The organism is Rhodococcus sp. SGAir0479 (genome assembly GCF_005484805.1).
GTDB lineage: Bacteria > Actinomycetota > Actinomycetes > Mycobacteriales > Mycobacteriaceae > Prescottella.
This window is the reverse complement of the sequence record NZ_CP039432.1, coordinates 2,345,291-2,402,052: the sequence shown is the minus strand read 5'-3', so window position 1 is coordinate 2,402,052 and position 56,762 is coordinate 2,345,291. Positions and strand designations below refer to the sequence as shown.

Sequence of the window (56,762 nt, the reverse complement as noted above, 5' to 3'; positions counted from 1 at the left end):
GGCACTCGCCGCCGTCGCCCCGCACGCTCACCCGAGTGGGAAGACCTGGGCCGCCTCCGCCTCACCATCGACCCCGACAACCTCACCGCAACCGCGACGAACGGCAAGGCGTACGCCCTCGCGATCGCCTCGATCTGGGAAGTGAACGACGCGAACGACACCGACACCGTCGATATCGGACGCGACCAGGTCGCCAAGATCCTCTCCGTCTTCAAGGCCCGGAAGAAGAAGGCCGACGAGCCCGAAGCCCAGGTCCAGATCGAGATCGGCGACAACTACGTCACCGTCTCCGACGTCTCCGGTATTCCCGGGATCGACGGGGAATCTCTCGTCCTCCCGCGCCTGACAAGCGCCGAGAACTACCCGGACATCGCCCGGCTGATCGCCCGCGCCCGCTCGCGGGAACCGCGACCGGTCTCGGGCATCTACGTCAGCGCCGGCTACCTCGCCGACTTTCGACCAGCAGCGCGCGTCTACGGCCAACCGCTCTTCCTCGAGTCCCGGGCGAGCATCGACCAGCTGCTCGTCAGCTGCGGCGAGTCGTTCCTGGGACTACTGCCGACCGTCCCGGTCGGGAAGAACGCATCAGCCGACCTCGCCGCTTGGTCCGACGGATGGGACGCCCGGCTGCCGCACCCGAGTGCGGAACCGCGCGTCGACCTCGCCACCGGGACGGGAGTCCACACGTGAGCACCGAGCCAGTACTGCCCGACCCGAGCCCTGCGGAACCTGCCGCGCGCTCATCGTGCAGGCCGTGACCGACGCCGGCAAGCCAGTCGCCGTCGAACCCGAGCCGTCACTGAGCGGCACTGTCGCTCTCTACAACTGGGCGGGCGTGCTCCGCGCGAACGTCGTCCAGAACACGAAAGCCGCCGCGATGCGCGCCGGCGGCCGCGAGATGTACCTGCCCCACTCCGTCAACTGCTCGACCGCCAGGAGGAACAAGTGACCAGCACTCCGCTCGTCTTCGTCGACACCGAGACCACCTCACTCCACCCAGGGCACCGCCGCCCGTGGGAGATCGCGATGATCCGTCGCCACAACGGCGCGACCACCACCTGCATCTTGCAGATCATCGACGTCGACATCGCCGACGCCGACCCGCACAGCCTCAACGTCGGTCGGTTCTGGGAACGCCACGTCAGATACCGCGATCCCGCGAAGTACGCCGGCGCCGACCGTGAACCGGCACCACTCTTCGAGTTCGACGCCGCACAGCAGGTGGCCGAGTTCACGGCCGGCGCGCATTTCGTCGGTGTGAACCCGGCTTTCGACGCCGATGTGCTCGAACGCATGCTCCGCCGCAACCGACTGATGCCCAATTGGGACTACCACCTCATCGACGTCCCCGCGATGGCCCTCGGCATGCTCCACGCCCACGCCGAGATGCAACTGATCGAAGACGCCCCGGAACTCCCGTACAGGTCGTACGAGCTGTCGAAACTCTGCGGAGTAAACCCTCCCGACGAGGACGAGCAGCACACCGCCTATGGCGACGCCCGCTGGGTCGAACGCTGGTACGACGCCATCGTCGCGTCCGAGCCGTCCGAAGTTCCTCTGCCTCACATCGGCAAGTACCTGACCCGCCAGCAGCACCAACGCGTCGTCGAAATCCTTTCGGACGACAACGCCGTCCGCGATGACACCGGACGCATCCATACGTGGGCCCTCGAACTGCACCGAATCTTCGGTATCAAGCGGTGCCTCTGCGGCAAGGTTCTGACCGCACCGTCACCGGGCTGCGAGTGGCACGCCGAGGTCGCGAAGAAGGCTTCCCGGTGAGCCAGGATCTCGTCCGCGAGCGCCGCCGCAAGCGCGAAGCCGAGCAGCAGGGCCGCCGAACCTGCAAGCACTGCGCCGCCCCCATCCAGCAAGACACGTACGGCTGGCACCACGCCGAGAACAAGCGCGTGGTGTGCCAGCTCGTCACCACCGCAGAACCGAAGGACTCCTGATCCCATGCACGTGCACCGATACGTAATCGACGAGAACCGCCGTGAGAGTGGCCCCGCTCGCGGCGTGCTCCACCACATGCGCCGGTTCCTCACCGTCCGTCGATTCGAGGACGGACCGCAACTGTTCGCCGGCCACCTTGAGACGATCATCCGGAAGCCAAACCCGGAGTTCAGCGCCCGCTTCCACGTGGGAACCGCGGCGTCGGAAACTCCATTCGACGGCCACCTGACCATCCTGGGCAGCGGAATCTACTGGGGAACCGAGAACGGCCGCAAGCTCGCCGCGTGGCTCACGCGCGAGGAGCGGCATCCATGGGACGGTCGCGACCTCTCAGTACGTATTCACAACGGCCGGGCCTACCTGTCCGCGTGGGTGCACCCCGACAACTGGGTCCGCGGGGAGTTCGCTCAATGGCGTTCCGGCTCTTGGCTGGTAAGCCCGCTCGACCACTTCTACGGTCCCGCCCGCTACTGGCATGCCGACGTCGACCGCGCCGATCTCGTCGTCGAGCTCCCCGAAGGCGCATATCCGGTCACGGCCACCCTCCAGCGCCAAACGTATGGGCGCCCGAAGAGTCGTCGCCGCACGGAGAGCTGGGTAGTCAACGTCGAGTCCCCCAATGGCATCCCCAATCGCCGCGACCGGTCCGGAGGATGGAAGGGCGACCGCGCCTACGGGTTCGGCGTGGCACTCGCCTCGCGCCGCCCAGACTGGGACGTCGACGCGAAGGCGGCGATCGCGGCGCGGATCCTGAAGGACCGCGCCGACAGCGGGTTCCGTGAGCCTCAACCGACCAGCGGCGGTGGCAACTGATGTCCGACTGCTGCGGCCCCGATCCGCCGCGCGCCCCGCCTCGCTGTACGCCCTCGACGATAGGACTGCCGATGATGCTGCTTCCCAACACGATCCGGGTAGGTGATTGACCCGTGCCGTGGGTGCGTTGGGGCGACACGTCCGCGAACCATCCGATCGTCCTCAACGTCATCGAGCACGAGGCTTTCGACGACAGACTCCTCAACGAGGTGCACGGCTTCATCTCACGCTGCGCCGCGCAGGCAGGTGCGCACACGACCGACTATCTGATTACCCGTGGTACAGCGGTTCTGATCGGTGGCGCGTCACGTGTGGACCTACTGCTCGACGTCGCGAAGGACGCCGGCTACCTCACAGAGGTCGCTGTCGACGGACGCACCGTCTACAAGCTCGTCGACGACGACCCGGACTTCCTCCATCTCCGTCTGAAGGAAGAGATCGACTGGGAGAAACAGCGCAAGCTCGACAACAGCAACCCCGCGCTGATCGTCCCGGTCCGTATCCGCGACGGAGACGGATGCCGCTGGTGCGGCGATGTTGTCGACTGGAACTCCCGAACCGGCGGCCGGTCGGGCACGTACGACCACCTCGCGCCCGGGCAGCCCGCGACGATCGACACCTACGTCGTGTGCTGCCGCAGCTGCAACAGCAGCCGCAAGGACGGAGCCGTTCCAGCCGGGTCCACCGGACTTCTCCCCGAACCGAGTAGCCCCTACTACAGCCCCCACACCATCACCTGGCTCACCAACAACGAATGGCGCCAGCGCAACGGGTACGAGGTCCCACCCCGCCCCGAAGGGTCATCACCCCAGGCAACCGCGCGCCGGGCCTCCCGCCCGCCGCCACCGAGACGCCCGGCCAGCGAACCGACACGCCGTCGGTGCCCGCGGCCCCCGCAGGACAGCGACCCGGCACCCAGCCGGAGAACGCGGCAGTTCAGCGCATCAACCCCGTTGATGCTCCTGCACAGCGAACCGACACCCCGTCGGCGGACGCGACGTCTCCGCGACCCGGCAGCCAACCGGAGCACGCCATCAGCCCGGGCGATGACCAGCGCGAACCCCCGGCCTGTCAGAACCCTGACAGGACCGGACAAGGCCAGACAGGCGAGCAGGGTACGGATCCTGTCCGGACTGGACGGGGCGGGACGGGGCGGGACGGGTCGGGACGGGACGGGAGCCCGGATCTCTCAACGCAACCCACCACACGACAGAACCTGCCTCGCGCATCCTCCCGAGGACGACGACGGCGCAGATCCCGCAACACCACCGGCACAACCCCACCCACGATCGGAGACCACCAGTGACCTACGGATCTCTCGCCGACATGGACGCGGCAGACGAACGACGAGAACGACGCGAAGCCGCAAGAGCTCAGGTCCGTGGCGGCCCCATCTCTCCTCCGATGCCCGTCCCCGGCAATCGTCCCCGCGCCGTCGTGGTCAACCCGACTCCGGCTGCGATGCCTGCGACGAAGGCGCCGGCCACCGCAACCCCGCCTGCCTTCCAGCTCGTCGGTGAACTGCCCGACACCAAGAGCGGCCGCCGCCCCACGGTCCCGCCCATCCGCCAGCAGCTGATCGACTTCGCGAAGGACAACGTCGACCAGTGGATCGAGTACCGCTCGACCGATGGCGACAAGTTCAAGCAACCGAGTTCGGTCGTCAACCAGATCCGCAAGGGCGGGGGCGGATTCGGCCCCGGCTTCGAGGGAGCCGTCCGGGGCGGACAGCTCTACATCCGGTACGTCGGCGTCACCGAGCAGGGTCCGGCATGAGCACCGCGGAACAGATCATCGCCGCACACCGACTCGTCTACGTGGGCTGCGACTGCGGGTGGCAGTGGGACGCAGACCGAGACGGCTACCACCGCATCGAGGACCTGCACGCCGCGCATGTCGTGGCTGCACTTGAGGCGGCCGGCAAGGCGGTCGTCGAGCTGCCCGAAGCGATCGACGAGGACGGGCAGAAGGTTTGGCTTCCCGCGATGTCCGAGGTAATCGCTGGTGTGGAGCCTGGTCGGGCCTACGTCGCGAGCACGATCGGCAGGGGCGAGTACGACGCGGCGAAGCTGAGGGAACTCGGGCTCGTGCTTCTGGCTGCTGCTCGTGTGGCGGAGGGCGGTGACCAGCCGTGAGCGGTGTCGATCCGAGTACTATCCGGGCCGCTGTCGCGGCGGCTCAGGATGCGCCGCCCGCCGAACTGCCGCCATACCCGACCGACACCGGGCCGCAGGTCCGCGACCTCGCGAAAGGGCTGCGCGGGTTGCTCTTCGGCCACCTCGACCAGCCGCAGGCGTTCCGCTCACACGACCAGTTCTACGCGCCCCTCGCGCAGGCGATCCTCAACCGCCTGCACGGCTGGGTGATCGACCCCGAATCGAAGCAGTGGAAGAGGATGGAGGAGTAGGTGGCCGACCGACTCTGCGTTCTGCCGCACCGCCGGGTACCGGCAGTCGGCGAACCGTTCCGGCTCCCGGACGGGAAGACCGGTATCGGTGACGGCGTCCGCGCCGTGCACGACCTCGCGATCCACGGCGGCCGCCCGGTCGCCGGCGCCCACCCGCACGCTCAGCTGTGCCGCGGCCACGCCGCACGCCTGGCGGAACTCATCGCGGACACCCCGCAGATGATCGCGTGGCTCCGGGAGCAGATCGAGCCGACGAACTCGGCCCCGGATCGCAGCAACGGCTACACCCGATCGACGAAGAACGAAGCACCGCTCCCGCTCTCGGTCGCGGCTGTCGACGCCGCCGACGAGGAGCTCGTCTACCTCTGCGAGTGGGCGAGGATGGTCGCGGCGTACAGGGGAGAGGCAGAGCCGGACTTGCCCGCAGCGCGGCGGGTGGACCGCACAGGCGAACGCAGGGTCATCGGGATCCGGCCAGGGCCGGCCGTATGGATGACCGCGAACATGGCTGCCCGGTTCCTGCTCGACCGGTTCGACTGGATCATCGAGCGGGACTGGGTCGGCGAGATGACGCAGGAGCTCGGGGCCCAGCGCGGGACGCACCTCGCGCGCTGGCCTACCGGTGACCGCGCCCGTCGACTCCGCGGATACCGATGCGCACGCTGCAGCAGAGAGTCGGTCCTCGTGCACCCGCCGGCCGGGCCCCCGGTCTACGACGACGAGTACCGCCTGTTCGCGGTCAGCCATCGCGGCCAAGTCGAGTCGCAGACCATCCGCCCACTCGCGTACGCGTACCCCATGCTCGTCGCCTGCTCCGACCCACGCTGCGGGGAACGAGTACCCGAGTCGGAGTGGGCCTGGGCAGCGCAGACCGCAGAGCATTACGGACGCGAGATCCGTGGCGTCACAACGCGACCCCGAGCACGGCGCCGTAGCCTCGGGGAAAACGAAGGGAACGGATGGCAATGAACGAGATCCTGGAGTTCCTGCAGGCACGGCTCGACGAGGATGAGCAGACGGCGACTGCTGCCATTTCGGCCACCTTCGGCGGAGACTCGACATGGACTTCGAAGGATGACGGAACCGGTAGGCAGACCCACGGATACGTCATGGCGGACCACACGGCAATCTGCGGTCACGACGATGACGACGTGCTGCTCCCCATCGCTGATCACATCGCCCGCTACGACCCGGCCCGAGTGCTGCGTGAAGTGGAAGCGAAGCGGCGGGTCCTCGCCGACTACGAGCTGTACAAGGACGCCAAGTATCCCGACTCGGATGGGGTCACGCGATGGCTCTCGAAGTTGTGCTGGATCTCCTCGCCGCCGTGTACTCGGATCACGCCGACTATCGCGAGGAGTGGGCCGTTGACTGATCTGCTCGACGTCGACACCGACGAGTACGTCACGCTCCGGCAAGCGATGCGACTGACCGGCCGCAGTCGGGACACCATCAGGCGATGGGTCAAGCGCGGGACCGTGCAGACCATTCACGCTGACGGAGTCGTCGGGTACAGCGTCAACGACCTCCGGGACACCGAAGCGCAAGCACACCAGAACCAGACGCGGACACGCGAAGTTGCTGAAACCGGCTGACCTGCGTGTGCGCACTCGATGGTGTAAGCTGCGCTTGCGCGGCCAGTGACTCTAAGTCCTGGCCGCGTAATCATTCACCGGGTCCTCCCCGTCGCAGGCGCTCGTCAAACCACACCACCGCCCGACCGTGCGCGGCACGACTGGCCGACTTAATGCGACCGTGCGTACCCTCCGCCCCTTCGAGGTAGGTGCAGCTGCGTACCCGTTGCAACGGAGAGGATCCGGTGATGACCCGCAACACCATGCGCGTGTGCCGAGTGCACGGCTGTCCCGAGATCCAGCGCGCGCCGCTCTGCCGGGCGCACGCTGCGGATCGTGAAGCGCACCAACGTAGAACCACACCGACCAAGGTGACCCGGGACTGGAAAGAGCAGAAGCGCAGGAAGAAGGCGGTCGATGATCACGTGGCCGCGCATGGCTACTGGTGCCCCGGCATCGGAGAGCCACCGCATCCCAGCCGCGACTTGACCGCGAACCACCTCGTCCCGATCGCGCGCGGCGGCGATCCGCGCGGCCCGCTCGGTGTCGCGTGCCGGCGCTGCAACTCGCGCCAGGCCGACCGGTTCGAAGTGAGGGCATCCTAAGTCGAACGGGTGTTCGATCGCCCGACCGGCACCCCCAGGGGGGTACCCCGAACGGGACGCGCGCCCCTCGCCGCGGGGGAGGGCTCTGAGAGGTGCGGAGGGTTCAACACGTTCCGGCGGGTGCCACCTGCCAATGCCGAGCCGTGGCTACGGCGCAATCGATCGACTCACCAGAAGGGTTCGACATGGGATACGCGTACTACCTGCTGCCGGACGGCCGCGAGGCCGGATACGGGGTCGAGGCGGAGTGCGACCGCGCTGGCTGCGCCGCACGGATTGATCGCGGACTCGGCTACCTGTGCGGTCAGAACCCAGAGGGTCACAAAGACGCTGACGAGCCCGGCTGCGGCAAGTACTTCTGCCCGACCCATCAGCCAGACCACGACTGCACTAACCCCGAGTGCGGCGAGTGGGACGAGGGCGAGAACCTCTGCTGCAGGTTGGTGCGGGGTCACGATCTGCCCCATCGCGACACCGACACCGAGGAAGAATTCGTCAGCCGGGGAGACGACGTGAAGCGACCCGCATACTTCGTCGACATCGCGCGGGTCTGCCACGAAGCCAACCGCGCGATCCAGATGATCCTCTGCGATCCTGCGGTGTCACCCGGATGGGACGACGCTCCGGAGTGGCAGCGCGAGTCCGCGATCGATGGCGTCGAGAAGGCGATCAACGGGGCGACGTCGGAGCAACTCCACGAGTCCTGGTGCGAGTACAAGCGCGCGGACGGCTGGACGTATGGCGAGACCAAGGACGAGGTCGCAAAGACTCATCCGTGTCTGGTCCCGTACGACGAGCTACCCGAGACACAGCGGAGAAAGGACGCCGTCTTCGGCGCGATCGTCGCTGCTCTCACCTCATAGTTTTCCGCCCGGGTGGACGTCACCCGCCAGCGTCATCCGAACCCAGCGCTGGATGGGAGCGAAGCTGCACACAACGCCCGCAGTCGGCTGCCGAAGTGCGCCGGCCGTTGGGTAGATCCGCCGTCTGAGAGAGCGGCGGTGGTGTGGCTGCCCGGGCGGTCTTTTCGTCACGCGTCCGATCCGTGACTCGTTTCCCTGTCGGCCAGGCGCGATGCCGGCCGACGTCGTGTGCGGCGCGATGCTGCTGAAGGAGTGAGTGATGGCTGGTCATGGTGGTGCCCGGAACAGGTCAGGTCCGCATCCGTCGATGGTGTCAGCGCGTTCTGACGCGCGGGATCTGAAGGCGAAGCGGCTCGACGCCGGCGGCTACCAGGAGAAGATCCCGGACTTTCCGCTCGCTGCCCAGACTGTCCGTGAGGCGGAGGTGTGGGAGTGGGCGTGGCGGACTCCGCAGGCGACGCAGTGGATTCAGGAGCCGTGGCGTTGGTACACGATCGGTCAGTGGGTGCGGTGGTCGGTCAAGGCTGAGGCCGCTGATGCGCCGGCCGCGACGGTCACGTCTGCGACGCGCTTCGCAGATCAGATCGGACTCACGCCCGCCGGGCTGAAGGAGAACGGCTGGATCATCGGTCCGGTCGAGGGCGTGGTCGAGCCGAGTGGAGCTCCGGAACCGACGCGGACGCCGCGGAAGTCCGCGCGTCGATCGGGTCCGCAGCGGCGGTTGTCGCCGGTGCCGGATGTCGGCTGACTACGTCGTCGACTTTCCGACCCTCGCGCACCTGCAGGACGCGTGGGTCCAGGCGCATTGCTCGATCCCGACCGGCCACCACAAAGGGGAGCCGTTCGTGTCGGCTGACTGGCAGTTCTACTGCACCGCGCAGCACTATCGGGTGCGACCGAAGGCGAAGTGGATTCCCGAGAATCCGTTGAGGAGCACCGCATTCGTGTACCGCCGATCGCTGATCGTCGGTCCGCAAAAGTGCGGCAAGGGCCCGTGGTCGGCGACGATCGTGTGCATCGAAGCGGTCGGGCCCTCCCTGTTCGCGGGGTGGGCCGAAGACGGTGAGGTGTACCGGTGCGCTGACCACGGCTGCGACTGCGGATTCGAGCACGAGTACCGGGCCGGCGAGCCGAAGGGTATGCCGCACCCGTCGCCGCTTATCCAGCTGACGGCAACGTCGGAAGACCAGGTCGACAACGTCTACGACCCGCTGAAGACGATGATCCGCAACGGCCCGCTCTCCGAGTTGATGGCGATCCGCGAGGGTTTCATCCGGCTGCCAGGTGACGAGTGCCGGATCGACGTCGTCACCGCGTCCGCGAACTCGCGGCTCGGTAACCCGATCACGTTCGTGCTGCAGGATGAGAACGGCCTGTACACCAAAGAGAACAAGATGATCAAGGTCGCGTCTACGCAGCGGCGTGGTGTAGCCGGTATGCAGGGTCGGTCGATCGCGACGACGAACATGTGGGATCCGGCCGAAAACTCCGATGCCCAACAGACTTTCGAGGGCACCGTGAAAGACGTGTTCAAGTTTTTGCGCACGCCACCGGCGGGTCTGTCATGGAACAACAAGCGGGATCGGCGCAAGATCCTGCGGTACGTCTACGACGGCTGCAGCTGGATCGAACTGGATGCGATCGACGCCGAGGCGATGGACCTGATGCAGACGAATCCAGCCGAGGCGCAGCGGTTCTACGGAAACATGAAGGTCTCGGGTATGGGCGCGTGGCTTCCGGATGGACTGTGGGAGAGCGCGTATGCCCGTGCGTGAGATCAAATGGCTCCCGAACCCCGAGCGCGGTACGCAGGTCAGTGTCGGGTTCGACGGCTCGGACAGTGACGACTTCACGGTGATCCGGTGTCGCACTCGATCTGGGCGGCTGTTCACCCCGCGCTACGGGCCCGTCAAGCGGCCGACGATCTGGAATCCGGCGGAGTGGGGCGGGCAGATCCCGCGCCACGAGGTCGCGGTAGCGCTCGACGAGATCCACGACCGGTGGGATGTCTCGCGCGGTTACTACGACCCGCCGGGTTGGCGGACTGAGATCGGGGAGTGGGCGCAGAAGTACGGCGAGAAGCGCGTCGTCGAGTGGCCGACGTACCGGGTCAAGTTCATGCACGAGGAACTTGAGCGGTTCCTCGTGGATCTGAAGGAGGGGCGGATCAAGGATGACGGGTGCCCGATCACGCGTGTGCACATGGCGAATGCGATAAAGGTCGCGCAGAACGGTCAGCGGTACATCCTCGGCAAGCCTGGCGGCGAGCAGCACCGCAAGATCGACGCCGCGATGACGTCGGTGCTCGCCCACGCCGCGGCGTGCGATGCGGAGGCCAGCGGCTGGCCGGAGAAGTCCGACACGACGGTGATCTGTTTCGGCGCCAGCAAGGGGCGCTCGACTGCAACTGCGAGAAGTGAGAGGAGGCGAGGGCGAGGTGGGTCTGTCTTCGGCTGAGTCGGCGATGCTGCGGGAGCTGCGTACGAACGCGACGCGTGAACGCAGAGAGGACAAAAAGTTCGACGCGTACTACAACGCAGAGCAGATCATTCCGACGATCGGCCTCGCCGTCCCGCCGGAGCTACGGGTCTTCGAGTTCGCCCTCGCATGGCCGCAGATCGCCGTCGACGCGATCAACGATCGGTTGAACGTCAAGATGATCATCCGTCCGGACACCGAACTCGCGGACGAGGAGATGATGCTGGACTGGAACGCATCGAACCTCGATTCGCAGTCGATGCTGGCGCACCTCGACGCGCTGATCTACCGCCGTTCCTACGTGTCGGTGGGTACGAACCCGGACCCGTCCGGCCGCCCCCTGATTCGGGTGGAGTCCCCGGAGCACATGACCTCGATCGTCGATCAACAGAGCCGCCGCCTGACGGCGGCCCTGCGCACGTACGTCGACGACATCGGTCGGCAGGCCGCGACGCTCTACCTTCCGGACGAGACGATCAGTCTCCGTACGAACATATTCGGCCGACTGGTCGAGGAGAAGCGCGACCGGCACGGCCTGGGGCGGGTCCCGATCGTGCTGTTCCTCAACCGCCCTCGCGCCGGCAAATTCGTGGGCCGCTCAGAGATCGCCCCGCTGATCGGCCCGACCGACATGGTCGGTCGGCAGCTGATGAACCTGCAGGTAGCAGCCGAGTCGCATTCAGTGCCGGACAAATGGGCGGTAGGCGTCTCGAAGGGCGACTTCGTCGACGAGAACGGAGAGCCGCTCGCGGTCTGGGAGTCATACTTCACCGCGATGAAGGCAGCTGCGAACCCGGCCGCGAAGTTCGGCAACTTCGACGCCGCTGATCTGGCGAACTTCACGAAGGTAGTCACCATGCTCTCCGAGCAGATGTCGTCCATCACGGGGCTGCCGCCGGACTACTTCGGCATCTCGACCGCGAACCCCCCTGCTGAGGGCGCGATCCGGGCTGCGGAGAACCGTCTGATCACCCGCTGCGAGAAGCAACAGCGGATGTTCGGCGACTGCTGGGGTTGGGTCCTCGGCATCGCCGAACGCCTGCGGACAGGCGTGTGGCCGGACGGAGATCTGATCCGGGTCGAGTGGCACGACGCCGGCACCCCGACGTTCGCGCAGAAGGTCGACGGTCTGAACAAGATGACCGGCGGCAAGGAGATCCTCTCCCGCGAGGGCGCGTGGGACGAGCTCGGGTGGAGCGAAGCCCGCAAGGCCCGCGAGCGCAAGTACCTCGAGCAGGAAGCCGCCGAGGGCTTGGGCGCGTTCCTCACCCGACCGCTGAACGAGAATCGGGGTACCGATGATCCTGCAGGCGGCAACTGATCATTACGAGGAACAGCGCAAGATCAGCGGGGTCGTCCTCGCCCGAGCCGAGCGGATTTGGGGGCGTCGCCCGCCGGCGGACTTCGATGCGTGGTTCGCTGAGCACGTCGATGAGCTGACCGGTCTCCTGGCGGTCGGCCAGGAGCGTGCGGTGATGGGCGCCGACGAGTACGTCGCCGGCGCACTCGACGAGGCAGGAACTCCGGTCGACCCGGATGTCGAGATCAACCAGTCCCGCCTCGTCGGCATCGCCTCCGACGGCCGCCCGCTCGATTCATTGCTGTATGGCGCCGTGATCACCGCGAAGGGTGCGGTCGGGAAGTCGGCCGAGCCCGGATCGGTTGCGGCGCTGCAGGCGTGGCGCGGGCCCGGGTTGCATGCGCTGATGCTGCGCATGCACACCCAACTCGCAGACGCCTCGCGCGTCGCGACCGGGCTGGCGATCGCTGCCCGGCCGCGGGTGGGATACGTGCGGATGCTGGTGCCGCCGTCGTGTTCGCGGTGTGTGGTCCTCGCTGGGCGTTTCTACCGCTACAGCGCGGGCTTCCTGCGGCACCCGAAGTGCAACTGTCGGCACATCCCGGCGACCGAGAACACTGCCGGCGACCTCACCACCGAACCGCGGAAGTTCTTCGACTCCCTCGACACCGAGCAGCAGGACAAGTTGTTCACGGCGGCTGGCGCGGAAGCGATCCGCGACGGCGCCGACATCAACCAGGTCGTCAACGCCCGCCGCGGTGCGCACGGGCTCGACGCCGCGGGGCAACTGCAGCGGCAGAACGTGTACGGGCAGCAGCTGTTCACCACGACCGAGGGCGTCACGAAACGCGGCATCGCCGGCAAGGTCATCCGGTCGCGCGGACGCACCGCGCGCCGGACGCCGCGGCTGATGCCCGAAGCGATCTACGAACTCGCCGAATCCCGGGAGCAGGCACTGCGCCTGCTCCGGATCAACGGGTACGTGCTCGGCGCCGCGTAGGCGGCACACTCTTCCCGCCGACCGGTGGGGATTCACGAACTGCGGCGCGCGATGCGCCGCGGACCGACTCCGCGATGGAGGACATCGTCATGCGCAAGAACCGGCCCTGGCTGCGGTACTTCAATGCCCCGAAGGTGGGCCGGGTGGTGAAGGCGGCGCGACGCCGCCGGCCAACCCGACACCGCCTGCGCCTGCTCCGACCAATCCGGCGAAGCCGGAAGGAGAGCCGCTCGGCGAAGGCGGGATGAAGGCGCTCCGTAGCGAGCGAGAGGCGCGGGCTGCGGCCGAGCAGCGCGCGCAGGAGCTCGCGGACCGCGTGAAGGAGTTCGAGGACGCCCAGAAGACCCAAGCCGAGCGCGACGCCGAGCAGCGTGCCGAGCTCGAGCGGACGGCCGCCGAGAACGCTACGAAGGCGCTCCGGTACGAGGCAGCCGCCAAGGCTGGTCTGCCGCTGTCGGCGGCCGGCCGGCTGCAGGGCGCCACGCTCGACGAGCTCGTCGCCGATGCCGAGAGCTTCAAGGAGTTGCTCGGCGCAGCGACCCCGGCGACCAAGAACCCGGCCCCGGACCCGTCCCAGGGCCGCGGAGGCGGCAAGACGACACACACGAACCTCACCGAGGCGATGAGCAGCCACTACAGCAGCTGATCGTCACGGTCCCACACTGAAGGAGAGCCGATATGGCACCGACCACCCTGGCTGAGGCGAAGAACAACGCCCAGACCGACTACGACCCCACGGTCATCGACGAGTTCCGCAAGGAGAGCGCCGTTCTCGACGCGCTGACCTTCGACCAGGCCGTGAACCCGGCCGGTGGCGGTGCCACGCTCACCTACGGGTACCGGCGCCTGGTCACGCAGGCGACGGCCGCGTTCCGGCCGCTCAACACCGAGTACACGCCGCAGAACGTCACCACCGTGCCGAAGACCACCGAACTCGCCGTGCTCGGCGGAGCGTTCGAGGTCGACCGCGTCATCGCCTCGATCGGGCCCGCCGCGTCCGCCGCTGTCGCGGTGAACCTGCAGCAGAAGATCAAGGCCGCGGTCACCAAGTTCCAGGACGAGGTGATCAACGGCGACACCGCCGTCGACGCGGCCGGCTTCGACGGCCTCGACAAGGCGCTCACGGGCAGCTCGACCGAGTTCCGGGGAACCTCCGTCACCGACTGGACGGACTTCGACACCAACACGCGCGCCGAGCACAAGGCGCTCGACGCCATCGACGAGTTCCTCTCGTTGCTCGACGGCAGCCCGACTGTCATCCTCGGTAACTCCCGCGCCCTCGCCCGGGTCCGTGCGGCCGCGCGGCGCGCTGGAATGTACACCAAGGACCCGGTCGAGGGCCTGATCGGCGCGAACGGCCGCCCTGTCGAGCGCGAGACGTACGGCGGCATCGTGTTCGCCGACCCGGGCGCGAAGGCCGGCACCAACGATCCGATCATCCCGATCGAGTCCCGCACCATCGGCACCGCCCAGACCGGTCTCACCGATCTGTACGCGTTCCGCGTCGGCCTCGATGGCTTCCACGGTGTGACCACCGTCGGCAGCCAGCTCGTCCAGACCTGGCTGCCCGACTTCTCCACCTCCGGTGCGGTGAAGAAGGGCGAGGTCGAGCTCGGCCCCGTGTCCGTCGCGCTGAAGGCCACCAAGGCCGCAGCCGTGTTCCGCAACATCAAGGTGGCGTGATGACTGCTGTGACAACCCCCGTCGAGGGCTACACCGGAATCGTCGCTGGCGTCGCGTTCATCAACGGCCGCGGCGAGACTGACGACCACAACGCCCTGTCCTACTTCGCCCGCCACGGCTACCGCATCGGCGACGCCGCCGCGGTGCCGGCACTGGCCGTCCCGAAGATCGAGATCAATCGTCTGGCGCCGGAAATTCCGGAGGGCGCACCGAACGACAAGTGGAAGGTGCCCGCGCTGAAGGCGTACGCCGGCCGCGAAGGCATCGACCTCGACGGGGCGAAGAACAAGGACGAGATCCTCGCCGCGATCGCTGCGCACGAGGTCGCCGCCGACGCCGATCTCGCCGCCGACGTCACCGCCGCGGGAGAGCCTGATGACGACTCCGGCGACGCCTGAGAAGTACATCACCGCAGCCAACGTCGCCGACCTGCTCGGCGAGACGCCCGACGAAACGGAGCTCGCGCGCATCGAACAACTGATCGTGTTCGCCGCGCCGAAGCTCCGATCCCTCGTCCCTCGTCTCGACGAGCGGGTCGCGGCCGGCAAGCTCGACGTCGACCAGGTGCGGGGCACCCTCGCCGCCGCGGTGGCGCGCGCGCTCGAGTCGCTGCGCATCGGGATCCTCACCCGCAGTGAACAGTTCCCCGAGCTGTCCACCACGTACACCGCGGGCCCGGACCTGATCTGGTTTTCCAAGAGCGAGATCAACTCGCTATCCCCGGGCGCGGATGGCACCGGCGGCGCGTTCTCGATCCGGATCGGCGGTGTGCGGTGAGGAAGCTGCCCGAGAAGTGGACCCTGCTCGCCGACAGTGAACCCACCATCGACCCGGTGACCAACAACCGGCTTCCGGGCCGGCCGATCGAGATCCCGTGGACGGGGCTGCTGCAGCAGCGGCAGCTCACCTCGTCGTCGATCGACGTCGGGAACACCGAGATCGAGAACGGCCACGAGACGTCCGGCGCGGTGCTGCTGCTCGACCCAGGTATTCCGCGCATGCCGCAGCGCCGCGACCGCTTCCGCGGTGAGGACGGGACCACCTATCAAGTCGTCGGCACACCGCGGCCCCGACGACCTGCACGCGGCTCGCGCCGCGTCGCCTACATCGCCGCGATCGTGCGCTCAGCATCCGACATGAAGGAGTAACCATGTCCGAAGACCATTCCGACGTCGTCACATTCACCGATCCAGAAGGACGGACCGTCTCGACGACCCGCGGATCCGACCGCCACGTCGAACACCTCACGTACCTCGCCTCCCTCGAGGCCGAGGACATCGCCGACGGTGTGCCGATCGTGGACGAGCCCGATCCGGTCTCCGCCGATCTTCCGGTCGACCCGGACCCGCTCCCGGCCGACACCGTGGACGTCGAGGTGCCCGCGACTCCCGAGACGGAGGCGGCGCCGAAGCGCTCTCGTCGACCTCGCGCGGCCGCGGAGTCCTGATGCCCACGCGGTTCGTCGTCTACCCGGGCGCGGCCAAGGCCGAAGCGATCGAAGCGTCGTTCGATGACCGTCTCGACATCGGCATGGAGATCGCCCAGGGCGCCCGGGCCGACGCCCCGGTCCTCACCGGTGACTACCGCGACGGCATCACGGTCGAGGCGGACGGCGACCGGGTCTTCGTCGTCGACGAGGACGAGGACTCGATCTTCAAGGAGTACGGCACCGTTGACACCCCGCCGCACGCAGTGCTGACGAACAACGCCGCACGGTTCGGCGAATACTCCGGGTGGCAGCCGCGATGAGGATCGTCATGCCGTTCGCGCCGGCAGCGGTGCGCGACTTCCTCGTCAACACGCCCGAGTTCACCGACGTCGTTCCGGCGCATCTGATCTCGACTCGGGACACTCCGGAGCAGATCACGCGCCCGTTCGTACTCGTGCGGCCGTCCGCGAACACCGGTACCGATCCGATGCTGCGGCGGCCGTGGGTGCAAATCGACGCGTGCGTGCCGCCGATCGAGGTGATGGCCGCGACCGACGATCCCGCGATCATCGACGCGTTCTGTCACACCGACCCGGAAGAGACAGCGTGGAACATCGCCGCGCTCGCCGGTGAATTGATCGGCCGCGCCCGCCCCGTGCAGTGGCGGAACGGGACCTGGCGGGGGGAGTGGAGAGACGGCCCCCTGGCGCTCACCGACAAGTCCCGCGCCAACGACATGCCGTTGTACCGCTCACCCGTACGGGTCGAGCTGAAGATGTCGGTCTCCTGACCGACCCCCGATCGCCCGCCCGCGGATGTTCCTGGCGCATCCGCGGGCGGGCCACCAATCGACGCTCACGACCGTGTGAGCCCATGCAGGAGGAATACCCGTGAGCAACCACGCCAATCCCCAGAACGCCTACGCCTGGATGGACGGCGACGCGTTCCGCGCGCCTGCCGGCACCAAGATCCCCTCGAACGCGTTCAAACTCACCGGCACCGAGCTCCCGCTCACCGCGGCGATCACCGGCCCGCCCGCCATCCCCGCGGTGACGTGGCCCGCGTTCGGCGGCGTCGAGGCCGGCATCCAGAAGAGCCCGTCGCAGAACCTCACCAAGCTCCACGCCGCGAACTACCGCGACGCCCCGTACAAGATCCTTCGCGATCCCCGCGAGGAGGTCTTGAAGTTCAAGGCGTACGACTACTCGCGGGCCTCCGTGCAGACCGCTCTCCAGGGTGGCTCGATCACGGAGTCCTCGGCCGGCAGCGGTATCTACGTCTGGGACGTCGCCGACGACGAAGAGTTCGCCTTCCTGTGGATCTCGAAGCAGCGGTCCGACGGCATCGGCTACTACTGCGAGCGCATGACCCTCGGCACCCCGGTGGCCTCCGCGATCGCGGACGGGAAGTCGATCGACGCATTCGACTTCGAGCTCCACGCACTCGCCCCGGTCAAGCGCCTGCGCACCGAGGATGACCTCGCCGGAACCCCTTAGTCGGCCCGATGATCGGTGACGAGTCGAATTCGGCTGTCATCGGGCCTGACCTGATCATCGCCTGACCACAACGCATTTGAAAGGTGGGTGGCCCCGCATGGCATGGGAGCGACCAAACATTGTCAGCGGGGTCACCCGCGCCACGAAACAACTTTTCGACAAGATCCTCGACGGCATCGACGGGGCCCACGCAGGGCTGGCCGACCGGCCGACCAAGGAGGAAGCTAACGCCACTTACGGGCGGCAGGACAAGATCGTCCGCAGCCGCGACGGCGCACTCGGGGTGTGGGGTCATTCCTACGCGTTCGGCATCGGAGCATCCGACGTCGGCCGTCGGTACGGCTCCCTTCTCGCGGAGAAGCTGCAACTCAGCGAGCGCATGGACGCCATCGCAGGCACCGCGGTCGCCACCGAATCGTCAGGTGCATCGTGGGCAGCCGTCCTGCAGAAGGTCACCCGCAACAGTCGCGGAGCCGTCGCAGGGTCCGGCGTCCCCTCGACCACCCAACGTGGGTTCGCTCCACCCGGTGGCGTGTTCGTTCTGAACTACGGCATCAACGACGCCAACACGCTCGGCAACACCACTACGCTCCTGGCCCCGGTGAAAGAGTCAATGCGGGTCGTGCTCTCACGCCTTCGCGCCGGGGCGATCTTCGAGGACACCTCGCCCACGTTCTCGTACACCGGCACCTGGCCGGCGCCAGCTTCCACGGACCGCAACTCAGGAGGGTCGTACCGGTACGCGTCCGCCGATGGCGCGGCCTACACGATCACCACGCCGGAGGACTTCCCCGGTGGCACGGTATGCATCGGCTACCACGCACCCTCTGGCGCGGGGAAAGGCGCGACACACAGCGTCAAGATCGACGGCGGGACGGCCACCAGCTACGAGTTCCGCAATGCCCGGTCCGGCGCGGTGCAGCCGCACGTGCTCCGACTGAAGGGCCTGACGCCGGGCGTCCACACCATCACCGGCACCGTGTCTGGGGTCTCCGAATACACCGCGGTCGACTACTGGTCGTGGGAGGCTCCGGAACCCGAGTGCCCGTTGATCGCGGTGCTGAACCAGCCGACGCTCGTGGACTACAGCGCTTACGGGACACCTCTGGTCACCGACGCCGGAGTCCTCGCCCTGAACCAAGTCCTGGCGGACGTCGTCGCCGAGTTCGGTGAACGCACCATCCTGGTCGACCTGGCATCGATGAACAAGGTCGCCGCCTACTACATGGTGGACAAGCTTCATCCGTCCGACCTCGGGCACCAGAAGATCGCCGACCTGACGTATCGGGCCATCACGCGGAGTGGGTTCACGATCGAAACCGGCACCGCCCCGGCTCAACGTGTCGACCGGGGCACTGCGATCCCCACCGGTACCCGCACGTTCTATCGGGTAGGCGATGAGATCCGGAACTCGAATCCCGTCGAAGAGGGCACGGCCGGCGGCAAGTACATCACCTACGGATGGATCTGCACCGTCGAAGGGCGACCCGGCACCTGGCTCCCACTCCGCTACCTCACCGGGAACTAAACCCCGAGCGCCTGCCGAACAACACTGGCCCACAGGTCATACCCGGCCTGACTCGGATGAAGGTCACCCTTGTCCTCGAAAGCGTTCTCCCACCCGGGCATCGCCTTGTACGGGGTGTATACGTCAATCATCGGATCGTTCCGCCCCTGCAGGTAGGTGCGGAACGCTTCGATGTTGATGTCGTGCATCTGCTCGTGTGCCGAGCCGGGGCGCTCGGGGTTCTGGAGAACGCCGACGATGGCAGCGTTCGGGAAGCGCTTGATCATGTCGGCCATGAGCGGGCCCGCGTAGCCGACGAGGCCACCGGTCTCCTCATTGTGGCCGTAATTGACCAGCACGAGGTCAACCGCGCTGCCGTCGATCGGCACGATCTGGTTGAGGTTCGAGTGCGCGTACACCGACTTGGTGCCGGAGGCGGAGCCGTTCCAGATGGTGACAGCGGGCTGGCTTCCGTTCGCCAGGCGCCACGGGGGAATGTAGCCGTCCGGCTCCTGCTCGACACTCCACGGGTTCAGTGTCACCAGACGACCAGTCTTGGCGCCGAGCGCTTCCCCGAGCTGCACGACCCACCCGCGGCGTGCAACACCGGTCGAATCCCCAAGGACAACGATCTGGAAAGCGTGGCTCGGATCGTTGAGGCGGCCCATCACGTCCGCGATCTGGTTCTTCGGCATCACGGGCGCCACAACTTCGGTTGTTGCCGGCACGTACGTCGACGCGTACGCCTCGTCAGGGCTGCCCTCCCGGACAACCGAGATTCCGTACATGACGAGCGCCGCGACGATCGCGACAGCCATGACCGACCAGAACGCCACGGTCTTTCGGTCCCGAACCCCTGCGGTCTGTGACCGCTCCTTCTTCGACATGCGAAGGATTGTCGCTTATCGGTCGTCTACCGGCGAGTTCGCGTTCCCAGTAGCCGGACGGTGCGACGCCCGGTCCAAGTCGGGGGTGTGGACCGGGCGTCGCGACACAGAAGCTATCGATCGCGTCTGACCTGTATGGCCCGATTCGCGGTTCTGTGCCGAGCGTCACGCCCGCCCGTAATCGCTCACTACAGGCGGCCGCGGCCGTACGTGGAGGAGGCCTCCGGCCGGCTGGTTGCCGGGCCTGTGGGTGGGTGCCGCGAATCTGCACTGTGGATTGGCGGACGGTGTCCAGCCGGAGCGGCCGACCAGGTGAAACTTGAAAGTCGATAAGCAGGAGGTTAGGCTGCAGCACCTTGCTCCGCTAAGGTTTGGGGAATACACCAGGTTCGCCTGTGGATAAACATGTGTATTGCCTGTTAGTGAAAGGGGAGGGCATGCTCATCAAAGATGCGGCACGGGAAGCTGCAGAAGATGCGCTGGCCACGCACTGGAAGGGCCAGCCCTTCCCTGTTGACCCCTTCGCGATCGCCGAGAAGATGGGCATTCGCGCCTCCCTTCGGAGCTTGGATCCCGACACCTCCGGCATGATCATCGCCCGGCTGCGTACGCAGCCTGAGATTTTCGTCGAGGCGAGCGACACCTGGCCGCGGCAGCGTTTCACCTGCGCCCACGAGTTAGGACACTTCGTCGAGCGGACGCAGTCTGCGGGAGATCTGCGGGAAGGTTTCGCCTTCGTCGATCGCCGTACCTCGAAGACGGACATCCACGAGTTCTACGCCAACGAGTTCGCGGCCAACCTCCTCATGCCGGCAGACGAAGTGCGCCGACTGGAAGCGGAAGGCATGACGCTGATCCGCATGGCCGGCCACTTCGGCGTGTCCGTTCCCGCCATGGAAGTGCGGCTGCGGCGCCTAGGCATCGCGCTCGTCGCACCTGCGAGTCGGTGAGCTCATACGGCGAAGTCGACACTGGGGACTTCGACAACGCCGAGATAGATGCGCTCAAAGCGCAAGAGCTACCCAACAATGAGGTGCCGCCCGGCGCTGCGGAGCATCTTCTCCAGGCGCAGGTCGACCGCGCGCGACAGGACAACGACCACCGAGATCAGCTGCTCACGTGGACGATGTGGATTGTCCCCTTCGCACTGATGCTGAACTTCGGGATTTTCGTGCTCTATATGGGTTCGGAGTGGGGGCACATCTCCGATGGAGTGATGATCGCGTGGATCAGTGCCACCGTGGTCGAGGTGCTCGGTATCGCGTACATCATCGCTTCGGACCTGTTCAAAGACGGCACCGGCGGCAGGTAACACTGCTGACGGTCGCCGCCTGATCAGGGCAAGTCGACGGATGGTCGGTTTTCGGTACTTTGGATGGTGGACCTCGAAAACGAGGACGGCCCCGATCGGTGCTACCAACACCGGCTCGGGGCCTTGCCACCACACCATGTGCCTGGAGTGATGACCGTGCTCGACCATACCTTGCTGCCGTCTGCCCGCAGCACCGAAACTCCCGCCGTATTCAGCCCGTTCGACCTCGCTGTGGCGGGGTTCCTCGCGCGCTACAGCGGCCAGACCTTCTCCGCCTATCAGACCGACCTGCGCACCTATGTCCAGTGGTGCGAGCGCGTCTGCCTCGACCCGATGCAGGCCCAGCGCCCGCACCTGGAGCTGTTCGCCCGCTACCTCGAGCACGAGCGCGGCAACGCGTCCGCGACGGTGCACCGCCGCCTCTCGTGCCTGCGGATGCTCTACCGCACCATGCACCACGACGGCGTGATCGAACGCAATCCCGCTGAGTACGTGCGGATGCCGAAGGTGTACTTCGACGAGTCCCGCATGATCGGGCTCTCCCGATCCGAACTGTCGGCGCTGGTGTCCGCGGCCCGGGCCTCGACGCCGACCGACGATGCGCTGATCACGATGCTCGCGCTCCTCGGCCTCCGCGTATCGGAGGCCTGCAACGTCGACATCGGCGACTTCCAGGGAACCGAACGCGGCCACCGCGTCCTGCAGCTCGTCGGCAAGGGCGGCAAGCCGGTGACGATCCCGCTGCCGGTGCCGGTGTCCCGCTCGCTCGACCGCGCGGCCGGCGACCGGACGTCGGGTCCGCTGCTGCTGCGCCGCGACGGCACCCGCATGACCCGCCGCAGCGCCTCCCGCGTGGTGGCGCGGCTGGCGAAGAAGGCCGGCATCACCCGCAACGTGCATCCGCACCTGCTGCGGCACGGGTTCGTCACTAGCGCGCTCGACGCTGGTGTGCCACTGCGTGACGTGCAGATCATGGCCCGCCACTCCGACCCCCGGATGACGTCACGGTACGACCGTGCGCGCGGCAACCTCGACCGGCACGGCAACTACGTCCTCGCCGCATACCTCGGCGGCGCTGCCTAATCGCCGCCGCAACCACATACCTCCGCAGCCCCGTCCTCACCGACGGGGCTGCGGCGTTTCTAACACCCCTCTGAAAGGAACTGCCATGCCAGGCACTGACGCGACCACGATCACCGACCTGCTCGACGACCTCGCGACGGACGGCGGCGCCCCGGTGCCGTTCACGTACAACGGACGCCAGTACGCGGCCCGGACCCGGTACACCGGCGAGGAGGTGCTCGAGCTGTCGGCGCGACTGCTGTTCGTCGCTCCGGAGCATCCGATCAGTCCGGAGGAGTACCGCGAGATGGACCCGGCGGATCGGAAAGCCGCGGACGAGCTACATCGCGCGGAGATCAACCGGGCCTACAACGAGTGGATGGTCGCGCAGCTGGCGTTCATGCTCGCGGAGGGTGACCCCGCGCTGCTGTGGGACGAGATCGGAGAACGGCCCGCGAACGTCTCGAACCGGCTCGTGCGGGGGATCATGCGCCGCACCGGCCTGTTCAACGCGCAGGGGGAATTCCTCGCGTCCTAGCCTCCCTTCTCTCCGAGGATGGTTGGGGCGCGGCCCTTGCTGGTCTGCGCAGGCATCACAGGCTCGGTCTGCGGGAGCTGCTCCGGACGGAGCCGTGGCGGGACGCGGTCGCGCTACTCGAGGACGTCGCGGCCCAGAACGAACGCGAGTTCCGGGACTCGGAGAACACCGCGATGCTCCTCGACCGGTTCGACTTCTTCCTCAACGGCGAGTACATCGACCGAACCACCGATCCGGAAGACCCCGCGGTCAAGGCCGCGGCCGACGACCGGCGCCGCCGGGGGATCAAACCGCCGCCGGTGCCGGTCCTGGAGCCGATCGCGTTGCGGCGCGACGACATCGCGCAGATCCGACAGAAGCAAGCGACCGAGCTGCGCGCGAAGTTCGCGCAGCCGGCGCAACCGGCCGCCACCACGACGGTGAACGGCCGCGAACGCGTGAACGCAGGTGCGTTCCTCGCGTACGAGGCAGCCCTCGAACGGGCTGGTCAGTAACTACAGAGTGGGGGTCCCCGTGGCCGGTGGTCGGATCGACATCGAGGTCGGACTCGAAACGGGGAGCATCCCCGCGCAGCTGCAGTCCGGGATGCAGCCCGCTCTCGGGATGGCGAAGCGTCTCGCCGGAACGCTGGGGCTCGCCCTGGGTGGCGCAGCGCTCGTCAGCGCAGGCAAGCAGGTCATCAAGCTCGGCAACGAATACACGACGTCGCTGAACGAGATGGCCGCGGTCTCGCAGGCGTCGGCCGCGCAGATGGCCATCGTGAGCGAACGCGCGAAGCAGCTCGGCAACGACATCGAGTTGCCGAACACGTCGGCGTCGGACGCGGCCCTGGCCATGACCGAGCTCGCGAAGGGCGGGTTCTCGGTCGATCAGGCGATGAGTGCGGCGAAGGGCACCCTGCAGCTCGCCGCGGCCGCCGGCGTCGATGCCGCGCAGGCGGCGACCATCCAGTCGCAGGCGCTGCAGGCGTACGGTCTGGACGCGAGTTACGCGGCGACCGCGGCCGACGTCCTGGCGAACGCGGCGAACGCGTCGTCGGCGGAGATCACCGACGTCGCGTACGGGCTTGCGCAGGCGGGCACCGTAACCAATCAGTTCGGTGTCTCCCTCGAGGACACGGCCGCCACGATCGGTCTGTTCGCGAACGCCGGCATCACCGGCAGCGACGCGGGCACGCTACTCAAGACGGCGCTGCTGTCTCTGACTGATCAGGGCAAGCCCGCGCAGGCAGCGATCGAAGACCTCGGGCTCACGATCTACAACGCGCAGGGCAAGTTCGTCGGCATGCGCGAGCTGTTCGCGCAACTAAAGACGGCGTCCGAGCGGATGACCGACGAGCAGTACCAGGCGGCGACGGCCACGCTGTTCGGGTCGGACGCGATGCGGCTGGCCGGTATCGCGGCCGAGCAGGGCGTGACTGGCTACGACTCGATGCGCGAGGCCATCAGCCGGCAGGGTGCGGCCGCGGAGGTTGCCGCTGCGAAGACGCAGGGCCTGCCCGGAGCGATCGGGTCGGTGCAGAACGCGGCCGAGGATCTCTCGCTGCGCCTGTACGACCTCGTCGACGGGCCGCTCGAGTCGCTCGCCCGCGGCGCGGCCGACAAGATCACCGACGTCACCCCGACGATCATCAGTGGTATCGAAACGGCGGGATCGGTTGCGGCGAAGGCGGCCTCGGAGTTCATGGAACTCGACCCCGCGCTACAGGCGGCCGCGGTCGCGGCGGTGGCGTTCAAGGTCACCGGGCTCGGCGGGTTCCTGTCCGACCTCGGCGGCCGGGGCGTGGCGAGCCTGCGCGGATTCAACGACGAGCTGCGCGTGCAGCAGTCCCTCGCCGCGATGTCGGGGGAGCAGGTCGGCCGACTGACGTCCTCGATCGCGGTCCTCGAAACGCGGGTGCCGGCGATCGCGAGCATGGGGGCCGCATACCGGTCCGTCGCGGGGCCCGCGGCCGACTTCGCGACGCGGCAGGTCGCACTCGCGGCGGCGTCCGGACCGCTGACCGGGAGCCTGCGGGCCGCCACCGGTGAGGCTGTTCGGCTCGGCGGCGCGTTCGCCGGCACCGCGGTGGCCGGCGTGCGCGGGCTCGGTTCGGCGCTCGGCGGTGTGGTCTCGGCGTTCGGTGGCCCGTGGGCGGCCGGTCTCGCCGCTGCCGGGATCGGACTCACTGCGTGGATGGCGTCGGTCAGCGAGGCGAAGGCGCTGACGAAGCAGTACGACGACGCTGTCCGGCAGATCGCGGTCTCGCAGTCCGAGCTCGGCGACATCCTCGCGCGGTCGAAGGGCAAGTTCGACGACCTCGCGATCGCTAACGTGACGAGCCAGGTGTCCTCGCTCGCGAAACAGTTCGACGCCGCGGCCGCGAACGACGCGCGGTGGACCGACGTCACGAAGGACATGATCGGCGACGTCGTCATGTTCTGGCGCGGCTCCTCCGACGACATCTCGCAGGAGAAGGACCGGATCGGTCTGGCGAACCGCCAGGCAGCGCAGGCGATCCAAGATCTGGGGATGACCGACCAGCAGGTCGCGCAGGCCATGCTCGACAACGCCAAGTGGTCGGACATCGAACAGAAGCTGCGCGGCATGGGGGACGGCGGCGGTGCCGCCGCCGACAAGCTGAACGAGGTCCGTCAGCGGATCCTCGAGACCCGCGACGTCGCACAGAACACCACCCCCGGGTTCTTCGGTCTGTCGGAGGCCGTGAAGACCCTGGCCGACGACGCGTCGTCGGCTGCTGACCGGACGAACGCACTCAAGACGGCGCTCGACATCCTGTCGGGGAAGCCGATCGACGTCGGCGCCGCGATGCAGGCCTACAACCGGCAGATCCGGGAAACTGCCGAGGCAACCCGCGACGTGTGGGATGCCTCGCTCGGGTTCGGGCAGGCACTGAAGAACGCCGACGGCTCGGTCAACACGACCACCACCAACGGCGATCGTTTGCTGACGAAGCTCAACGACATCAAGGACGCGACGATCCAGGCCGCCGCGTCCGGTGCCGATATGGCGCCGATCTGGCAGAAGAACGAGGAGGCGTTCCAACAGCTCGCGACCGCGACCGGGCTCTCTGTGGGCGAGATCCGGAAGATGTCCGAGGAAGCGGGTCTGCTCCCGAAGAACTTCGAGATCGTTGCCTCCCTCAAGGGTGCGGACTCCGTCAAGCAGGAACTGGTCGTCGTCAAGGGACTGCTCGACCGGAACGCCGAGGGCATCGAGATCCCGACCACCGCTCTCACGAAAGAAACGCTCGCGAAGCTCGACGAGGTCAAGATCAGCGTCGAGAACGTGGACGGCAAGCCGGGCATCGTCAGGCTGTCCGCTCCGAACGAGCAGACGTTGGCGGACCTGCAGGCCGTGATCGACAAGGAGCTGCCCGGCAAGACGGTCGTCGTCGACGCCAACACCGACCCGGCGACGTCGAAAATCAACGCGGTCACGAGCGGCAACTACTTCGCGAATGTCACGCTGCGCGTGCTCAACCCGAACCCGATCCCTGCGGCCGTGGCATCGAACATCCCGTCGGCTCTGCCGCTACCGGGACAGCCGAAGGCGCTCGGCGGTGAGATCAGCGGCGGCATCCGGGGGAAGGATTCGGTGCCGATCCTCGCGATGCCGGGTGAGCACATGCTCACCACGGACGACGTCGACCGGCTCGGCGGGCAGGCGGGTGTGTACCGGTTCCGTGCCGCGCTGCAGGCGGGCCTGGTCCGCGGGTACGCGAACGGCGGCGAGATCGTCGATTCGATGACCGCGGTGGTGCAGTCCCGGTTCCCGGGCATGCAGATGTCGTCGGGGCTGCGGTTCACCGACAACGGTCACCACTCGACCGGGCATGCCGCGGACTTCTCCAACGGCTACGACTCCACCCCGGAGATGCGGGCGCTGGCCGCGTTCATCGCCGACAACTACCTGTCCCAGACGCTCGAGCTGATCCACTCGCCGTTCGACCGCAACATCAAGAACGGCGCGTACGTCGGCGACGGGATGGGCTTCTACGGGGCGGGCACGATGGCCGAGCACCGCGACCACGTCCACTGGGCAGTGAACGGCCCGGTGGGGCAGCCGCAGGCCGTCGTGCTCGGGTACAGCGTCTCGTCGGACAAGAAGAAGGAGTGGACGGAGAAGGACGAGCTCGATCTGCAGCGTGCACGGATTGCGGTGGACAAGGCTCGTGACGACCTGAACCCGAAGAAGGACGACAAGCGCACACCGCGCGACTACGAGGACGACCGGATCCAGCTGCGGCAGGCGGAGATCCGGGTCGAGGATCTCGAACGGGAAAAGGCAGCCGCGTTGCGTGGCGAGGCGCCGGCACCACCGGCGCCGGCACTCGGAAAGTCGATGTCGAACGAACAGCTCGACCGACTCGAAGCGCAACTCGCGGTCGACCGCGCATCGCGGGAACGCGACGAGGTCTACGCGAAACCGGACCGAACCCCGGGCGAGATGCAGGAAGCCGACATCGCGCTCATGCGCGCGAACAACCGGAAGGCCGATCTCGAGCGGCCCTCCGGGCTTCCGTCGACATGGTCCGAGTTGTTCGGCGAGGTGGCGAAGGAGTTCGTGTCGTCGAACGTCTCCGACGTCCTCGGCTACTACGGCGCCTCCGACGACCTCGGACCGCTCATCAACGCCGGACTGGCGGTCGCGAAAGCCGCCCCCGACGGCTTCGGCGCGGACGGCACCCAGCCGGCCGTGCAGCTGCCGTCGTGGATCACCGACCTCGTCGGCCCGGAAGGGCAGGCAGCGGCGTTCGTGCCGGACTGGGCGAAGGCGTTCCTGCAGTCACTCGGGGTGAAGGTCTACGACAACGGTGGCGCACTCGAACCCGGCGACCTCGGGCTCAACCTCTCCCGGCAGCGCGAGTTCGTGCTGAACCCGCGGGAGACGGTCGAGATGGAAGCAACGCGGGAGATGTTCCAGTCGTTCCGCGCCATCATGCGCTCGTCGATGGACCAGCCCGCCGCCGCGGCGCCACAGCCCGCCGACACCTTCGACGATGCCAGGCAGTACGTGTTCCAGCTGCCGAACGGATACGACTCGAACGCGGTTGCGACCGGCATTCACAAGGCAAGACAGATCGAGCAGTTCGAAACGGCAGGAGTGTGGATGTGACCTTCTTTCCGGACGACACCGCGAACGTGGTCCTCGTCGGCCCCGGCGCGGCGCAAGGTCTGCCGGAGCGGGCGTGGTACCTGTCCGAACACCACCTGGTCGGGCGCCGGGACTGCGGTGCAGTCCTCGCGCCCGGCTGGGCGGACTACCAAGAGCCCAAGGGCATCCATCAGTGGTTCAAGTCCGCCCGCGGCGACGGCGCCCGCTGGCTCGGCGCGGTGATGGACCCGCGGGAGTTCTTCCTCCCGGTCTACGTGCACGAGGCGTTCGGCCGGCCGTTCCAGGTCGTCAACGACGGGTTCTGGTCGGACATCGACTACATCTTCGAATCTCAGCTGCAGGTGTACACGAAGACGTTCGGGCTCCGGTACATCGACATCCGGCTCGCCGACCAGCCGCGGATCGCGGACAAGATGGACCCGGCGTTCGACAGGTTCGTCCCCTACCTGGTCCCGGTGATCTCCGGGAACTCGTACTGGTCGGGCATCGAAGAAACCCGCGAGTGGAGCAACGGCCAATCCACCGAACGGCTGAAGATCTACAACTCCGGCGACCGCAAGGCGTACCCGGAGTGGGTCGTCAAGGGACCCGGCATCTTCCGGATCCCGGACGGTGACACCGTCGTCACGACGCCGATGCTCAAGGCCGGGGAGGTCGCGCTCTTCCACACCGATCCGTCGAAGCGGCTAGCGAAGTCGAACATGCGCCCGAACTTGTACGGGGACATGGGCGCGCAGCGGTTCCGCAACGCGGTGCCGGGGCGCACCTGGTTCTCGCTGAAGAAACTCACCGTGATCGCCGGTAACGCCGCCTCGTCGGCGGTGTGCACCATCCGACCGAAGTCGAGGAGGCCCCGGTGACCGCACCGACCATCCCGGCGATCGACCCCGACGCCGCGTCACCGCTCGACACCTGGTCCGCACAGATGTGGGCCGAGCTCCTCGAGGAGAAGCCCCCACAGGGGCAGGCGGCCGAGTTCGAGGTCGAGGTGTTCAGTCCGAAGCTCGCCCCACTCGGCATGGTGGGGGACTACGAGTCCGCGCGCGCGAAGTGGGTGCGCCGCGGCGTCGGCGTCGCGCAGCTCGTCGTCGCTGGCGACTCCGAGTTCGCCGAGCTGTTCATGTCGTGCGACACCACTGTGATCCCGGTCCGTGTCACCTACAACGGGAAGAACTGGGATGGCCGCGTCGACAAGGCGATCTCGCGTGGGGTGAAGGGCAACAAGACCATCACCGTCACCCTCGTCGACAACTGGGTGTGGTTCTACGCGATGATGGCCTACCCGATGCCCATCCCGGGCATCGAAGAGGCACAGATCATCCCGCAGGACCTGTGGCACGGTCCCCTCGCCTCGGGGATCCGCTACTACATCGAGCGGAACGTCTGGCGCCTGAAGTTCCGCACCGGGCAGTGCCCGATCACGGTCCTGCCGTACAACGCGCTGCGCGACACGTCCGAGTTCTCGATGATGCAGGCCAGGATGGTGCCGCTCGGTCAGCTGTTCGAGGAATGGCTGAAGGACTCGACCCTCCACGTGCGGCCCCGCTACTGGATCAAGGGACGCGACCCGCAGCCGATGCCCGACAAGATCACGCTGACCGAGTCGCAGATTATCGTCGACGTCGTCGACCGCCCGAAGAAGGGCGGCGTGCTCAAGACGGGCACGATGCTCGACAGCATCGTCAACACCATCGCGGAGGCCATCGCCGACGGGATCGACGATTTGGTCGGCGGCTACCTGCCCGGTCTGGCCGACAAGATCGGCAAGATCATGCGGCAGCAGGAGTTGCCGTCGGTGGTGTGGTCGGAGGACTCGGACGGCATCATCGACGCCACTGTCGAGGTGACCGCCCCGAAGGCGTACCGGGCGGTCGTCGGCGGCAAGTCGCCGTCGTGGCTGAACAAGCTGGTGCAGATCGGCGTCGAGTCCGGCATCTCCGCGCTGCTCTCCTTCGCCGGCCTGATCATCCCCGGGCTCGCGTCGGCACTGAAGGGCGTCCTCGACAACCTGTTCTTCGCGTTCATGGCCGCAACGGACTACCGGCTCAAGGCCCAGCTCGGGCCGTTCGCGCTCCCGGAGGCGCTCGGCAACGGCGGCCCGGCCGCCTACACGTGGTCCGGTCGCCAGGTCGCCAAGCAGACGCTGTTCGACAACGCCGGCAAGCGCCGCGCAAAGATCGAGGTTCTCGACTGGTCGCCGTGGGGCGCGTTCCGCGACTACGACATCGCGCACCTCGTCGGCTGGGAAGACCGCGTCGGCGGCGGCGAACTACGCACCTTCTACGACCGCGTCGAGGCGATCGAGGCCGCCGACGACCGAGAGACGTCGGTCATCGCGACCACCTACATCGGCGACGACGAACCCGACAAGTCACCGACCCAGAAGAACGCCGAACGCGTCAAGCGGCTCATCGCCCAGTTCAACGCGATCACGATGGCCATTCAATAGCACCTGCACACAACAGGATTCGAGGACCGATATGGCTCCGAAGTTCTGGCCGCTCGAACGCGGCCGCATCATCACCTCGCAGTTCGGACGGCGCGGCGCCGAGTTCCACTACGGCACCGACTTCGGCCGGGTGGGCGGCTCCGGGGGGCTGCCCGTCTACGCCGTCCAGGGCGGCACCGTCATCATGGCCGGTCCAGCCGACGGGTTCGGCCGCTGGGTGGTCCTCGACCACCCGACCGCCGACGGCGGCGGCACCACCGTCTACGGACATGTCATCCCGGAGGTCGAACTCGGACAGCGGGTGGAGGCCGGCCAACGCATCGCCTCGATCAACCCCGACCGCAGCTCGAACGGCGGCGTCGACCCGCACCTGCACCTCGAGTGGCACCGCTTCGTATGGGTGCCACCCGGGCCGGACCGCCTCGACCCCGCCGCGCTCCTCACTGGCGCCGAGGACCCCTACCCGTTCGCCGGCGGCGGGACGTTGCTGCCACCGGTTCAGTACGGCATCGATGTCTCCAACCACCAGAAGAACTTCGACTTCGCCGCTGCCCGTGCCGAAGGCTTCACGTGGGCCACCCACAAGGTCACCGAGGGAACCTGGCGCGACCCGTTCTGGCCGCGGGCCCGCGAGGAGATGCGCAAGCACTTCACGGGACGGTTCGGCGGATACGCCTTCTGCCGGGTCGACACCGATCCGCAGCGTGAGGCCGACACCTACCTCGACCATGCCGGCGGCACCGACTTCCCGCTGCAGATCGACTACGAGGACGACGAGAACCGGGGCAGCCTCGACGACCTGCTCGCCCGGATCAGCGCATACCGGGAGCGCGGTGTCCGCCTACTCCCGGTGTACATCCCGCGCTGGTACTGGCGCGACCACATGGGGGCGCCGAACCTGTCCGGCCTCCCCGTGGGCGTCTGGAACAGCGACTACGTCGCCGGCACCGGCTACGCGTCGAACCTGTACCCGGGCAACGGCTACAAGGGTTGGGAGCCCTTCCACCCCGGCGCAGCACCGGTGCAGTTGCTGCAGTTCTCCGAACGCGGACGTGTGGCCGGCCAGACGGTCGACGTCAACGCGTTCCGCGGCACCACCCTCGAACTCGACGCCCTGTTCGCGGGCGTCCCCAACCTGCAGGAGGCACTCATGTCCGTCGCTGACGACGAACTCGGGAAGCTGTTCCCGTCCCGTTCGATCTACCGGGACTCCGACGAGGCGAAGCACCGCCTCGCCGCGTTCCTCTCCAACATCGACGCCCGCGAACACGAACGGTTCGTCGAGGACCAGGCACGCAAGGGAATCCCGGAGTACGTCGACCTCGTCCGCCGGGTCGCCCGCGACGGGATCGTCGGGAACACAGACGGGTTCGGCTACCCCGAGCTCGTCAACGAATCGAAGCGCCGCGCGCAAGCAATCCTCGACGAGATCGGAGCCAAGTGATGAACCCTCAGCTGATCGGCGACCTGCTGCGCCCCGTCCTCGAATCGCAGCCCTGGTACCGGAAGTTCTCGAACACCGCGACATCGCTCATGGGCCTTGTGGTGTCGATCGTGTGGACGATCATCGCGTCCGGTATGGGCCTACCGAACCAGATCGTCGTCGGGGTCCTCGTCGCGATCGCCGCACTCACCACCGTCGGGGTGAAGAACACCCCGAACGGCATCACCGAGCGCCAGATCACCGAGATCGAGCGTTACGCCGCCGAACGCAAGGAGTGATCGGTGGAAGCGCAGGAGCTGCCTAGCGGCGTCGAGATCCCCGAGCCCGCTATGAACCACCCACTCACCATCGCCGGTTTCGTCGTCCTGATCCTGCTCGTCCTCGCCGCGGCCGCGAAGCGGTACGCCGCCCAGACCGTCGTCCCGGCCTGGCGATGGGTAACCGGCCGCGACACCCGCGCCTACGCCGAGGTCGTCGGCGAACTCGAACTCGTGAAGGAGCAACTCGAAGCGTCCCGACTCGAGCGCCGGCGGGCCGACGAGCGGCACTCGGAGGAGATCGCCGCGATGCGGGAGCAGCACTCGGAGGAGATCGCGGCGATGCGAGAGCAGCACTCCCACGAGATCGCAGCGATGCGCAAACAGCACGACGCCGACATGCAGATCATCATCAGCGCGCTCGGTGAAACCCGCCGGCAGCTGGCGACGACGATCGCGGGTGTGAACGCCACGCGGACCGCCGTCGAGAACGCAACAAACTGAGAAGGTGAAAGATGGAGCCAGGATTCAACTTTGAGGTACCGGCGACGCTGCGGATCCGGCTTCGTGACTCGTGGGACATCCGGTCGACCGGCCGCGGCGTCCTCGAACTCGAAGGCGGAAACCTCGACATCGACGCGCTCGCGTACAAGGGCGACCCGGGCAAGGACGGTGAGCCCGGGCCGCCCGCCCGCTACATGAGCGAGGTCCCGAACATCGGCGCACTGCCGTCACCACAGACGCTGGGACCGGCCGACATCGGCAAGTGGTGGTCGGTCACCGACTCCGCGGACGCCTGGTTCTGGAACGGCACCAACCTCGCCCGCAAGCCCAACTACATCCAGGTCGGCCCCGCCGGGCCCGCGATCACCCTCACCCCCGGCACCATCACCGAGGGGCCCGAGTGGGGGTTCTCCCTCGACAAGGTCGGCGACGCCGCGTACCGGCTGAACATCGTCGCCAAGCCGGGCCCGAAGGGTGACGCCTCCACCGTCCCGGGCCCGCCCGCGACGATCATGACCGCCTCCGACGCGGACAACATCGCGGCGGCCGACGTCGGAACGGTGCTGTACAAGTCGGCACCGGACCGCGTCGGCGCGAAGAAGCTTGCCCTCTCGCCCGGCACCTACACCAAGGTCGGCACCGAGGCGGACTGGCTGTCGGTCGATTCGGGCGTGAAGTGGAACGGCACGATGCAGCAGATCGCGTCGCTGACCGTCCCCCCGCAGCCGTTCGCGTGGCAGCCGGACGCCACTGCGTTCTGCGAGTTCATGACGCAGTCGGCGTCCGGTCAGCGCTTCGACCTCGAGGTGCGCCTGAACGCAGTGACCGGGCAGCTGGTCGCACGCGGCGCGGGCGCGTCCGCCAGCGAGCCCCTCGACGCGTGGACGACGCGCCACGCCATCCCCGCCGCCGACGTGACCGCCGCACCCGGCGGTGGCGCCGTGGTGCCAGCCAACACGCAGGCCGTGCTGTACGTCATCGCATCCCGCGTGGAAGGCGGCGCCACACCGTGCCGGTTCTACACCCGCAAGGAGCGCGCGTTCCTGCGCGTGCGGCTGATGCCGGTGAACGAATGACGACCGAGTTCTTCGATCCGATTGCACCGCACATCGGGTACTCCGGCCGGGAGTTCGATCCGCCGGAGGGTATCTCATTCGACTCGCCGTTCCTGCGCGACGCCGGCAAGTCGATGGACACCGAGGTCGGTGGAAAGATCGAGACCGCGCCGGTCGTGATGACCGCGCAAGAGGACGCGAGGTTGGCAGCGGAGGCGGCAGCGGCCCAGGAGAAGGTGAACATCGATGTCTCGGATCGCCTCGCAGAAGCGGATCTGAAGATCGGCACGAAGGTCAACCCCGAGCAGGTGCCTACCGACGTCCCCGGGTGGGTGACACTGAACCCGGTCGAGGACGCTGTATTCCCGCGGTCGGAGATGGTGCCGGTGCCGACGATCAGCGGTGGCGCACTGGTCTGGGCGCAACCGGTGTACACCACCGCGCTCAACCGCCTCGACATCGGCTACATCAACGCCACACGGGACCGGGTCTACAACACCGTGGGACTCGTGATCGCAGACCAGGTCGTGAACAGCCCTGCGATGTTCACAGTGCACGTCTACAAGATGGGGAAGAACCCCAGCGGCCGGCCGAACGGCGAACTCACGCTGCAGTGGTCGAGCCCTCCCCAGGAGGGGACGTTCGGCGGCGGAGCCGCCGATGTCCGTATCGAGATCGGATATGACATCCCAGCGAAGAAGGGCGACTGGTTCGCGGTCGTCGTCCACCAGACCGGGGCGGGGACCACGCCGCGGAACCTGGTCGGCAAACAGACTGCTGCGATCGCCGCGATGCCCGGCGTGTATCCGTCCCGGCTCGGGATGACCAGGTCCGGGCAGGCCGTGGCACCCAGTTCGCTCATACCGGGCCAGCTCGACACGAACTCGACGTGGGTGCCATGGCTGTGTCTCGGCCAGACGGTCGGGATCGTGAAGGTCACCTTCATCGACCTGTTCGACCGGGCCGACGCTTCGGTCCTCGGAACGAACTGGTCGGTGTACGGCGCCGGCATGAACATCATGTCCGGGATCGCACGGTGCAAGCAGATCGTCGGTTCCTCAAACACCATCCGTACTGACTCCTCGTGTGGCGTGTATGCCTCCCGCCTGGCCACGGACTCGCAGGGAGCGGCGGTGAAGATCACCGCGTTCGACCGCACCAACATCGAGTGGGCGGAGAATCCGCGGGCCCAGGTAGCGGTCCGTTCGAACGGGTCCATGAGCCGCGCAGTCACGGTCGGGATCTGGTGGGGAGTCATCGAGATCCGGGCATATACCGACGCCAACCCGGCGGGCAAGACGATGAATTCGACGGATCACGCGTGGGTGGCGGGCGACATCGTCGAGTTGAGGGTCACCGATGGTGTCAACGGGTCGACGTACGTCGCCTACGTCAACGACGCACCAGTTCTGGAGTGGACCGACACCGGCGGCGAGTCGAGTCGGGGCGCGGGCTTCCGGTACGCCGCGTTCGAGACCTCCAACACGTGCCGCGCACTCGTGTTCACCCAGTACCACAGCCCGTCCGTCGGCATAAACGAATGGAAAGCGAGAGACCTATGACTACGTTCACCGTCCCCGGCCTGGACGGGATCACCCTTACCGCCACGTACGACCCTGAACAGTCATGGATGCGTCTCGAAGGGCACGACACCTCCGGCGCCCTCGTCTCGGCATCCGGATTCGCTATCACCTCCGAACCCATCGAACCGATCGTCATCACACCGGAACCACCCCAGCCAGAAGGCTTTGCGACCGACACGCCCCCGTAGAAAACAGCCCCCACTGCGCCAGATCCACTGGCGCGGTGGGGGCCCTTCGTTGTTTCTGGCGGCGGGTCGGCTACTTCTCGCCCTGCTGGTCTTTCAGGAAGCCGGCGTAGAAGTCATCGAAGTACTTCTCGTCCCGTGGGTCGTCGCAGTCGTAGGGTCGGGTCCGCAGCCTCGCGCCGGACATCTGATCGAGCTGCTGATTCATCGCGTCCGTCCGATCGCGCGTGCTGGCGCTGGGATCGGCCAATGTCTGCACCGCGGCTGTGCTTTCGTAGAAGCCCGGAGTGACGGCGGCGAAGGACTCGCACGCGGTCTCGCGAAGCTCGGCGTCCGAGGGCCCGCTGTCGGTGCTGGTGCACCCGCCGAGCACCAGCACCGAAGCTGACAGCGCGACAGCGCTGATGGTTCGTTTCATGCGACGGATCATGCCAGCGGCGGGTTTCTTCCACACGTGCTTACCCGGCGAGCGCGTCGGCCGCGCCGCGGTGCGCTGCCACGAGTGCGTCGCGCCCGCCGGGCCCGATGCGTCGTCGCAGTGCTGCGTCGGACATGCCGACGTCGGCCGCGACGGCGCGCTGCGACATGTCCGGGCGCGTCACGAGCAGATGCACCGCACGGGGCCACTTCGTGTCGTTCGACTCACGCGCCGCGTCGCCCGTGGTCGCAGGTGCGTCGGCATCCGACGCCGTGGCGGTGCGCAGTGCGTCGGCCTGCGCGGTGGTGCGTCGCTCCTGGTCAGTGGGTGCGTCGGAGACAGGAGCCGGGTCGGGCACGGCGACGAGCGTGACGACCGGCGCGTCGGTGTCGGGCTCAGGCTCCCGCGTCGGCTCGTCGTCGGGTGCGCCGGGCGCGTCGGTGGCGTTTGCGTCGCGCGTCGCCGCGTCGAGTGCGTCGGCGTCCGTGGCGGCGACTGCGTCGCGGTGGAGCTGCACGGCGAGATGCGGCGCGACGAGTAGGCACAGCGGCGGTATGACTGCGACGGCCGCGCCCGCCCACCCGGGGAGTGGGCCCGCCGGCAACAGGTGCGCCGCGCCGCCCGCGACGACGGACACGATGGTGGATGCGCCGAGCAGGATCCACGCGTAGGCGCGGCCGCCGCGCAGCCGCATCACCGCAGAGGTCGCGACGACCGCGAGGCCGTCGACGACGAGCGGCCACGCGTGGGCCATGACGGTGCCGTACCCGGCCCGTGCGGCGAGGTCGGCGAGGTTGGCGTACGACAGGGCGAAAGCGAGGATCGCAATCACGTATGTCGCGACGGCGTCGAAACGGAAGCGGGTCACTGGTGGGCTCCTTCGATCGTCGCGGCGAGTGCGCGGAGGTCGGCCTCGAGCGCCCAGAGCGCGCGGGCGTAGGCGAGGGCGGGCGTCTGGTTGCGGTCGTGCGTTTCGGTGCAGGTGCGCACTGTGGACGCATCGAGGATCTGTGTCAGTTGCTCAGCGACCGTCATGCCGCCACCGCCTCGGTGGAGCGGCAGGCGCAGCGGACCGCGGGCTTCTTTCCGTACAGGTCGTCGGGGTCCTCGATCCAGCCGTTGACGCATGCGCCGCATGCCGGCCGTGCAGTCGTGGCGGGGCGGGGCAGTGGCAGCGTCGACCAGGCCCCGATCCAGCCCTGGGCGTACAGCGTCGGATTGTGGGGGCGGTGCGCCGCGCGTGCAGCGTCGGCGAGGGCGGCGGCGCCGTGGGTTTCGAGCAAGGCCTCGATCATCTGGCACTGCTCGGGCTTCAGCGCGGTCCAGCTGGCCGTCAGGCCGCGGTCACGGCACGCGGCCGCGAGAGCGTCGAGTTGCCCGTTCGAGTGCTTCGACACCACGACACCCGTTCGCCGCGGTGCTCGGTGCGTCGGCGACGTCAGCGGCTTCGTCGTGGGGCGCGGTGGGTGGTTGGTTTCAATTCTTGCTCGATCAGTTCTTTCTGTAGCGCCCAGAATCCCGGCGGTCGGGTTCCCGGAGCCCGGATTCCTGGGCTCCGGAGCAGGGGAGGGCTCGGTGTCGGCGGGAACCTCGTGGATGATCTGGACGATCGCGAACTGGCCAGTCTCTCCGTCACGGACGCGCTCGCGCACTAGGTACCCAAACTCTTCGAGTTCCCGCATCGCAGTGCGGATCGCCTCGCGTCCCTCACGCGGGGACTGCGCCGCGATCGCGACGGACCGGGTGCGCCAGTCGGTCGGCTTGGACAGCAGCCACATCAAGACGCCGCGAGCGCGGAAGCTTAAGCGGTCGTCGTTCATGACGGCGTTGCTGATCGTCGTGAAGTGGGCGGTCAGGCGGGGGCCTCGCCTAATTCCGCTGGTAGGGGTATGATTGGGCACGTTCGACTCCTTCGACAGTCGGACACCAGACCCGAGCGGCTGCAACCGCGTCGGGTCTTTTTCTTTCGATCGCCACCCCTTACGGAAGATGTATCCGGTCAAGCGGGAGACCGCGTCCGGGGAGGAGGTCATGAGTTTCCGGATGGCCAGCAACGTCCGCCGCCGCGACCGCGAGTCGGGTGAGTGGGTCGACGGCGGAACGCTGTACCTGACGGTGAGCTGCTGGCGTCGGCTGGTGCAGGGGGTGGGCGCGTCGCTGATGAAGGGCGACCCGATCATCGCGCACGGCGAGCTGCGCACCAACGAATACCGCACCCGGGACGGGGAACCGCGCACCGACCTGGAGATGCGGGCCAGCGCGGTCGGACCCGACCTGGCGCGCTGCACCGCCCGGCTCGATCGGTCGGGGCGGGGACGGGCGACGACCGAACCCGACAGCGCGGACGCACCCGACGCCGAGACCCCGGACGAGGACGGGGCGGTGGCGGAGGACGTCGCGGTGCTCGCCGGCTGACGACCGTCCGCTCCGCGCGATCGCGTGTTCGGCACCCGATCGGTCCGCCGTCTGCAAGAGTGACGGCACATCCGATCCACGTGCCGGGAGGGAAAATGCGTCGAACTACCGTCGGAATGTGGGGCCGCGCGACGGCGGTGATGACCGCGCTGGCGCTGACCGTGCTGGTTCCCGCCACGGCGTCGGCGGGCGCGGCGCCGGCCGACGCCGCCGGCGCGGTGCAATCGGTGGAGGCGCTACCTCCCGAGTTGGGGTTGCCCGGAACGGCACGGCAGTACCGGGTCACGTATTCGACGCGGGACGCCGCCGGCCGGCCCGCGTCGAGTACGGGCGTGGTGTTCGTGCCACAAGGCACGCCACCGGAGGGCGGCTGGCCGGTGGTCTCGTGGGCGCACGGCACCGTGGGACTCGGGGACGCGTGCGCGCCCTCGGCCAATGCCCGCAGCGTGCGGGACGCGAACTACCTGGGGCACTGGCTGTCCCAGGGGTATGCCATCGTCGCGACCGACTACATCGGGCTCGGCACTCCCGGTGTGCATCCGTACCTCGAGGGTGCGTCCGAGGCGACCGCGGTGATCGACATGGTGCGTGCGGGACGTGCGGTGGCGCCGGAGCTGTCGCCGCGCTGGATGGCGATCGGTCAGTCGCAGGGCGGGCACGCGGCGCTGTTCACCGCCCACGAGGCGACGCGGTACGCGCCCGAACTCGACTACCGCGGCGCGGTCACCACCGGGGCACCGTCGAACCTCGAGTCGGCGTTCGCGGTCGGCGGACCATGGATTCCCCCACTCGGGCTCGACGGGCTCACGGTCTTCACGACGTACATCCTGGCGGGCATGCGGGCGACGATGCCCCAGGTCGACGTCGACGGCTATCTCACCCCGCGCGGCCGGGAACTCGTCGACGCGGCCGAGACGCTGTGTTACGACGACCAGACCGAGGCGGTGCAGGGGGTGTCCGTCGGGGAACTGCTCACCCGCTCGCTCGGAGAGCCGGCGATGCACGCGGCGCTCACGCAGTACCTCGGCGTGCCCACCGGTGGGTACGACCGACCGCTGTTCATCGCGCAGGGGTTGCTCGACACCGTGGTGCCGGCACCGTTGTCGTTCAAGCTGATCGCCGACCTGCGCCTGGCCGGGGTCGACGCCACCTACATGACGTACCCGACCAACCACGACGGCACCATGGCCGCGTCGTTGCCGGACTCGACCCCGTTCGTGCGGGCACGGCTCTGACGGACCGCCGCCGCGGTGTCGCCGCGGCGGCGATCTTTCACGCCAGGCTGCAGCCGGGGGCGACGGGGACGCCGTCGAACCTGTCGAGCAGGAACCGGACCGGCGCGCCGTCGACGTACGCATCCTGGATCTGCGGGCCGAAATGGTTGCCGAACGTGGTGCCCGGCAGGATCGGCGGTAGTTCGTTGGTGCGGAAGGTGACGTCGGCGCCGCGCTCGCACCAGTCCACGGCCAACTGCCGGGCCTGCGCGTACGGCACCGTGTCGTCGTTTCGGCCGCTGGTGACGAGCACGGGAACCTGCGGCGCGATCCTGCCGATGCGCTGGTCGTCGAGCACCCGCATCGCCTCCGGGACGGTGCGGAGGTTGTCGAGCAGCGACGCCCCGTCGCGCGTGTAGTCCCGCGTCTGCAGGAACGGCTGCTCGACGATGACGTCGGCGATGCACTCGCTGCCGATGGTGTCGAGGACCGCGCGGCCCTCGGGTGTCATCCGCTGCTCGAGCGTCGATTCCAGCTCCGGGTACCGGGCGACGAAACCGTTGACGGCGAACCCGATCGCACCGCCGATGAGGTTGCCGTCGATCTGCCCGAGCACCTGCTCGAGGTCGGCGGTCGGCCCACCGGCCCACGCGCCCGCGATGTTCAGCTCGGGAGCGTAGGTGGGTGCCAGTTCGGTGGCCGCCGCCGTGGCCCCGCCTCCTTGCGAGTATCCCCAGAACGCGAGCGGGGTCCCGGGCCCGCTGCCGCTGAGCTGGTTCGCCGCTCGGGCCGCGTCGAGCACGGCGTGGGCCTGCTCCACACGGTTGACGTAGGTGTGGACGCCGGGCGTACCGAGTCCGATGTAGTCGGTGACGAAGACCCGCGCCCCCAACGACGACCACAGCGCCGCCGACGGCGCCTCCTGATTCGCCGACACGAACAGGGGATCGGTACCTGCGATCACGCCCGTGGAGAAGGCACGGGACATCGCGCACCGGTCACCCTGGCCGGACGTGCCGGGCGCGATGATCACCGTGGGGCGCGGACCGTCACCGCGCCACGGGTGGGTGCTGTCGATGAAGGTGCCGGTGACCGCCGTCGGCGTGCCGTCCTGCAGACGGGAGGTGTACATGACCAGTTGCGCTGCGGCCGGCCACGTCCCGTCCGCCTCGGGAATCGTCGCGAACAGCGGCAACGGCTCGGCCCGGACCACCGCACCCGCGGCGGCCGGCAAGTCGACCGGCGGCGTGTAGAAGTCGGTGTCGGCCACAGCCGGAGCCGCGGTGAGGACGAGTGCGCCGGTCACCCAGCTCAGTACTGCCGCGACAGCAGCTCGGGTGGGACGACGAGACGGTCGAGAGTTCTTCATGCACGGAGCTTTCGGGTCGTAGGGTCGGGGGCGACGGTGGGCCGTCAGATGACGGTGCCCACGTCCTGCGTCACGATGCGGTCGAGTGCGCGTTCGGCGACGGCGGCGATCGTCATCGACGGGTTGCATGCGGCGGTGTTGCCGGGCATGAGGGCGCCGTCGAGCACGTACAGTCCGCGCTGCCCGACGACGCGGCCCTCGAGATCGCAGACCGTCCCCATGCACGCACCGCCCAGCGGGTGCCACGTCGACGGGACGAGGGCGTTGGTGTCGGTGAGGATGCTCGACGGCCCGGCGATCGCCCGGACCGTCGGGTCGATGTGGCCGTTCTGGATGGCCCGGTCGCCCTCGCGGGGCCACCGGAGCACCGTGTCGTGCACCGACGGGTCGTACACGACGCTGCCCCGCCCGTCGCTCACGCCGTAGCCGACGAGCATGGTGCTGCGGACATCCACGGACAGGGACGGGATCGAGGCCTGGATGACGGTGTGCGCCGAGCGGGGATCGTCCCAGTTGAGGCTGCCGTAGACGACCGGCCCGCCCTGCGTCTCGCCGAAGGCGGTGGCGGGGTCGGTCCACACGTAGATCCGGTCGGCGTTGGTACCCCAGCCGCCGCCGAGCCCGTCGGGCAGGTCGGGGATGCGGCCCTGCGCCGCGGCGCGCACCAGCAGCCTGGTGGTGCCCAGGCTGCCCGCGGCCATGACGAGCGCGTTCGTCGTGAGGACCTTGTTCTCGACGACCCGCCCTGCGGTGTCGATCCGGTTCACGTACACCGTCCAGCGGCCGTCCGGCGCCCGCTCCACGTCGGTGACCTCGTGCAGCGTCTGCACAGTGACCGTGCCGGTCGCCTCGGCGGCCGCGAGGTAGGTGACGTCGACGGAGTGCTTGCCGCCGTTGTTGACGCCGAGTGCTCCCTCGCCGGTGATGTACGCCGGCTTCATCAGGCCGCGGAGCTCGTCGAGCGCGTAGTTCCAGTCGATCGGCATCGGGATCTTCGACAGCGGCAGCCCGGCGCGCCGGACGTGTTGCGCGAACGTCCGCGGGGCCAGATAGGTGGGGCTGTCGACGAGTTCGTCGGGGGCGACCGCGAGCCCCAGCATGCGGGCGACGCGCGGATAGTGGATGCGATCCATCTCGGTCCAGTCCAAGCCGGTGGGGAAGTGCGTCGTGAAGACGGCCTCCGACGGCTGCAGCGACATTCCCTGGTAGATCAGCGATCCGCCGCCGAGTCCGGCGGCGCACAGGGCCGTGATGTTGTCCCCGACCACCGCTTCGACCAGGCCGGTGAACGGCTCGACGACCACCGGGCGCCCGAACAGCTGCGGCGCCGACCGGTACCAGAGAGCACGCTTGTCGGGCGCCGTCGGGCTGGGGAAGGTGGTGGCGTTCGGTCCTGTGGGCCAGCGGATTCCGCGCTCGAGCACGAGCGTCGGGACGCCGGCCTCCGCGAGCCGGAGCGCGGCCACGCCGCCGCCGAATCCCGACCCGACCACGATCACGCGATGTTCCTCGCGGGTGACCGGGACCCGGGCGACGCGCGCCGCGACGCCCGCGGCGCGGGCTGTTCCGGACGCGGCCAGCGCCACCCCCGCGGTGGCGGCGGCCGTCAGGAACGACCTTCTCGTGATCTCGGGCACGGCGAATTCCCCCCACTTCTCGGACACGACCTGGCTCGAGACGGGCTACCGCACGTCGGTTCGTCCCGGACACCCCAGTGGGCTGAAGGGTCCCTTCGTGCGCGGGCAGCGCATGAACGGTCCCTTCAGCTCTCGGGCGGAGCAGCGGTCAGCCGCGCGGAGTGACGGTGCTCACTCCGAAGAGCGAGCTAAAACTAGACATTCGTCGCCGCAAGTGTCAAGAACCCGCGTGGTCGGGCGCGCTCCCGGTGAGCGCCGGACGCAACCAGCGGGTGAGGAACCGGCGCAGGTCGTCGTCGGTGTGGACCGCCTCGTCGTCGAAGATCACGACGGACATGCCGAGCCGCAAGGCGATCTCGACGATGTCGTCCAACCGGCTCTCCAGGGCGGGCTCCAGTTCGACGATCGGTGAGAGCAGTTCGTGGGCAACCGGTTTGGCGCGCGCGATCATGCCGGGGTCGAACAGCGGATTGCCCTGCCCGGCGTGGAGCAGGGCGCCGAGCACGGGCACGTCCCGGATGGCGGCGCGCCCGGCGACGACGAGTTCGACGATGTACTCCACGGGCGACGACGCGGTGTCGACGCGGGCGCGGATGTCGCCGAGGACCTGGGCGAGAAGCCCGGCGACCGCCTGCGAGACGAGGTCCTCGCGGGTGCCGAAGATGGAGTAGACGGTCTGCCGGGTCACGCCCGCGGCGGCCGCCACGGCGGCGATGTTGACGCCGGCGAACCCGGCGCTCCCGATGAGCCCGAGCGTGGCGTCCAAGATCTTCTTCCGCGACCGCACCGCGCCATTATCGGGCACCGGTCCCGCGCGCGGGCCCGGTGCGGGACGGGCGCGGTAGGCTGGCGGGCGAGTCGTACGTTCTCGCAGCCGGTGAGCTGCACATTTCCAGTCCAGATTGGAGCCGTTGGGTGGCTGAGTTCATTTACACGATGAAAAAGGTGCGCAAGGCGCATGGCGACAAGGTCATTCTCGACGACGTCACCATGAGCTTCTACCCGGGCGCCAAGATCGGTGTGGTGGGCCCGAACGGCGCAGGTAAGTCGAGCATCCTGAAGATCATGGCCGGGCTGGACCAGCCGTCGAACGGCGAGGCGTTCCTCGACCCCGAGGCGACCGTCGGCATCCTGCTGCAGGAGCCGCCGCTCAACGAGGAGAAGACGGTCAAGCAGAACGTCGAGGAGGGCCTCGGCGACATCAAGATCAAGCTCGACCGGTTCAACGAGATCGCCGAGCTGATGGCGACCGACTACTCGGACGAGTTGATGGACGAGATGGGCAAGCTCCAGGAGGAGCTCGACCATGCCGACGCCTGGGATCTCGACTCCCAGCTCGAGCAGGCCATGGACGCGCTGCGCTGCCCGCCGGCCGACGAGCCGGTCACCCACCTGTCCGGTGGTGAGCGCCGCCGCGTCGCGCTGTGCAAGCTGCTGCTGAGCAAGCCCGACCTGCTGCTGCTCGACGAGCCCACCAACCACCTCGACGCCGAGTCGGTGCTGTGGCTCGAGCAGTTCCTGGCGAGCTACCCGGGCGCCGTCCTCGCGGTCACCCACGACCGCTACTTCCTCGATCACGTCGCGCAGTGGATCTGCGAGGTCGACCGCGGCAAGCTGCACCCGTACGAGGGCAACTACTCGACGTACCTGGAGAAGAAGGCCGAGCGGCTCGAGGTCCAGGGCAAGAAGGACCAGAAGCTGCAGAAGCGCCTCAAGGAGGAGCTCGCCTGGGTGCGGTCCGGTGCCAAGGCCCGCCAGACCAAGAACAAGGCCCGTCTGGACCGCTACGAGGAGATGGCAGCGGAGGCCGAGAAGCACCGCAAGCTGGACTTCGAGGAGATCCAGATCCCGACGCCGCCGCGCCTGGGCAACGTCGTGGTCGAGGTCGAGCACCTCGACAAGGGCTTCGACGGCCGCGTGCTGATCAAGGACCTGTCCTTCACGCTGCCGCGCAACGGCATCGTCGGTGTCATCGGCCCCAACGGCGTGGGTAAGACCACGCTGTTCAAGACCATCGTCGGGCTCGAGGAGCCGGATTCGGGCACCGTCAAGGTCGGCGACACGGTCAAGCTCAGCTACGTCGACCAGACCCGCGCCAACATCGACCCCAAGAAGACGGTGTGGGAGGTCGTCTCGGGCGGCAACGACTACATCGAGGTGGGCCAGAACGAGATGCCCTCGCGCGCGTACGTCAGCGCGTTCGGCTTCAAGGGTCCGGACCAGCAGAAGCCGTCGGAGGTCCTCTCCGGTGGTGAGCGCAACCGCCTCAACCTGGCGCTGACCCTCAAGGAGGGCGGCAACCTGATCCTGCTCGACGAACCGACCAACGACCTCGACGTCGAGACGCTCAGCTCGCTCGAGAACGCGCTCCAGGACTTCCCCGGTTGCGCCGTCGTGATCTCCCACGACCGCTGGTTCCTCGACCGCACCTGTACCCACATCCTGGCGTGGGAGGGCAACATCGAGGAAGGCAAGTGGTTCTGGTTCGAGGGCAACTTCGAGGCGTACGAGGCCAACAAGGTCGACCGCCTCGGTGCCGACGCCGCGCGCCCGCACCGAGTCACCCACCGGAAGCTGACCCGGGACTGACGTGACGACGACACCTGAGGTCTACAGCTGCGACATCCAGGTCCGTTGGGGTGACTCCGACCGCCTCGGTCACGTCAACAACGCCCGCGTCGTGGAGTACATGCAGGAGGCGCGGTCGCTCTTCCTGACCGAGGGGGCGACGTCGGCGGGCGTCACCCCGCGCGCGGTCGTGGTCCGCAAGATGGACGCCGAGTTCCTGCGTCCCATCACCGACGCGTCCGGTCCGGTCCGGGTCGACGTGTCGGTGGTGCGGGTCGGGACGTCGTCGTTCACGCTGCGGCACGTCGTCAAGGACACCGCCGGCAACGTCTGCGCTACCGGGGACGCGGTGCTGGTGAGCTTCGACGTGCGGACCGAGACCTCGCGACCGTTGTCCGACGGCGAGCGGGGGATACTGGAGCGCTATCTGCCGGTTACCGCGCCCGCGTAACGGGCGCTGCGCTCCGGCGCCGCAGTCCCGCGCGACTCGGGGTCGCCGCGGTTAGGCTCGCCAGTGAGCCGACCCGCGGTGACCTCGAACACGGACGGAGCGTCGCGATGACCGATTCAGTGGATGCCGACTGGGCACACGAGCTGCCCGAGGACCTGAGGGCCCGGCTACCCGAACTGGCCACCGCATACTTCCGGCACACGTCGGCCGGTGAGCCGGACGGCGTTCTCGACGAGCACACCGACGCGATCCTCCGCGAGCACCTGGCGCTCGCCCGCCACCGCCTGCCCGGCCGCTCGGTCACGCGGGTGCACCGCCCGGGCGACGGCACCGGGGTGGGGGCGGCGCTGCAGGTCGTCACCGACGACATGCCGCTCATCGTCGAGTCGGTGACCGCGCTGCTGAGCCGACTCGAGGCGTCGATCGGCGAGGTGATCCACCCGATTCTCGGCGTGCTCCGAGACGACGACGGGTCGCTCCTGGAGATCTTCCCCGACGTCCCGGCCCGCGCACTTCCCGAGGGCACGGTCACGGAATCCTGGATGCACGTGCAACTGCACCCGGCGACCGAGGACTCGGTGCTCGACGCCCTCGAGTCCGCCATCGTCCACGTGCTGTCCGACGTCGGTCAGGTGGTGGCCGACACCGAGGCGATGCGCGCGTTGCAGCGGACTCTGGCCGCCGAACTCGATGTGTTGCAGGGCGATCCGCCCCCCGGTCGGTCCGCCGACGAACTGCGGGACTGTGCGGATCTGCTGCGGTGGCTCGCCGACGGGCACTTCACGGTCCTCGGCTATCGGCGGTACGACTGCGGCGCCGGCCCGGCCCGGCCCGTGCCGGACAGCGGACTGGGGGTCCTGCGGTCGGGCTCGCTCGCCGACGAGCACATCGAGATCCCGCTCGCGGCCGACATCCCCGACCGGCCGCTGCTGGTGCTGACACAGGGTTCGGCGCCGGCCACCGTGCACCGGTCGGTGTACCCGTACTTCGTGGGTGTGAGCATTCTCGGCGACGACGGGTCGATCGTCGGGGAACACCGCTTCCTCGGGGTGTTCACGGTGACCGCGCTGCACGAGAACGTGCTCGACATCCCGGTGATCGAGCGCCGGGTACGGACCGCGATCGCGCGCGCCGGCTTCGACCTGGACTCCTTCTCGGGGCAGGCGATGCTCGAGGTGGTGCAGTCGTTCCCGCGCACCGAACTGTTCTCGATCGACACCGACACCCTGGTCGGCACCATGACCGCGGTGCTCAACATCGGGCTGCGCCGGCAAGTGCGCCTGTTCATGCGCGAGGACACCTTCGGCCGGTTCGTCTCGTGCCTGGTCTACCTGCCGCGGGACCGCTACACCACGCGGGTCCGGCTCGCGATGCAACAGATCCTGCACGACGAACTCGGCGGCGGCGCAGTCGAATACACCGCCCGCGTCACCGAGGGCGATTTGGCGATGCTGCACGTGACGATCCGCCGGCCGGCCGGGGGGAGCGAGGCCCCCATCGACACGTCCGAGGCGAACCGGTTGCGGATCCAGGGACTGCTGGCCGCGGCGAGCCGGAGCTGGGACGATCATCTCGCCGACGCCGTGGCGTCCGACCCGGCGGTCGATCCGGCGCAGGCGACGCAGTACGCCGCCGTGCTGCCCGAGAGCTACAAGGAGGACTTCGGTCCGCAGCGCGCGCTCGCCGACATCGCTCGGCTCGATACGCTGCAGGAGGACTCGATCGACCTGCGTCTCTACCGCGACGAGTCGGCGCCGGCGGGGCAGTGGCAGTTCGCGCTGTACTTCGCGGGCGAGGGCATCTCGCTCTCACACGTGCTGCCGGTGCTGCACAGTCTGGGCGTGGAGGTCCTCGACGAGCGGCCGTACCAGGTGGTGCGCCCCGACTCGGTGCGCTGCTGGATCTACGACTTCGGGCTCGCGGTTCCGGCGGAGCTGCTGCGCGACGTGGCGCCGGATCTGCACGCGGGGGTGCCGGACGAGGCGCTGCGCGACCGCTTCACCGACGCCTTCACCGCGATCTGGCACGGACGCGCCGAGGCCGACCGGTTCAACGAACTGGTGTTGCGCGCGGGGCTCGACTGGCGGCAGGTGTCGGTGCTGCGGGCGTACGTGAAGTACCTGCGGCAGGCCGGATTCTCCTACAGCCAGGTCCACATCGAGTCGGTGGTGCTCGCGCACCCCGAGATCGCCTGTCGGCTCATCGAACTCTTCGAGGCCCAGTTCGACCCCGACCTTGCCGGGGACGGTGACGGCGAGCGCCGCCGCCACGACCTCGAGCACACACTGCGGACGGCGATCGGGGCGGTGGTCAGCCTCGACGTCGACCGCATCCTGCGCGCGCTGTTCGGGCTGGTGCGAGCGACCCTGCGGACGAACCGTTACGTGCAGGGCGACGGCGGCGCGCCGCGCGGGTTCCTCTCGCTCAAGTTCGATCCCACGCACATCTCCGAACTGCCCAAGCCTCGCCCGCGCTTCGAGGTGTTCGTGTACTCGCCCGACGTCGAGGGCGTCCATCTGCGCTTCGGTCCGGTCGCCCGCGGAGGGCTGCGATGGTCCGACCGCCGGGAGGACTTCCGCACCGAGATCCTCGGTCTCGCCAAGGCGCAGGCGGTCAAGAACGCCGTGATCGTCCCGGTGGGCGCCAAGGGCGGCTTCGTCGTCAAGCAACCCGTGCCGCCCACCGGCGACCCGGCGGTCGATCGGCAGGCCGTCCGGGACCAGGGCGTCGCGTGCTACCGCACGTTCATCTCGGGTCTGCTCGACGTCACCGACAACGTCGACCGCGCCTCGGGCGCGGTGGTGCCGCCCCCGCGGGACGTCCGCCGCGACGGCGACGACACCTATCTGGTCGTCGCCGCCGACAAGGGCACGGCGACGTTCTCCGACATCGCGAACGAGGTGGCCGCCGGGTACGGGTTCTGGCTGGGTGACGCGTTCGCCTCGGGCGGCTCGGCCGGGTACGACCACAAGGAGATGGGCATCACCGCGCGCGGCGCGTGGGAGAGTGTCAAACGGCACTTCCGGGAGCTCGAGATCGACGTCGCTGCAGACGATTTCACCGTCGTGGGTATCGGTGACATGAGCGGCGACGTGTTCGGCAACGGGATGCTGCTGAGCGAGCACATCCGCCTGGTGGCGGCGTTCGACCACCGGCACGTGTTCCTCGACCCGGACCCGGACGCGGCGCGGTCGTTCGCCGAGCGCCGGCGGATGTTCGCGCTGCCCCGCTCGTCGTGGGCCGACTACGACTCCTCGCTCATCAGCGAGGGCGGCGGCGTGTACGCGCGGACGGCGAAGTCGATCCCCGTCAGTGCGCAGGTCCGAGCCGCCCTCGGCCTCGACGGCGACGTGACCGAGATGGCGCCGCCGGATCTGGTGAAGGCGATCCTGACCGCTCCCGTGGATCTGCTGTGGAACGGCGGGATCGGCACGTACGTGAAGGCGTCCACCGAATCCGATGCCGCGGTGGGCGACAAGAGCAACGACGCCGTGCGGGTGCACGGCGCCGACCTGCGAGCCCGCGTGGTCGGCGAGGGTGGAAACCTCGGGGTCACCCAGCTGGGGCGGATCGAGTACGCGCTGCGCGGCGGCAAGATCAATACCGATGCGATCGACAACTCCGCGGGCGTGGACTGCTCCGATCACGAGGTGAACATCAAGATCCTGCTCGATTCGCTGGTCAGCAACGGCGAACTCGCGTCGCAGGACCGGGACCCACTGCTCGCGTCCATGACCGACGAGGTCGCGCGACTGGTGTTGGCGGACAACATCTCCCAGAACGACCAGCTGGGGATGTCCCGGGCCAGTGCGCCGCAGTTCCTGGAGGTGCACAAGCGGCTGATCGCGTCGCTGGTCGCGCACCACGGACTGGACCGCAAGCTCGAGGCGCTGCCCTCGGAGGCGGAGTTCGGCAGGCGAGCCCAGGCCGGTATCGGGCTGACCTCGCCGGAACTGGCGACCGTGATGGCGCACGTCAAGCTCGCGCTCGAGCAGGACCTGCACGCAACGGAACTGCCCGACAACGAGTTCTTCGCGGCCCGGCTGCCGGACTACTTCCCGGCCCAGCTGCGGGCCCGGTTCCGGTCGTCGATCCGCGCGCATCCCCTGCGCCGCGAGATCGTCGCGACCATGCTGGCGAACGAGGCGATCGACAACGGCGGCATCACGTACGTGTACCGGCTCGCGGAGGACGCAGGGGCGTCGAGCACCGACGCGATCCGCGCCTACGCCGCCGTCACGGAGATCTTCGAACTCCGGGACGTGTGGGAACGCGTCCGCACGGCGGACATGCCGACGGACATGTCGGACGAGCTGATGCTGCAGTCGCGGCGGGTGCTCGACCGGGCCTCGCGCTGGTTCCTGTCCAACCGTCCGCAGCCGATCGCGGTCGGTGCCGAGATCAGCCGGTACTCGGCGTCGTTCCGTAAGCTCGCACCGCAAGTGCCCGGCTGGCTACGTGGGCACCACGTGACCGATCTGGACGCACGGTCGCGCTCGGCCATCGCCGACGGGGCGCCCAGGGAGCTCGCGCTCGAGGTGTATCGGCTGCTGGACCTGTTCTGCCTGCTCGACATCATCGACATCGCCGACATCGCCGAGCGCGACGGCGAGGAGGTCGCGGAGCTGTACTTCGCGCTCGACGCGCATCTGGGGATCGACTGGCTGCTCACCGCGGTCTCGGACCTCGCGCGCGGGGACCGCTGGCATGCGCTGGCGCGACTGGCGCTGCGCGACGACCTGTACGGGTCGCTGCGCTCGCTCACCCTCGAGGTGCTCACCGGCGGTGAGCCCACCGAGTCGCCGCAGGAGAAGATCGCGTACTGGGAGTCGACCAACGCGTCGCGACTCGCCCGGGCGAGGTCCGCGCTCGGCGAGATCTTCGAGTCTGGGACGCTGGACCTCGCGACGCTCTCGGTGGCGGCGCGTCAGGTACGCAGCATGGTGCGGGGTGTGGGCACCAGATCGGAGGTCGGACGTTGAGCGGGTCGCGAGGATCGGCGGAGAGCGGGTCACAGGACCGGGCGCGGAACGGGTTCGCGGTCGGAGCGCCGCCGGTGGGATTCCACACCAAGGTGGTGGTCCGCTGGTCCGACATGGACGCGTTCCGGCACATCAACCACGCCCGGATGGTGACGTTGCTCGAGGAGGCCCGGATTCCGTGGCTGTTCGAGGACGGGACGCCGACGGTCACCCTGCGCGACGGCGCGGTGATCGCCGATCTGCACGTGCGTTACCGCGGCCAGTTGCGTCACGAGGACAGTCCACTCGACGTCCTGATGTGGGTCGAGAAGATCCGGGCCGTGGACTTCACGATCGCGTACGAGGTGCGGCCCGGGGGAGCGGCGCCGACGACGCCGCCGTCGATCGTCGCGTCGACCCAGATCGCGGCCTTCGACATCGGCACCCAGCGGCTGCGCCGGTTGACCGCGGCCGAGCGCGGCTACCTGGAGCTGTGGCAGCGTGCCTGAGCGGCTGCTGACGATTCCCGACGCGGCGGACCGCTCCGACCTCGCGGTGTTCGTCGGCCGTGCGGTCCGGCTCGACGAGGCGGCGGTCGTCCGGCTCCGGCGCCGCGACGACGGGCGCGTCTCCGCCTGGTGTGCAACCGGTTTCGATGCACTGGCGACACGCGTCGTCGCCGGCGACGTCCGCCCGCAGGACACCACCGCGGCCGGGGACGTCCTGCTGCGGGCACTGGGCCAAGGCGGCAGCGAGATCGATCCCGGGTTCGCGATGGACTCCGCGTGGCGCGGGGCCCTGCCGCCCGAGTCCGGCTTCGTCCACGTGGACGACGTGCCGGCCCGCATCCTGCTCGAACTGGCGCAGCGCGGCGCCGCCCTCGCGAAGGAGCACGGCAGCACGCAGGGACCGCCGACGTCGCTGCTGGACCAGGAGGTGCTCCGGGTCGAGGGTGGCGAGATCGCGCTGGCGGTGTCGATGCGGACCGTGTTCGCGCTCGCCGGGATGGGGTTCGTCCCACTCGCCGACGGAAGACCCGCGACGGCCGACACCGGCACGGACGCCGTCGCCGAGTCGGAGATCGTCCGGGTACGGGCCACGCCGTCGTGGCTCCGGCTGGACGCCCGGCACGGCTCCGTCTACGCCCGGCGTGCGGGCGCGATCCCGCTGTTCACGGCGTAGGTACCAGCACCGGAACCAGGAACTGCTCGACCATCGCGCGTTCGTCGTCGTCGTCGCGGCCGGGAACTGTCAGCAGCGAGACGATCGCGCGCACCAACCACCGTGCGCGGCGGGCGATCTCGGCGTCGTCCGCGTTCCAGACGTCGGCGAGGAAGGACGTGCCGAGCACCTCGATCACTTCCGAGGTGCTCGCCAGCTCGGACGCCAGACCCGCATCGCCGAGGCCGAACCACGCGGCCAGGGTGGGAGTCGCGCGCACTTCCCGGACCGCCATGAGGACGGCCTCGGTCACGCGGGCGCGCGGCTCGGCGATGGCCGCCACAGCCGTCGCGACCCCCTCACCGAGCGCGCGGGCCTCCCGGTGCACGAACGCCCGTTGCAGCGCGCGACGGTTCTCGAAGTAGCGGTACAGCGTCGCGCGGGAACACCCGGCCGCCTTCGCGACCGCGCCCATTCCTGTCGCCGCGACACCCTGTTCCACGAACAGTGCGGCGGCGGCGTCGAGGATCTTCTCGGCCGCCACTTCGGTCCGCTCGTCGGCGAGCCACGAGCCGGATGCGTTGACGGACACGGTCATCGCGCGTGGAACGGGACGTGGACCGGACGGCGGACGTAATTGCCCGCGGCGTATTCGACACCGTCGATGTCGACGTCGAAGTCCGGGCAGCGGGCCAGCAGTTCCTCGAGCGCCACCCGGGCCTGCATGCGGGCGGCGGCCGCGCCGAGGCAGTGGTGGTTGCCGTTGCTGAACGTCATGATCTGGCGGGGGCCGCGCAGCACGTCGAGTTCCTCGGCGTCGGGGCCGTACACGCGCGGGTCCCGATTCGCGGAGCCGTACACCAACAGCACCTTGCGGCCGGCCGGAATGGTGACACCCTCGATGGTGACGTCGGTCGTCGTGGTGCGGGCCAGCCCCTGGACGGGGGAGGTGAGCCGGAGCAGTTCCTCGACCGCGCCCGGGATCAGCGACGGGTCGTCGAGCAACAGCCGGCGTTGGTCGCGGCGCTGGGTGAGCAGTTGCACGGCACCGCCGAGCATGCCCGTCGTGGTGTCGTTGCCCCCGGTGACCATGGTGAACGCGAAGCCGAGGATCGACAGCAGACCGGAGACGTCGCCGTCGGCGCCCAGGCCCGCGGCCACCAGGTGCGAGATCGTGTCGTCCCCCGCGGTACCGGCGGCCACGTCCGCCTTGCGGCGGTCGATGAGGCCGCCGAAGTAGGTCATGAGTTCGACCACCGCGGTCTGGGCCGCGAGGGGATCGCCGGTGGTGTTGGCGGCGACGATCGCCTCGGTCCACCCGTCGAACCGGCCGCGGTCCTCGGCCGGCACCCCCAGATAGTGGGCGACCACCATGCTGGGCAACGGCTTGAACAGGGCCGTGACGATGTCGCCGTCACCGTCCGCGCGCAGTTCCTCGAGCCGCTCGACGACGAAGCGGCGCACTTCGGGCTCGACGGCCTCCACCTGGCGGGGCGTGAAACCGCGCGCGACGAGGCGGCGGAACTGCGTGTGCACCGGTGGATCGAGCATCACCAGCGGCGGATTGTCGCGCAGGCCGATCTTGTCGAGTTCGCCGTAGCTCATGGTGAGACCCTCGGCGGACGAGAACGTCTCGGCGTCGCGCGCCGCCGCGTAGACGTCCGCGTGCCGGGTGAGCACCCAGTAGTCGTCCGCGGGGGCGCTGTCGGGCACGACGTGGTGCACCGGATCGTGATCACGCAACGCCGCGTACATCGGCCACGGATCCCGCCAGGACGCGCCGGAGCGGGGAACGTACGCCGCGGAGCCGGACAGAGTCGTCGTCATGCCTCAACGGTGAGACAGATCACCCGAGTTGTCAACCCGCGGCCGCGGCGGGCTGCGGTCAGCGTGGGACGGCGGTGGTGACGGCGAAGCCGGCGATGTATTCGCGGATGGGCCGGTAGAACTCGTAGGTGACGTCGTAGTCGCCGCACGCGTGCAGTGCCGAGTACGCGGCCACCCAGGTGCGGACCTCGTGGGAGGAGTGCCCGGCGACGGCGTCCATGTCGTCGGCGGTGTAGTGGTCGAAGTCCTCGACGTGTCCGGAGCGGCAGACGTCGAGGAATCCGCGGTCCCAGTCGGGGTTGAGGTCCATGATGTCCGCTTCGCCGGCGGCGAAGCGGCGCGCGGTCGCGATCGTGTTGGCTTGCCGCGCCGCGCGCGCCTCCGCGGTGGGATGGCGTCCGGCGGTGAGGAACTCGCGTTGGGTGTCGGTGGCCGTCGTGTACTGCGGGACCGGTGGGTCGTGGGAGAGTCCGCCGGAGCCGAGGAACAGCACCCGGTGGTCGGCGGTGCGGAAGTACTCGCCGACGGCCTGCCCGAACGCCCGGACCCGCGACATCGGGACGAACGGGCGAGCCACCGAATTCACGAAGATCGGCAGCACCGGCCGGGCGGCGGCGTCGCCGTCGTGCAGGATCTCCATCGGCTGCACGGCGCCGTGGTCGACCTCCATGCGCCGCGAGATCGCCAAGTCGATGCCGCGGTCGATGACGAATTGTGCGAGGTCTTCGGCGATCTTTTCGGGGACGTCGAGTTCGCCCGCGAACGAGTCGTAGTCCCCGGTGCCGTGGGCACGGTAGCCGAGGCAGAACGGCGGCATGAGGTCGTAGAAGAACCCGTTGAAGTGGTCCGGGCCGAAGTTCACCACCAGATCGGGATCGAAGTCGCGCACGAACGTCCGCGCGTGCTCGAACGCACCCTGCACCGATGCGGCGACGTCGGCGGGCGGGTCGGCGTGGTCGAGCAGTGGGCTGTGGGACATGCACAGCAGTGCCTGGGGCATGACGATCCTCCTCCGGTCAGCGGTCGGTGTCGGCGTGGCGTGCGAGGTAGCTGCCGACGACCTCGTTGAACTCGGTGGCGCGTTCGACCTGGGACCAGTGGCCGCACTGGCTGAAGATGTGCGCGTCGGCGTGGGGGATCACGTTGAGCAGCTCCCACGTCCGCGACACCGGGATCACGACGTCCTGGACGCCGTGGATGAGCAGGACCGGGATGTCGAGGCGGGCGAGGACGTCGAAGTCCAGCGGCAGCGCGTGGCGGTCGCGGTCGCGGGCCGCGACGACGTCGGCGAGCCGGTCGGATGCGGTGTCGTTGAGGGCGGACCGGTAGCGCAGAGACACCAACTCGTCGGTGACCAGCGACGTGTCGACCACGAACATTTCGAGGGTGTCGCGGATGCCGTCCTCGGTGAGCGTCGGATTCGAATGTGCGGCAAGTGCTCCGGTCAGTTTGGCGCCGCCGGTGCCCATCGAGACGATGCCGAGCAGGCGTTCGGGGAAGTCGATCGCGAACTGGAACGCGAGCCAGCCGCCGAGGGAGTTGCCGACGATCCACGTCTTCTCGATGCCCAGCGCGTCGAGGACACGAACGGCGTGGCGGACCCATTCCTTGATGCCGTAGGCGGTGCCGTCGGCGACGACGGTCTGTCCGTAGCCGATGGAGTCGATGGCGATGCAGCGCCCGTAGCGGCTCAGTTCGGGGAGGTTGAGCCACCAGTTCGCGGCGGCGGTGACGCCGGTGCCGGAGCCGTGCAGGAACAGGATCGGGGTGCCCTCGCCGAGCTCGTGGTAGTGGGTGAGCTCACCGTCGGCGGTCTCGAGCCACTTGTCCTCGAGCCCGAAGAAGGCGTCGGTCGTGTAGTCGGGGGTCGGGACGGACATGGGAATCTCCTTCAGTTGGCGAGCGACGGCTGGGCGGCGACGGACGTGGGGCGGCCGGTGAACGACATCGCCGCCAGGATCGCGTCCAATGTCGCCGGGGCATGCTGCGTGAGACACGCGCCGGCGACGAACCGATCCGGGCGCAGGAAGATCATCGGTGTCGGGCGATCGTCGAACCACTTCTTGACCTGACCCGTGTGGTCGCCCAGAACCAGCACATCGTCGCCCATGTACCGCTCGGCCCACTCGCGCTGTGTCTCGGGGACGATCGCGACCAGACGGGCGCCCAGGGCGTCGAGCTTGTCGAGGGATTCCTGCGGGAGCAGATCGCGAGGGTTGTTGCCCCACACGAGAACCGACCACCAGTTGCCGATCGCGTCGTCGAGCAGCACGTCGGCGACGTCGTGGGTGGTCACACGCGGCTGCGGAAATTGCACGCCGACGGGGGAGACGGTGGTGTTGGCGGTCCGGGTCGGGACCAACCGGCTCGTCAGCTTCGCTGTCGCGCGGCCCGACGCCTGCGTCGTGGGGTCGGCCAGGACGCCGCGGGTGTAGCGCGGCATCGGCTTGAACCGCATGTCGGCGAAATAGCTCTTGACTTGGGGTAGCAGGTTCAACGCCGACGAGGCTGCATCGCGGAGGGCTGCGCCCAGGGGGTGGGTGATCTTGATGAACCTGCCGAAGGTCAGCGACAGGTCGACCATCGCCTGGGCGTGGTCCTTGCGCTCGTCGGTGTAGGTGTCGAGCAGCGCGTCGTCGGCCTGGCCGGACAGGACGGTGGCCAGCTTCCAGCCCAGGTTGGTGGCGTCGCGCATACCGGAGTTCCAGCCCTGGCCCATCCACACGGGCATGAGATGCGCAGCGTCTCCGGCGATGATCTGGCGGCCCTTGCGGAAGCTCGATGCCACCCGCCCGTGGTGGGTGAACACCCGACGACGGATGAAGTCGAGTTGTGACGGGTCCGGGACATGCTCGGCGAGAAGAGCGTTCACGAACACAGGATCGGTGACCTGCTCTTCGGTCTCGTGGTCGTGGAGCATGAACTCCCACCGCCGGACCGCATGCGGAAGCCCGATGGAGACGTAGGGACGTTTGGGGTCGGCACCGAGGAACACGTTGGGAGTTCCGAGGGGGTCGTTGTTCACGTCGACCACCAGCCACCGCGTCGAGGGGGATTCGCCCTCGAAGGTCACGCCCATGCGCTTGCGGGTCGGCGACTTGCCACCCTCGCAGCCTACGAGGTAGCGGGCCCGGAACCGATGCTCCTCGACCTCGCCGTCGTCGCCGGCGGTCAGTGCGACCGCGGTGACGAAGTCGGCGTCCTCGTCGACATTCTCTACGCGGTGGCCGAACAAC

61 protein-coding genes and 1 pseudogene (1 of these 62 cut by a window edge) are annotated in these 56,762 nt (G+C 68.4%); 48 read left to right on the top strand and 14 right to left on the bottom strand.

Annotated features, from left to right (window positions below; translation table 11 throughout):
- Positions 1-141: 141 nt before the first annotated feature.
- From E7742_RS11265 to E7742_RS11250, 5 genes are all read left to right on the top strand, one after another.
- Positions 142-690: a hypothetical protein gene (locus tag E7742_RS11265; RefSeq protein WP_137799032.1), complete on the top strand. Its 549-nt coding sequence runs from the start codon at positions 142-144 to the stop codon at positions 688-690.
- Positions 691-754: 64 nt separating this feature from the next.
- Positions 755-949 carry a hypothetical protein gene (locus E7742_RS11260; protein WP_137799031.1) on the top strand — a complete coding sequence of 65 codons (195 nt, stop codon included), beginning with the start codon at positions 755-757 and terminating at the stop codon, positions 947-949.
- Positions 946-1,782 (top strand): 3'-5' exonuclease, encoded by an 837-nt coding sequence (locus E7742_RS11255; RefSeq protein WP_137799030.1) that lies wholly within the window; start codon positions 946-948, stop codon positions 1,780-1,782. Before E7742_RS11260 ends, E7742_RS11255 begins: the two co-directional genes overlap by 4 nt.
- Positions 1,779-1,955: a hypothetical protein gene (locus E7742_RS23215; RefSeq protein ID WP_175420466.1), complete on the top strand. Its 177-nt coding sequence runs from the start codon at positions 1,779-1,781 to the stop codon at positions 1,953-1,955. Before E7742_RS11255 ends, E7742_RS23215 begins: the two co-directional genes overlap by 4 nt.
- 76 nt (positions 1,956-2,031) lie before the next feature.
- Positions 2,032-2,769, top strand: coding sequence for a hypothetical protein (locus E7742_RS11250; RefSeq protein ID WP_137799029.1), 738 nt, complete (start codon positions 2,032-2,034; stop codon positions 2,767-2,769).
- A gap of 317 nt (positions 2,770-3,086) precedes the next feature.
- On the opposite strand, the gene E7742_RS11245 is transcribed toward E7742_RS11250, so the two are convergent.
- Entirely contained in the window at positions 3,087-3,497 is a 411-nt protein-coding gene (locus tag E7742_RS11245; RefSeq protein ID WP_137799028.1) for a hypothetical protein, read from the bottom strand.
- 733 nt (positions 3,498-4,230) lie between these two features.
- On the opposite strand from E7742_RS11245, the gene E7742_RS11240 reads away from it, so the two are divergent.
- The 22 genes and pseudogenes from E7742_RS11240 (at position 4,231) to E7742_RS11135 (ending at position 19,132) form a co-directional block, all read left to right on the top strand.
- Positions 4,231-4,545, top strand: a complete 315-nt coding sequence (locus tag E7742_RS11240; protein WP_137799027.1) for a hypothetical protein — start codon at positions 4,231-4,233, stop codon at positions 4,543-4,545.
- Positions 4,542-4,904 (top strand): hypothetical protein, encoded by a 363-nt coding sequence (locus tag E7742_RS11235; RefSeq protein ID WP_137799026.1) that lies wholly within the window; start codon positions 4,542-4,544, stop codon positions 4,902-4,904. The genes E7742_RS11240 and E7742_RS11235 overlap by 4 nt, the downstream gene beginning before the upstream one ends.
- On the top strand, positions 4,901-5,176 hold the full coding sequence (locus E7742_RS11230; protein ID WP_137799025.1) for a hypothetical protein: 276 nt from the start codon (positions 4,901-4,903) through the stop codon (positions 5,174-5,176). The genes E7742_RS11235 and E7742_RS11230 overlap by 4 nt, the downstream gene beginning before the upstream one ends.
- Entirely contained in the window at positions 5,177-6,145 is a 969-nt protein-coding gene (locus tag E7742_RS11225; RefSeq protein WP_137799024.1) for a hypothetical protein, read from the top strand. It abuts the gene before it with no gap.
- Entirely contained in the window at positions 6,142-6,771 is a 630-nt protein-coding gene (locus E7742_RS23875) for a DUF6221 family protein (RefSeq protein ID WP_137799023.1), read from the top strand. The genes E7742_RS11225 and E7742_RS23875 overlap by 4 nt, the downstream gene beginning before the upstream one ends.
- A gap of 227 nt (positions 6,772-6,998) precedes the next feature.
- Complete coding sequence (locus E7742_RS11215; protein ID WP_137799022.1) at positions 6,999-7,355, top strand: HNH endonuclease; 357 nt, start codon at positions 6,999-7,001, stop codon at positions 7,353-7,355.
- Positions 7,356-7,540: 185 nt separating this feature from the next.
- Positions 7,541-8,218, top strand: coding sequence for a RyR domain-containing protein (locus tag E7742_RS23365; protein ID WP_217497533.1), 678 nt, complete (start codon positions 7,541-7,543; stop codon positions 8,216-8,218).
- Positions 8,219-8,525: 307 nt separating this feature from the next.
- Positions 8,526-8,966 carry a hypothetical protein gene (locus tag E7742_RS11205; protein ID WP_254699245.1) on the top strand — a complete coding sequence of 147 codons (441 nt, stop codon included), beginning with the start codon at positions 8,526-8,528 and terminating at the stop codon, positions 8,964-8,966.
- A gap of 196 nt (positions 8,967-9,162) precedes the next feature.
- Entirely contained in the window at positions 9,163-9,993 is an 831-nt protein-coding gene (locus E7742_RS11200) for a terminase (RefSeq protein WP_254699244.1), read from the top strand.
- Complete coding sequence (locus E7742_RS11195; protein ID WP_254699243.1) at positions 9,980-10,675, top strand: terminase; 696 nt, start codon at positions 9,980-9,982, stop codon at positions 10,673-10,675. Before E7742_RS11200 ends, E7742_RS11195 begins: the two co-directional genes overlap by 14 nt.
- Before the next feature lie 7 nt (positions 10,676-10,682).
- A pseudogene (locus E7742_RS11190) lies at positions 10,683-11,876 on the top strand (phage portal protein); the annotation flags it as partial.
- A gap of 118 nt (positions 11,877-11,994) precedes the next feature.
- Entirely contained in the window at positions 11,995-12,996 is a 1,002-nt protein-coding gene (locus E7742_RS11185; protein ID WP_137799019.1) for a hypothetical protein, read from the top strand.
- A 244-nt stretch (positions 12,997-13,240) separates the two neighbouring features.
- Entirely contained in the window at positions 13,241-13,642 is a 402-nt protein-coding gene (locus tag E7742_RS23210) for a hypothetical protein (RefSeq protein WP_175420465.1), read from the top strand.
- A gap of 32 nt (positions 13,643-13,674) precedes the next feature.
- Entirely contained in the window at positions 13,675-14,679 is a 1,005-nt protein-coding gene (locus E7742_RS11175; RefSeq protein WP_137799017.1) for a major capsid protein, read from the top strand.
- A complete protein-coding gene (locus E7742_RS11170) occupies positions 14,679-15,077 on the top strand; it encodes a hypothetical protein (RefSeq protein WP_137799016.1) in 399 nt (132 codons plus the stop codon). Before E7742_RS11175 ends, E7742_RS11170 begins: the two co-directional genes overlap by 1 nt.
- Positions 15,055-15,456, top strand: coding sequence for a hypothetical protein (locus E7742_RS11165; protein ID WP_137799015.1), 402 nt, complete (start codon positions 15,055-15,057; stop codon positions 15,454-15,456). Before E7742_RS11170 ends, E7742_RS11165 begins: the two co-directional genes overlap by 23 nt.
- Positions 15,453-15,827, top strand: a complete 375-nt coding sequence (locus tag E7742_RS11160) for a hypothetical protein (protein WP_137799014.1) — start codon at positions 15,453-15,455, stop codon at positions 15,825-15,827. The genes E7742_RS11165 and E7742_RS11160 overlap by 4 nt, the downstream gene beginning before the upstream one ends.
- Positions 15,828-15,829: 2 nt before the next feature.
- Positions 15,830-16,126, top strand: a complete 297-nt coding sequence (locus tag E7742_RS11155; RefSeq protein WP_137799013.1) for a hypothetical protein — start codon at positions 15,830-15,832, stop codon at positions 16,124-16,126.
- Positions 16,126-16,428 (top strand): HK97 gp10 family phage protein, encoded by a 303-nt coding sequence (locus tag E7742_RS11150; protein ID WP_137799012.1) that lies wholly within the window; start codon positions 16,126-16,128, stop codon positions 16,426-16,428. The genes E7742_RS11155 and E7742_RS11150 overlap by 1 nt, the downstream gene beginning before the upstream one ends.
- Positions 16,425-16,898 (top strand): hypothetical protein, encoded by a 474-nt coding sequence (locus E7742_RS11145; RefSeq protein ID WP_137799011.1) that lies wholly within the window; start codon positions 16,425-16,427, stop codon positions 16,896-16,898. The genes E7742_RS11150 and E7742_RS11145 overlap by 4 nt, the downstream gene beginning before the upstream one ends.
- Positions 16,899-16,998: 100 nt before the next feature.
- Positions 16,999-17,604 (top strand): hypothetical protein, encoded by a 606-nt coding sequence (locus E7742_RS11140; protein ID WP_137799010.1) that lies wholly within the window; start codon positions 16,999-17,001, stop codon positions 17,602-17,604.
- Between the two features lie 97 nt (positions 17,605-17,701).
- Positions 17,702-19,132, top strand: a complete 1,431-nt coding sequence (locus E7742_RS11135; protein ID WP_137799009.1) for a hypothetical protein — start codon at positions 17,702-17,704, stop codon at positions 19,130-19,132.
- Here the strand turns inward: E7742_RS11135 and E7742_RS11130 are convergent.
- Entirely contained in the window at positions 19,129-19,998 is an 870-nt protein-coding gene (locus tag E7742_RS11130) for an SGNH/GDSL hydrolase family protein (protein ID WP_137799008.1), read from the bottom strand. The two genes, E7742_RS11135 and E7742_RS11130, sit on opposite strands and share 4 nt — an antisense overlap.
- 437 nt (positions 19,999-20,435) lie before the next feature.
- On the opposite strand from E7742_RS11130, the gene E7742_RS11125 reads away from it, so the two are divergent.
- The 14 genes from E7742_RS11125 to E7742_RS11055 all read left to right on the top strand — a co-directional run bounded on the left by E7742_RS11125 (position 20,436) and on the right by E7742_RS11055 (position 35,508).
- A complete protein-coding gene (locus E7742_RS11125; RefSeq protein WP_137799007.1) occupies positions 20,436-20,948 on the top strand; it encodes an ImmA/IrrE family metallo-endopeptidase in 513 nt (170 codons plus the stop codon).
- Positions 20,945-21,310 (top strand): hypothetical protein, encoded by a 366-nt coding sequence (locus E7742_RS11120; protein WP_137799006.1) that lies wholly within the window; start codon positions 20,945-20,947, stop codon positions 21,308-21,310. The genes E7742_RS11125 and E7742_RS11120 overlap by 4 nt, the downstream gene beginning before the upstream one ends.
- A gap of 156 nt (positions 21,311-21,466) precedes the next feature.
- Positions 21,467-22,393, top strand: a complete 927-nt coding sequence (locus E7742_RS11115) for a tyrosine-type recombinase/integrase (protein WP_217497532.1) — start codon at positions 21,467-21,469, stop codon at positions 22,391-22,393.
- A gap of 85 nt (positions 22,394-22,478) precedes the next feature.
- Positions 22,479-22,910, top strand: coding sequence for a hypothetical protein (locus E7742_RS11110; protein ID WP_137799004.1), 432 nt, complete (start codon positions 22,479-22,481; stop codon positions 22,908-22,910).
- Positions 22,911-23,083: 173 nt separating this feature from the next.
- Positions 23,084-23,404: a hypothetical protein gene (locus E7742_RS11105; RefSeq protein ID WP_137799003.1), complete on the top strand. Its 321-nt coding sequence runs from the start codon at positions 23,084-23,086 to the stop codon at positions 23,402-23,404.
- Positions 23,405-23,423: 19 nt separating this feature from the next.
- Positions 23,424-28,028 (top strand): phage tail tape measure protein, encoded by a 4,605-nt coding sequence (locus E7742_RS23360; protein WP_254699241.1) that lies wholly within the window; start codon positions 23,424-23,426, stop codon positions 28,026-28,028.
- Entirely contained in the window at positions 28,025-28,888 is an 864-nt protein-coding gene (locus tag E7742_RS11095) for a hypothetical protein (RefSeq protein WP_137799002.1), read from the top strand. Before E7742_RS23360 ends, E7742_RS11095 begins: the two co-directional genes overlap by 4 nt.
- Positions 28,885-30,477 (top strand): Gp37-like protein, encoded by a 1,593-nt coding sequence (locus E7742_RS11090; protein WP_137799001.1) that lies wholly within the window; start codon positions 28,885-28,887, stop codon positions 30,475-30,477. Before E7742_RS11095 ends, E7742_RS11090 begins: the two co-directional genes overlap by 4 nt.
- A 31-nt stretch (positions 30,478-30,508) precedes the next feature.
- Positions 30,509-31,921, top strand: a complete 1,413-nt coding sequence (locus tag E7742_RS11080; protein WP_254699240.1) for a peptidoglycan DD-metalloendopeptidase family protein — start codon at positions 30,509-30,511, stop codon at positions 31,919-31,921.
- On the top strand, positions 31,921-32,199 hold the full coding sequence (locus E7742_RS11075; RefSeq protein ID WP_137799000.1) for a hypothetical protein: 279 nt from the start codon (positions 31,921-31,923) through the stop codon (positions 32,197-32,199). Before E7742_RS11080 ends, E7742_RS11075 begins: the two co-directional genes overlap by 1 nt.
- A 3-nt stretch (positions 32,200-32,202) precedes the next feature.
- Positions 32,203-32,682, top strand: a complete 480-nt coding sequence (locus E7742_RS11070; protein WP_137798999.1) for a hypothetical protein — start codon at positions 32,203-32,205, stop codon at positions 32,680-32,682.
- Between the two features lie 11 nt (positions 32,683-32,693).
- Positions 32,694-33,758, top strand: a complete 1,065-nt coding sequence (locus E7742_RS11065; protein WP_137798998.1) for a hypothetical protein — start codon at positions 32,694-32,696, stop codon at positions 33,756-33,758.
- Positions 33,755-35,299, top strand: coding sequence for a hypothetical protein (locus tag E7742_RS11060; protein ID WP_137798997.1), 1,545 nt, complete (start codon positions 33,755-33,757; stop codon positions 35,297-35,299). The genes E7742_RS11065 and E7742_RS11060 overlap by 4 nt, the downstream gene beginning before the upstream one ends.
- The gene (locus tag E7742_RS11055) at positions 35,296-35,508 is read left to right on the top strand and encodes a hypothetical protein (RefSeq protein ID WP_137798996.1); all 213 of its coding nucleotides are present in this window, start codon (positions 35,296-35,298) and stop codon (positions 35,506-35,508) included. The genes E7742_RS11060 and E7742_RS11055 overlap by 4 nt, the downstream gene beginning before the upstream one ends.
- Positions 35,509-35,578: 70 nt before the next feature.
- On the opposite strand, the gene E7742_RS11050 is transcribed toward E7742_RS11055, so the two are convergent.
- From E7742_RS11050 to E7742_RS11040, 4 genes are read right to left on the bottom strand one after another with little or no spacing between them, the layout of a single operon-like run.
- Entirely contained in the window at positions 35,579-35,959 is a 381-nt protein-coding gene (locus E7742_RS11050; RefSeq protein ID WP_137798995.1) for a hypothetical protein, read from the bottom strand.
- Between the two features lie 4 nt (positions 35,960-35,963).
- Entirely contained in the window at positions 35,964-36,791 is an 828-nt protein-coding gene (locus E7742_RS11045; protein ID WP_137798994.1) for a DUF2637 domain-containing protein, read from the bottom strand.
- Positions 36,788-36,958, bottom strand: coding sequence for a hypothetical protein (locus E7742_RS23205; protein WP_175420464.1), 171 nt, complete (start codon positions 36,956-36,958; stop codon positions 36,788-36,790). The genes E7742_RS11045 and E7742_RS23205 overlap by 4 nt, the downstream gene beginning before the upstream one ends.
- Positions 36,955-37,824: a replication protein gene (locus tag E7742_RS11040; RefSeq protein ID WP_368076965.1), complete on the bottom strand. Its 870-nt coding sequence runs from the start codon at positions 37,822-37,824 to the stop codon at positions 36,955-36,957. Before E7742_RS11040 ends, E7742_RS23205 begins: the two co-directional genes overlap by 4 nt.
- Before the next feature lie 88 nt (positions 37,825-37,912).
- Here E7742_RS11040 and E7742_RS11035 point away from each other — a divergent pair, with 88 nt between their 5' ends.
- Positions 37,913-38,338, top strand: a complete 426-nt coding sequence (locus E7742_RS11035) for a single-stranded DNA-binding protein (protein ID WP_137798993.1) — start codon at positions 37,913-37,915, stop codon at positions 38,336-38,338.
- Positions 38,339-38,433: 95 nt separating this feature from the next.
- Positions 38,434-39,573 carry an alpha/beta hydrolase family protein gene (locus tag E7742_RS11030; protein ID WP_137798992.1) on the top strand — a complete coding sequence of 380 codons (1,140 nt, stop codon included), beginning with the start codon at positions 38,434-38,436 and terminating at the stop codon, positions 39,571-39,573.
- Between the two features lie 37 nt (positions 39,574-39,610).
- Here the strand turns inward: E7742_RS11030 and E7742_RS11025 are convergent, their stop codons facing one another.
- The 3 genes from E7742_RS11025 to E7742_RS11015 form a co-directional block, all read right to left on the bottom strand.
- Entirely contained in the window at positions 39,611-40,921 is a 1,311-nt protein-coding gene (locus E7742_RS11025; RefSeq protein WP_137798991.1) for a lipase family protein, read from the bottom strand.
- Between the two features lie 44 nt (positions 40,922-40,965).
- Positions 40,966-42,558 (bottom strand): GMC oxidoreductase, encoded by a 1,593-nt coding sequence (locus E7742_RS11020; protein WP_137801157.1) that lies wholly within the window; start codon positions 42,556-42,558, stop codon positions 40,966-40,968.
- Between the two features lie 217 nt (positions 42,559-42,775).
- A complete protein-coding gene (locus tag E7742_RS11015; RefSeq protein WP_137798990.1) occupies positions 42,776-43,345 on the bottom strand; it encodes a TetR/AcrR family transcriptional regulator in 570 nt (189 codons plus the stop codon).
- 128 nt (positions 43,346-43,473) lie between these two features.
- Between E7742_RS11015 and ettA the strand changes: the two genes are divergently transcribed.
- The 5 genes from ettA to E7742_RS10990 all read left to right on the top strand — a co-directional run bounded on the left by ettA (position 43,474) and on the right by E7742_RS10990 (position 51,720).
- On the top strand, positions 43,474-45,147 hold the full coding sequence (gene ettA / locus E7742_RS11010) for an energy-dependent translational throttle protein EttA (protein WP_137798989.1): 1,674 nt from the start codon (positions 43,474-43,476) through the stop codon (positions 45,145-45,147).
- A 1-nt stretch (position 45,148) separates the two neighbouring features.
- Positions 45,149-45,577, top strand: coding sequence for an acyl-CoA thioesterase (locus E7742_RS11005; protein ID WP_137798988.1), 429 nt, complete (start codon positions 45,149-45,151; stop codon positions 45,575-45,577).
- A gap of 107 nt (positions 45,578-45,684) precedes the next feature.
- Complete coding sequence (locus E7742_RS11000; protein ID WP_137798987.1) at positions 45,685-50,559, top strand: NAD-glutamate dehydrogenase; 4,875 nt, start codon at positions 45,685-45,687, stop codon at positions 50,557-50,559.
- Positions 50,560-50,633: 74 nt separating this feature from the next.
- On the top strand, positions 50,634-51,047 hold the full coding sequence (locus tag E7742_RS10995; RefSeq protein ID WP_302661130.1) for an acyl-CoA thioesterase: 414 nt from the start codon (positions 50,634-50,636) through the stop codon (positions 51,045-51,047).
- Positions 51,040-51,720, top strand: coding sequence for a hypothetical protein (locus E7742_RS10990; RefSeq protein WP_137798986.1), 681 nt, complete (start codon positions 51,040-51,042; stop codon positions 51,718-51,720). Before E7742_RS10995 ends, E7742_RS10990 begins: the two co-directional genes overlap by 8 nt.
- Here the strand turns inward: E7742_RS10990 and E7742_RS10985 are convergent.
- The 5 genes in view from E7742_RS10985 to mhpA are tightly spaced (at most 58 nt apart) and all read right to left on the bottom strand, a layout consistent with a single transcriptional unit that may run on beyond the window.
- On the bottom strand, positions 51,710-52,297 hold the full coding sequence (locus E7742_RS10985) for a TetR/AcrR family transcriptional regulator (RefSeq protein WP_137798985.1): 588 nt from the start codon (positions 52,295-52,297) through the stop codon (positions 51,710-51,712). The two genes, E7742_RS10990 and E7742_RS10985, sit on opposite strands and share 11 nt — an antisense overlap.
- A complete protein-coding gene (locus E7742_RS10980) occupies positions 52,294-53,526 on the bottom strand; it encodes a cytochrome P450 (RefSeq protein ID WP_137798984.1) in 1,233 nt (410 codons plus the stop codon). Before E7742_RS10980 ends, E7742_RS10985 begins: the two co-directional genes overlap by 4 nt.
- A gap of 58 nt (positions 53,527-53,584) precedes the next feature.
- On the bottom strand, positions 53,585-54,526 hold the full coding sequence (locus tag E7742_RS10975) for a 3-carboxyethylcatechol 2,3-dioxygenase (RefSeq protein ID WP_137798983.1): 942 nt from the start codon (positions 54,524-54,526) through the stop codon (positions 53,585-53,587).
- A gap of 16 nt (positions 54,527-54,542) precedes the next feature.
- On the bottom strand, positions 54,543-55,406 hold the full coding sequence (locus E7742_RS10970) for an alpha/beta fold hydrolase (RefSeq protein WP_137798982.1): 864 nt from the start codon (positions 55,404-55,406) through the stop codon (positions 54,543-54,545).
- A gap of 11 nt (positions 55,407-55,417) precedes the next feature.
- Positions 55,418-56,762, bottom strand: the 3' portion of a protein-coding gene (mhpA, locus tag E7742_RS10965) for a bifunctional 3-(3-hydroxy-phenyl)propionate/3-hydroxycinnamic acid hydroxylase MhpA (protein WP_137798981.1). Its footprint extends 377 nt past the window's final position; 1,345 of the gene's 1,722 nt are visible here — the last part of the coding sequence; its start codon lies off the right edge, out of view; its stop codon occupies positions 55,418-55,420.

Excerpts from the sequence above, each read along its gene's own strand:
- E7742_RS11175 (WP_137799017.1), top strand. The coding sequence starts at position 13,675 with ATGGCACCGACCACCCTGGCTGAGGCGAAGAACAACGCCCAGACCGAC.
- E7742_RS11035 (WP_137798993.1), top strand. The coding sequence starts at position 37,913 with ATGTATCCGGTCAAGCGGGAGACCGCGTCCGGGGAGGAGGTCATGAGT.
- E7742_RS11060 (WP_137798997.1), top strand. The coding sequence starts at position 33,755 with ATGACGACCGAGTTCTTCGATCCGATTGCACCGCACATCGGGTACTCC.
- E7742_RS11025 (WP_137798991.1), bottom strand. The coding sequence starts at position 40,921 with ATGAAGAACTCTCGACCGTCTCGTCGTCCCACCCGAGCTGCTGTCGCG.
- E7742_RS23875 (WP_137799023.1), top strand. The coding sequence starts at position 6,142 with ATGAACGAGATCCTGGAGTTCCTGCAGGCACGGCTCGACGAGGATGAG.
- E7742_RS11000 (WP_137798987.1), top strand. The coding sequence starts at position 45,685 with ATGACCGATTCAGTGGATGCCGACTGGGCACACGAGCTGCCCGAGGAC.
- E7742_RS11030 (WP_137798992.1), top strand. The coding sequence starts at position 38,434 with ATGCGTCGAACTACCGTCGGAATGTGGGGCCGCGCGACGGCGGTGATG.
- E7742_RS11110 (WP_137799004.1), top strand. The coding sequence starts at position 22,479 with ATGCCAGGCACTGACGCGACCACGATCACCGACCTGCTCGACGACCTC.
- E7742_RS11125 (WP_137799007.1), top strand. The coding sequence starts at position 20,436 with ATGCTCATCAAAGATGCGGCACGGGAAGCTGCAGAAGATGCGCTGGCC.
- E7742_RS11250 (WP_137799029.1), top strand. The coding sequence starts at position 2,032 with ATGCGCCGGTTCCTCACCGTCCGTCGATTCGAGGACGGACCGCAACTG.
- E7742_RS11080 (WP_254699240.1), top strand. The coding sequence starts at position 30,509 with ATGGCTCCGAAGTTCTGGCCGCTCGAACGCGGCCGCATCATCACCTCG.
- E7742_RS11235 (WP_137799026.1), top strand. The coding sequence starts at position 4,542 with ATGAGCACCGCGGAACAGATCATCGCCGCACACCGACTCGTCTACGTG.
- E7742_RS11150 (WP_137799012.1), top strand. The coding sequence starts at position 16,126 with ATGCCCACGCGGTTCGTCGTCTACCCGGGCGCGGCCAAGGCCGAAGCG.
- E7742_RS10970 (WP_137798982.1), bottom strand. The coding sequence starts at position 55,406 with ATGTCCGTCCCGACCCCCGACTACACGACCGACGCCTTCTTCGGGCTC.
- E7742_RS11075 (WP_137799000.1), top strand. The coding sequence starts at position 31,921 with ATGAACCCTCAGCTGATCGGCGACCTGCTGCGCCCCGTCCTCGAATCG.
- E7742_RS11155 (WP_137799013.1), top strand. The coding sequence starts at position 15,830 with ATGTCCGAAGACCATTCCGACGTCGTCACATTCACCGATCCAGAAGGA.
- E7742_RS11105 (WP_137799003.1), top strand. The coding sequence starts at position 23,084 with ATGCTCCTCGACCGGTTCGACTTCTTCCTCAACGGCGAGTACATCGAC.
- E7742_RS11165 (WP_137799015.1), top strand. The coding sequence starts at position 15,055 with ATGACGACTCCGGCGACGCCTGAGAAGTACATCACCGCAGCCAACGTC.
- E7742_RS11145 (WP_137799011.1), top strand. The coding sequence starts at position 16,425 with ATGAGGATCGTCATGCCGTTCGCGCCGGCAGCGGTGCGCGACTTCCTC.
- E7742_RS11205 (WP_254699245.1), top strand. The coding sequence starts at position 8,526 with ATGGTGTCAGCGCGTTCTGACGCGCGGGATCTGAAGGCGAAGCGGCTC.
- E7742_RS11185 (WP_137799019.1), top strand. The coding sequence starts at position 11,995 with ATGATCCTGCAGGCGGCAACTGATCATTACGAGGAACAGCGCAAGATC.
- E7742_RS11065 (WP_137798998.1), top strand. The coding sequence starts at position 32,694 with ATGGAGCCAGGATTCAACTTTGAGGTACCGGCGACGCTGCGGATCCGG.
- E7742_RS11130 (WP_137799008.1), bottom strand. The coding sequence starts at position 19,998 with ATGTCGAAGAAGGAGCGGTCACAGACCGCAGGGGTTCGGGACCGAAAG.
- E7742_RS11135 (WP_137799009.1), top strand. The coding sequence starts at position 17,702 with ATGGCATGGGAGCGACCAAACATTGTCAGCGGGGTCACCCGCGCCACG.
- E7742_RS11195 (WP_254699243.1), top strand. The coding sequence starts at position 9,980 with ATGCCCGTGCGTGAGATCAAATGGCTCCCGAACCCCGAGCGCGGTACG.
- E7742_RS11055 (WP_137798996.1), top strand. The coding sequence starts at position 35,296 with ATGACTACGTTCACCGTCCCCGGCCTGGACGGGATCACCCTTACCGCC.
- E7742_RS23210 (WP_175420465.1), top strand. The coding sequence starts at position 13,241 with ATGAAGGCGCTCCGTAGCGAGCGAGAGGCGCGGGCTGCGGCCGAGCAG.
- E7742_RS11240 (WP_137799027.1), top strand. The coding sequence starts at position 4,231 with ATGCCTGCGACGAAGGCGCCGGCCACCGCAACCCCGCCTGCCTTCCAG.
- E7742_RS11170 (WP_137799016.1), top strand. The coding sequence starts at position 14,679 with ATGACTGCTGTGACAACCCCCGTCGAGGGCTACACCGGAATCGTCGCT.
- E7742_RS23365 (WP_217497533.1), top strand. The coding sequence starts at position 7,541 with ATGGGATACGCGTACTACCTGCTGCCGGACGGCCGCGAGGCCGGATAC.
- E7742_RS10985 (WP_137798985.1), bottom strand. The coding sequence starts at position 52,297 with ATGACCGTGTCCGTCAACGCATCCGGCTCGTGGCTCGCCGACGAGCGG.
- E7742_RS11215 (WP_137799022.1), top strand. The coding sequence starts at position 6,999 with ATGACCCGCAACACCATGCGCGTGTGCCGAGTGCACGGCTGTCCCGAG.
- E7742_RS23205 (WP_175420464.1), bottom strand. The coding sequence starts at position 36,958 with ATGACGGTCGCTGAGCAACTGACACAGATCCTCGATGCGTCCACAGTG.
- E7742_RS10980 (WP_137798984.1), bottom strand. The coding sequence starts at position 53,526 with ATGACGACGACTCTGTCCGGCTCCGCGGCGTACGTTCCCCGCTCCGGC.
- E7742_RS10975 (WP_137798983.1), bottom strand. The coding sequence starts at position 54,526 with ATGCCCCAGGCACTGCTGTGCATGTCCCACAGCCCACTGCTCGACCAC.